Below are 57,671 nucleotides of genomic sequence, written 5' to 3'. Positions count from 1 at the left end.
AGACGCACCGCTCCCGGCAGGTTATAGGCTGCGCTGGCAGGATCCAGTTGCCAGAGAAACCACATACGCTGCTGGGCGTAGGACAACGCCTGGCGATCCTCGGCCTCGACCTGGGCCGGAATCGGAAAACGCGAGAAGTCGATCCCTTCCTTTTGCAGCGCCTGGAGGAACAACTGGCGTTTTTCCAGGGGCAACCCGATAAACCGGCGAGCAAGTTTCAAGGAGTCTTCAGCGTTCATTTCTTGGGATCCGGAGCAATAGGCAGGAAGCACAAAGGCACGTCGTCCCTATAAAACGAATCCAGGCGGGAAAAATTAGCGCAGGCGATTGCAGTCATCGGGCGTTACATCAAACCCGGGAGAAGTCCGCGAAGCGGCCCTATCATTGACGGAGCACTGTATTTGCAACTACATTTAGTTACACGCAGGGAACGCCGTGTCCAAAAATGAAAAGCTGCTCGCCAAACTGCTTAACCTGCAGATGGCATTTACCTGGCCCGAGCTCGTGACATTGTTAGGCTGGCTGGGTTACCGACAAATCGAAGGGGCTGGGAGCCGCGTCAAGTTCGACATAGGCGACCCGAGTGCAATGATCACCTTGCACAAGCCCCACCCTGGCAATGAACTGAAGTACTACATTCGGCGCCAGATCATTGAACAGTTGGAATCAGGAGGCTTGATTCAGTGAGCAACCAGTTGAAACACAAAGGTTACATCGGCTCCATAGAAGCCAGCGTCGAGGACAATTGCCTGTTCGGCAAGCTGCTGTTTATCCGCCCCCTGGTCAGTTACGAAGGGCAGACCGTGGCCCAGTTGGAGGCCGCCTTTCGCGAGGCCGTGGAGGATTATCTGGTTACTTGCCAGACCCTGGGCCAGGCACCGGAAAAGCCCTGCAAAGGCTCCTTCAATGTACGGGTCGGCCATGATCTGCACCTGGCTGCGGCCCTGGCGGCGACGCAGAAAAAGGTCACGCTCAACGACCTGACACGCCAGGCGCTGAACGAGTTCCTGCGCCATCACCGTACAGACAGCCACCCCGCCCTGGGGTGACTCATCCCAGGCGGCGGTAGCCCAATAAAGCGGACACCAGCACCACTGCCCCGGCCATCAGCGCCACCCAGAACCCGCTGGCGGCGCCAAAGTGGTCGATCATCCAGCCGGAACTCGCGGCACCGATGGCCACGCCGATACTCAAGCCGGTGATCAGCCAGGTCATGCCTTCGGTCAGGCGGCTGGGTGGCACGACCTGCTCCACCAGCGCCATGGACACAATCAAGGTCGGGGCAAAAAACAGCCCGGACACAAACACCGCCAATGCCAGCCCGAGGATATCCCCCACCCACAGCAGTGGCAGGGTTGTCAGGGCAGTTGCCAGGCCACAGAGCAGGAACTGCCGGGGCAAGGGCATGTTCAGCTTCAGCGCACCGAAGGCCAGCCCCGCCAGGCACGAGCCGATGGCATACACCGACAGCACGATACTCGCGGCAGCCGGCTGGCCCTGGTGCTGGGCGAACGCCACGCTGACCACGTCTACCACCCCGACAATGGTGCCCATGGCCACCAGTAGGATTATCAACACCAGCACCGACGGCTGGGTGATCAACCAACTGCCCTGGTGCTCAAGTTGCGCGTGAATGGCAGGCTCGGTCTGTTTTTGCAGAACAAAGGCGGTCACGCCAACCGCCAACAGGATCGCCCCCACCAGCGGCCCCGCCTCGGGAAACAGCAGCACACACAATCCCACCGACAGCGGCGGGCCGAGGATAAAGCACACCTCGTCGAGCACCGATTCCAGGGCAAAGGCTGTTTGCAAACGTGGCTGGCCACGGTAGATCTCGGTCCAGCGCGCCCGCACCATGGCCGACATGTTGGGCATGCAACCGGCCAGGGCGGCAAAGATAAACAGGGTCCAGTCCGGCGCCTGCAAACGGGTACACAGCAACAGCAGCAACAACGCCCCACCGCCGATCATGGCTGCCACCGGCAAGACGCGGCCCTGGCCATAACGGTCTACCAGTCGCGAAACCTGCGGTGCGCAAAAGGCCGTGGCCAGGGCAAACGTTGCCGCCACCGCGCCCGCCAACCCATAACCGCCACGCAGTTGGGACAACATGGTGATCAGCCCGATACCGGTCATGGATATCGGCATGCGAGCGAGCATGCCGGCCGATACAAAAGCCCTGGAACCTGGCGCCTGGAACAGCTCGGCGTAGGGGTTTGCCATGGTGCGTGACCTCTTGCTGGGAGCCCTGGAGCTTGCCATTCAATGCAATCCGGGGAAAAGATATACGGTGCGTATGTGACAAATCATGAGTAACATACGCGGCGTATGTCAACCACTCACCCACAACTAGCGAGCGTTTTCCATGAGCCGAGCCCGCGCCGAGATGATTGAAGAAACCCGCGCCCGCCTGTTGGCCAGCGCCCGCCATGCCTTTGCCACCCAAGGCTTTGCCAATACCTCGATGGATGATTTCACCGCCCGCGCCGGCCTTACCCGTGGGGCGCTGTACCATCACTTTGGCGACAAGAAAGGACTGCTGGCCGCGGTGGTCGCGCAACTCGACAGCGAAATGGATGACCGTCTGCAACAAATCAGCACTCAGGCCGACAACCCCTGGGACGGTTTTTGCGAGCGCTGCCGCGCCTACCTGCACATGGCCCAGGATCCCGAGATCCAGCGGATCGTGCTGCAAGATGCACCGGCGGTGCTGGGTGCAGACGTGGGGGCCCAGCAGCACTGCATCGAATCATTGCGTCGGCTGCTGGATGAATTGATGCAGGCCGGGCTTATCGAGCATGCCCCCAGCCTGGCACTGGCCCGGTTGATCAATGGCAGCCTGGTAGATACGGCGCAATGGATTGCCCATGCCGAACGCCCGGACGAATGCCTGGAGCAAGCGCTGCAAGGCCTGGAGTTGCTGCTGCGGGGGCTGAAACCCCATCGCTGAGTTGCTCGCCACAACACGAACCCGCGACAGCGATCAAGTGCGGCGAAGCAGCAACGCCGCCACCGCACACAAGGTCAATGCCACACACGCCAGGTAGAACGCGTCGCTGTAAGCCATCAAAAATGCCTGGTGCCGCACGCTCTGGTCGAGCAACCCCAGCACTTGCTGCTGCTCCGGCCATTGCTCCTGCAACAAGCCGCCGTTCGGCAAATGTTGCTGTAAAGCCGGTTCGAAAATGCTCAGCGACTCACCGATGCGCGCCGAATGCACCTGCTCGCGCACCACCACCAGTTGCGCCAGCAGGGCCGTGCCCACCGCGCCGCCCAGGTTGCGCAACATCGAGAACACTGCCGAGGCCGAGCCGGACTGTGCCTTGGCCAGCCCATGCACCGCCAGCACCGACAGCGCCACCATGATCAGCGGCTGGCCAATGCCGCGCACCACGATCGAGGGGATGATCACGTTGCTGGCGCTGTCTGCCGACAAGTGCGCGCCCATCCAGCAGCCCAGGGCCATGATCGCAAAACCGGAGGCCACGAGAATTTTTGCGCTCAACCACTTCATCAGTCGTGGCAGGAACGGCGCCAGCACCAGTTGCACCAGGCCATAGGCAATCAGGCTGACGCCAATTTCACTGGCGTTGTAGCCCTGCATCTGTGACAGGTAATTGGGCACCAGGAATACCAGGCCGTACGTGCTGGCACCGAAGATAAACATCGCCACACTGGCCACGCCAAAGTTGTAGTGCGCCAATAGCCGCAGGTTGATAAAGCTTTTGCGGCCCCACAATTGTCGGCCGACAAAGCCCACCAGGCCCACCGCCGCCGCCAGGCTCATCCAGCCGATAAACGCCGAACCGAACCAATCCTTGCGCCCGCCCTCCTCCAGCACGATCTGCAACGCGCCCAGGCCCAGGACCATGCAGGCGATGCCCAACCAGTCGCCCTGGCGCAACAGCCCAAGGTTCATCGGCTGGCGGTCAATGGACCAGGCCACTGCCGCCAACAGCGCGATACCGGGAAACAGTTGCAGGTAGAAGATCCAGCGCCACGAATACACATCGGTCAGCCAGCCACCAATGGACGGCCCTGCGGCCTGGGCCACACTGTTGGCCAGGCTGAACAGGGCCATGCCCAGGGGGATCTTGCTGGCAGGCAGTTCGGTGATGATCAACTGGAACGATAACGGAATCAGCACCGCCCCCGCCGCCCCCTGAATGACCCGGATGATGATCATCACCGGCAGGTTCGGCGCCATCGAACAGGCCACCGAGGCCACCAGGAAAACCCCGGAGCCCCACAGCATCACCCGCCGCAACGAGAACACCTGCACCAGCCACGCGGTGAGCGGGATCATGATGATTTCCGCCACCAGATAGGCCGTGGAAATCCACGAGCCCTCCTCGAACGTGGCCCCCAGCGCACCTTCGATTTCCGGCAGGGCGGCGCTGGTGACATGCACATTCATGCCGGCCATGAAGCAGCCGAACAAACCACCGATCACCGCGACCCAGGCGCGAAACGAAACGTTCGAGGTGCGCCCATCAGCCTCCATGGGAACCGTCCTGCTGGCTGGCCGGGCGGGTGTCCACCGTGGCGATCACGGACATCCCCGGCAAGATCACGGGTGCATTCGTCTCGTCGGCCACCAGGCGGATCTTCACCGCAAAGCGCTGCACGATCTTGGTGAAATTGCCGGTGGCGTTGTCCGGGGGCAACAAGGCGAACACCGCACCGGAACCGGGGGCGATGCTTTCGATCTGGCCGCGCCAGTGCTGGCCGGAAAAACTGTCCACCGCGATATCGACCGCCTGCCCCGGCGCCATGTGCTGCAACTGGGTTTCCTTGTAATTGGCGATCACATAGGCCTGTGCCACCGGCACCACCGCCAACAAAGGCAGACCCGGCATCACATACTGCTGGCGGCGGACCTTGCGCTGGCCCACTACGCCGTCGAACGGCGCGCGGATCGCTGTGTCATTCAAGGCATTCTGGGCCAGGGCCAGGTTGGCCTGGGCCTCGCCCACCCGGGCCTGGGATTCGGCGATCCGCGCCTTCGCCTGCTGGCGGCGCGCCTGCAGCACCTGGCACTGGGCTTGCTGCCGGGCCACTTGGGCACGGGCTTCGGTCACCGCTGCCAATGCCTTGGCCCGCCCGGCGCTGGCGGTTTCCAGGCGCTCGCGGGTGGCGATCTGTTGATCCACCAGATCGCGGTAGCGCTGGAAGTCCAGGCGCGCACGATGGGCCTCAGCCTCGCTGCTATGCAGGGCAGCCTGGGCCTGGGCGATACGTTGCTGCTGCTCGTCGAGCCGTGCGTCGAGGGTGGTCAGGCTGGACTGGCGGGCATTCGCCGCCGCCCGGGCTTGCTGCAACCGCGCCTGGGTGCTGCGCAGCTGCTCGACAAAATCACGCTCATCCAGGCGCACCAGCACATCCCCGGCCTTGACCGGCTGGTTGTCCTCCACCAGCACCTGGGCCACGTAGCCGGCAATCCGCGGGCTGACGGCGACCCAATCGGCGCGCACGTAGGCGTCGTCGGTCTCTTCCAGAAATCGCCCCAACTGCCACCAATACGCGGCAAACAGCCCCGCCCCCAACAGCGTCACCAGTGATGCGCCCGTCAGCAGGGCGCGGCGATGGCGCTGCATCAAGCTGGGAGTGGATGGCAGGATCGCGGGTTCAACAGCCTGGTTCATGGCTTGGCTCCAAGGGCAGCAAGGGGTAAGGGTTGAGGTTGATCATTGCGTTGCCAGCCACCACCGAGCGCCTGGAACAGGTCGATCTGGCGGTTGATCAAGCGCAGGTCGGCCTGGGCCACGCGGGCCTGGAGGTTGACCAGGTTGCGCTCGCTGTCCAGCAGTTGCAGGGCATCAAGGGCTCCGGCCCGATAGCTGCGGGTGGCCAGCTCATGGGCCTGCTGGCTGTTGTCCAGCGCGGCCTGCAGGGCTTGGCGGCGCTGTTGTTCGCCCTGGTACAGCGCCAGGGCTTGTTCGACTTGTTTCAAGGCACGCAGTACCGTGCCGTCGAAACGCGCCTGGGCCTCGCGCGCCTGGGCCCGGCGCTGGCTCACTTGGGCCTGGGCAACGCCGCGCTGGGGAAAGCGCCAGGACAGCAACGGCCCCACGGAGTACACCAGCGCTTCACTGGTCCCCAGCTTGCCCAGGCTGCTCGCGGAGGACTCCAGCGCGGCACCGAAGGTCACCCGTGGATACAACTCGGCGCGAGCGACACCAATGGCCAGCGTGGCCGCTTGCAGCTGGCGCTCGGCACGGCGAATATCGGCCCGCCGCTGCACCAGCGCCCAGCCATCGCCCACGGGCAGCGGCGCCTGCAATTGTGGGCGCCGGGCACAGGTTTGCCGTGCCACCTCCAGGGGCGGCACGCCACTGAGCACCGCCAGCTCATACAGGGCCGCCTGATAGCGCGCGGTCAACATCGGCAGCGGCGCACGGGTTTCTTCCAGCAGGCCATTGAGGCGCGCCAGGTCCAGCGCCGTCGCCGCACCGGCCTTCTGCAGTCTGCGAGTGACGTCGACACTGCGCTCCAACACCTGCACCGAATGACGCTGCACCTGGCGGCTGAACGCATAGACACAGGCCTGGCCATAGGCCCGGGTGGTCTGCGCGGCCACGGTCACCCGCCATTCGTCTTCCAGCGCCCGCGCCGCATCCGCATCGGCACGGGCGGCGGCCAGGCGATAACGCACCTCGCCCCAGAGGTCGAGGGTGTAGCTCAGGGAGAATCCAGGGGCGTGGCTCCACTGGGCCTCGGCCTGCTCATCGCGGGCCTGGGCCAGGGTCTGGTCGTCTCGGCTGCGGCCGTAGCCGACGCCGTAGGCCAGAAGAGTCGAGGGTTGGCGTTCGCCATCTACCTGCTCCAGGCGCGCCAATAGCGCGTCGACATGGGCGGCGGCGGCAGCAAGGTCTTGGTTATGGTTCAGGGCCTGCGCTACAAGCCGGTCCAATTGCGGGTCACGGTAAAGCTGCCACCAGCGCTCGGGCAGCGGTTGGGCCGCTGACCCGCTGGACAAGTGCGGCGCCGCCCGGGCCGTCAGCTGCGCTGCGGGCTCGTCGGGCAGGCCACGGCATCCGGCTAGCGCACCCAGCAAAAGCAGGGTCAGGACTGCCGGGGGGCGACTGCTGGTGGAGGGATGAACGACAAGGCTGGGCATCACAAAGCTCGCTGAAGAATGAGCTTTGCAGATTAGGCATGCGCCCTGGCGGATTCGCCCGCGCCAGGGCCATGTATCGTCGCCAAACGGACAATTGGGTTACATGAAGCAACATCAGGCCTGGGGACGAAAATGACTCGGCGGGTAACCCAGCGAGCGGCGAAACATCGCGCTGAACGCACTCGGGCTCTGATAACCATGTTCCAGCGCCACCTCCAGGATCGAGGCGCCCTGGGCCAGCAGCTTCAGGCTCAGGGCCAGACGCGCACGCTTGCGCCATTCGCCAAAGCTCATGCCCAGTTCCCGCTGGAAAATCCGGCTCAGGGTGCGCGCACTCATGTTCAGGGTGTCGGCCCAGGATTCCAGGCTGCTGTCATCGGCCGGGTTGCGGATAAACCGGGTACACAACCTGGCCAGGCGGGCTTCGCCAGGCACCGGCACATGCATGGCCACCACCGGCGCGGCCAGCAGCTCCATGCGGATCACTTCCACCATGGCCTGCAAGCGTGGGCTGTTGACTTCACCGGCGATCAGCGTCGCCGCCACGATCAGCTCGCGCAGCAGTGCCGAGACCTCGATCACCTGGCAGGTGCGGCCCAGGCTCGGCTCGACCTCGGGCATCAGGAACAGGGTGCGCATATGCACTTCGCCGGCCATGCGAATCTCGTGGGGCGTCCCGGCGGGTACCCACAACGCATGCCCGGACGGCACCAGCCAACTGCCCTGGGCCGTACTGACCACCATCACCCCGGTGACGCCGTGGATCAATTGCGCCTGGGTATGACAATGGGGATAGACCACTTCGTCGTTGCGGTAGTTGTCGGCATAAGCCTCAAGCCAAGGCCGGTGCACAGTTGTCATGGGCTGCGTCTCACGTCGTTAAGCCACTGATTCTAACTAAAAGCCCGCTGGCGAAAACGATAGATATAGACAGCCATCGTCGCATTCCAGACAGGCCACTGAACTTGTGCCCCGCGCCGTCAGTCAGCTGAATGGACTTCTGGAATAAAGGCTGGATGGACAATGCGCATCTCGTTGGAACAACAAGTCGCCGTAGTCACCGGCGCCAGCTCCGGCATTGGCGCGGGGGCCGCCAGGGCGCTGGCTGCGGCCGGCGCGGCAGTCGTGGTGAACTACAACAGCCAGGCAGAACCCGCCCAGGCCCTGGCCGCGCAGATCAACCAGGCCGGTGGCCGGGCCCTGGCGATCGGCGCCGATGTGTCCAGGGAAGCCGATGTCGAACGCCTGTTCGCGCAGACCCTCGACGCCTTCGGCCACCTCGACATCCTGGTGGCCAACTCGGGCCTGCAAAAAGACGCCGCCATCAGCGACATGACCCTTGAGGAGTGGAACGCGGTGATTGGCGTCAACCTCACCGGCCAGTTCCTCTGCGCCCGCGCCGCCCTGCGTATTTTTAACCGCCAGGGCGTGCGAGCCGGCGTATCCCGGGCCGCCGGCAAGATCATCCATATGAGTTCGGTGCACCAGTTGATCCCCTGGGCCGGTCACGTCAATTACGCGGCCTCCAAGGGCGGCGTCGAGATGCTGATGCGCAGCCTCGCCCAGGAAGTCAGCCACCAACGGATCCGCATCAACGGCATCGCGCCGGGGGCGATCCGCACCGCCATCAACCGCGCTGCCACCGAGGGCGATGCCGAACAGCAGTTGCTGAAATTGATCCCCTATGGGCGCGTCGGCGACGTCGAAGATGTGGCCAACGCCGTGGTCTGGCTGGCCAGTGATGCCTCCGACTATGTGGTGGGCAGCACCTTGTTTATCGACGGCGGCATGAGTCTCTACCCGGAGTTCAAAGACAATGGTTGATCTGAAAAACGAAGCGCAAAGCGCCATCGACGCCCACGGCATTATCGGTGACATGCGCAGTGCGGCGCTGATCAACGACCAGGGCAGCATCGACTTTTTCTGCTGGCCGGAATTCGACAGCCCGTCGATCTTCTGCTCGCTCCTGGACTCCCCCGCCGCCGGGATTTTCCAGTTGACCCCGGACCTGCCCCAGGCGCGCCGGGAACAGATCTACCTGCCGGATACCAATGTCCTGCAAACCCGCTGGCTGAGTGATGAGGCCGTGGTGGAAATCACCGACCTGCTGAGCATCAGCGATGACGTTGATGACCTGCCCCTGCTGATCCGCCGGGTGCGCGTGGTGAGCGGCAAGGCCACCCTGCACCTGCGCTGCGCGGTGCGCCATGACTATGCCCGGGCACCCACTCGGGCCACCGCCGATAACGCTGATGTGTGCTTCGAGGCGCCGGGCCTGCCTGGGTTGCGCCTGGCCAGCAGCGTGCCGTTGCAGATCGCAGATGACGCCGCCGTCGCCTGCTTTACCCTGGACCAGGACCAGGGGGCCGAATTTGTCCTCGGCGGCCGGGACGATATACGCGTGGCCAGCGACGTTACCGACCTGCACCTGCAGCACACCCTGAAATTCTGGCGCGGCTGGCTGGCCCAGTCCAACTACCGCGGCCGCTGGCGGGAAATGGTCAATCGCTCGGCCCTGGCCCTGAAGCTGCTGACCTCGCGCAAACACGGCGCGATCCTCGCAGCGGCCACCTTCGGCCTGCCGGAAGCCCCCGGCGGCGAACGCAATTGGGATTACCGCTACACCTGGATCCGCGACGCCTCGTTCACCGTCTACGCCTTTATGCGCCTGGGTTTTGTCCAGGAAGCCAATGACTACATGCGCTGGTTGCGCGGGCGCGTCAGCGACTGTTGCGGGCAACCGATGAAAATCAACATCCTGTATGGCATCGACGGCCGCCAGCAATTGCCGGAAACCGAGCTGAGCCACCTCAGCGGCCACGGCGGCGCGCAACCGGTGCGCATTGGCAACGAGGCCTTTGACCAGGTGCAGCTGGATATTTTTGGCGAACTGATGGACGCGGTGTACCTGGTCAACAAGTACGGCGAAGCCATCTCCCATGAGGGCTGGAAACACACCCTGGAAGTGGTGGACCAAGTGTGCGAAACCTGGAACCAGAAAGACGTCGGCATCTGGGAAATGCGTGGCGAGCAACATCACTTCCTGCATTCGCGGCTGATGTGCTGGGTGGCACTCGACCGCGCGATCCGCCTGGCCTCCAAGCGCTCGCTGCCGGCACCGTTCGCCCGCTGGGACCAGACCCGCCAGGCGATTTATGAAGATATCTGGAGCAACTTCTGGAACGCAGAACGCGGGCATTTCGTGCAGCACATCGGCAGCACTGCCCTGGATGGTTCGATGCTGTTGATGCCGCTGGTGCGTTTTGTGGCGGCCACCGACCCGCGCTGGTTATCGACCCTGGACGCCATCCAGAAAAGCCTGGTGCGCGATGGCATGGTCTACCGCTACCGCAATGACGACAGTCAAATTGACGGTTTGCAAGGCACAGAGGGGGCGTTTACCGCCTGTTCATTCTGGTACGTCGAATGCCTGGCCCGCGCGGGGCAAGTAGAAAAGGCCCATCTGGAATTCGAGCAACTGCTGCGCTATGCCAACCCGCTGGGGCTGTATGCCGAGGAATTCGACAGCCAGGCGCGACATCTGGGGAATACACCGCAGGCATTGAGCCATTTGGCCTTGATCAGCGCGGCGACGTTTCTGGATCGCAAGTTGAGCGGGGAGAAAACCGTGTGGCAACCTTGAGAATCAAGCAGCGAAGTGAAACCCTTGTAGGCGCTATCAGGCAACCTCAACATTGGCTGTACTGACGTGATCGCAGCCTCGCTAACGCTCGACAGCTCCCACCTTTGATCTTTGCGACCTTGAGCGAGCTATCTGTCTGCCTCCTCCTGTATTCAAGGAACGAATATGAACCCGCCCCTGGCGCCCGAAAATGTTCAGTCGATACCTATGCCAACCGCACCACACCACGTGGATACTTTCCCCACCCTGCACACCGAGCGCTTGCGGCTCCGGGAGTTGACCCCCCACGACGCCCCGGCGCTGTTTGCGATCTATCGAGATGCCGAGGCCATGCCTTGGTTTGGCATCGACCCCATGACCGACATATCCCAGGCCCACGCCCTGATCGCCACCTTCGCCCACTGGCGAACCCAGGCCAATCCGGGCACGCGCTGGGGCCTGGAATACGCTGGCGAGTTGATGGGCACCTGCGGGCTGTTCAAATGGAATCGCCAGTGGAACAGCTGCGCCCTCGCCTGCGAACTGGCGCCGTCAGCCAGGGGCAGCGGATTGATGAGCGAGGCTTTGCGCAGCGTGCTCGACTGGGGCTTTGCGCAGATGCAACTGCACCGTGTCGAAGCGCTGGTCCATCCGCGTAACCTGCCGTCCCAGGCACTGCTGGGCCGGCTGGGCTTTACCCGCGAAGGCGTGCTGCGCGAGGCCGGGTTTTGGGCCGGTGGCTACCAGGATCTGCACGTGTTTTCGCTGCTGGCCCATGAACACGTAAAGGTTTCGCGCTAAAGTCCAGGCTCCCTGCTGTGACCCGAACGGAGTCCCAATGAGCCCCTCGATCGCGCTGCTGTATATCCGCACTCCCATGCTCGATATCGCCTACGAAGCCCATGGCCCGGCCGACGGTGAAGTGGTGATTCTGCTGCACGGTTTCCCCTATGACCCTCGCGGCTACGATGCCATCGCGCCGGTGTTGGCCGAGGCCGGTTATCGCGTGCTGGTGCCTTACCTGCGCGGCTACGGCCCGACCCGGTTTGTGCACGCCCAGGTGATGCGCTCCGGCCAACAGGCGGCGCTGGCCAAGGATCTGCTGGACTTCATGGATGCCCTGGCCATCGACCAGGCCGCCCTCGCCGGTTATGACTGGGGTGGGCGCGCCGCGTGCATTGTCGCGGCGCTTTGGCCCGAGCGCGTGCGCTGCCTGGTCACTGGCGACGGTTACAACATCCAGGACATCGCAAAGTCCATCCAGCCCCGCGCGCCAGTCACCGAGCATCGGTTGTGGTACCAGTTTTACTTCCACACCCAACGGGGCGTCGATGGCCTGACCGCCAACCGCCGCGAGTTGTGCGAACTGTTGTGGTCGCTCTGGTCGCCCTCCTGGGCTGCGGGGCCGAGCCTTTACCCGCAGACGGCACCCTCGTTTGATAACCCGGACTTTGTGGAGGTGGTAATCCACTCCTATCGCCATCGCTTCATGTATGCCGAGGGTGATCCGGCGCTGGAAGTGATTGAACAGGCGCTGGTGCAACCACCGCCGATTTCGGTGCCCACCATTTCGCTGTGCGGTGCCGACGACGGTGTCGGCCCGGCTCCCGAGGTGGATGACGACGTGGGTAATTTCAGCGGATTCTATCGGCGCCGGGTGCTCGCCGGGGTGGGCCACAATATTCCCCAGGAAGCACCGCAGGCCACGCTCGATGCACTGTTTGAACTGCTTGAACAGACTCAGGCCGGCGCCGAAAACCGCTCGCGATAAAGCTGCGGGGTGATCGACAAGGCGCGGATAAAACTGCGGCGCATGGTTTCTTCGCTGCCAAAGCCACATTGCGCGGCGATGCGTTTGATTGCCACGGCGCTGTCGGCCAGTTGCCGGCGTGCGGTTTCCACGCGGATCAGTTCCACCGCCCGGGCCGGGGTCTGGCCGGTTTCGGCGCGGTAATGGCGTACGAAGCTGCGTTCGCTCATGCCGCACGCGGCCGCCAGGGTCGCGATGTTCAAGTCCAGGTGCAGGTGCTCGGCAATCCACCCATGCAATTCGCTGAAGCGGCTACCGCCCTTTTGCAGGGACAGGGTGACGCTGAACTGCGACTGGCCACCGGGGCGCTTGAGAAACACCACCAGGTGCCGCGCCACTTCCAGGGCCACCGCGCGGCCCAGGTCCTGTTCCACCAGGGCCAGGCACAAGTCGATGCCGGCCGTGACGCCCGCCGAGGTCCAGAGCGAGCCCTGCTGGATAAAGATCGGGTTGGCCTCGACCTGCAACCTGGGGTATTTGCGCGCCAGTTCCTCGCAGCGCGTCCAGTGGGTGGCGACCCGACAGCCATCGAGCAGGCCACTGGCGGCCAGCAGAAAGGCGCCGGTGCACACCGAAGTCATGCGCCGCGAGTGCCTGGCTTTTTGCCGGACCCACTCCACCAGTTGCGGATCCTCGGCCGCCCCATACACGCCCCAGCCGCCAGCAATCACCAGGGTGTCGCAGGGCGTGTCGGCGCCAGGCAACGGCTCGGCCACCAGGGCCAGGCCGGCGGAGGTCATCACCGGCTCGGCCTGGGCGGCAATCACGTTGACCGCATAGGGCAACGGCAAGCCTTGCTGGCGCGCCAGGTCGTTGGCCGAGGCAAACACTTGCAACGGTCCGGTGACGTCGAGCACCTGCACATTGGCGAAGGCGAGCACATGGATGATTTTCGGCATGATTGGCGTGATTAGTGGGCTCAATGGCGTATGCGCCAAAGCCTAGGCCACTAGAGTGAAGCCGTCCATCCCTCTTCCTGGAGTTTGACCATGACCTTGCAGATCGGCTTTGTGTTGTTCCCCGGTATTCAGCAACTGGACCTCACCGGCCCTTACGACGTGCTGGCGTCGTTGCCGGAGGTGCGACTGCATCTGATTTGGAAAGACCTGGCGCCGATCACTTCCAGCAGCGGGTTGGTGCTGTCGCCGACCACCACCTACGACGACTGCCCTACCCTGGATGTGATCTGCGTGCCGGGCGGCTCGGGGGTTGGGCCATTGATGGAAGATGAGCCGACCCTGGACTTTCTGCGGGCGCAATCCCAGACCGCACGTTATGTGACGTCGGTGTGTACCGGCTCGCTGGTGCTGGGCGCTGCGGGTTTGCTGCGCGGGCGGCGGGCCACCACGCATTGGGCCTACCACGACATGCTGGCCACCCTCGGCGCCACGCCGGTGCAGGAGCGCGTGGTGCGCGACGGCAACCTGTTTACCGGGGGAGGCATCACTGCGGGGATCGACTTTGCCCTGACCCTGGCCGCCGAGCTGTACAGCGAGGCGGCGGCGCAGTTGGTGCAGTTGCAGCTTGAATATGCGCCGGCCCCTCCCTTCAATGCCGGCCGCCCGGACACTGCACCACGGCAGGTACTGGACGAGGCGAATAAGCGCACCGCTGAATCACGCAAGACCCGGGGCGAAATTGCCGCACGGGCGGCGGCGCGACTGGGCTGAAGGCCGAACTATTTTCCCCTGTGGGAGCGGGTTTGCTCGCGAAGACGTCGGCCCAGCAAACATTGATGTTGACTGACCCACTGCTTTCGCGAGCAAGCCCGCTCCCACAGGGGATGTGCGTCGGAGCAAAAGCTTGGGCCACACCACAAATCAAAGGTGGGAGCTGGCTTGCCTGCGATCGCGGTGTGCCAGCCGCCAAAAATAGTGGCTGAACCGCCGCTATCGCGAGCAAGCCCGCTCCCACAGGGGATGTGCATCAGGGCAAAAGCTTGGGCCACACCACAAATCAAAGGTGGGAGCTGGCTTGCCTGCGATGACGGTATACCAGCCGCCAACAATAGTGGCTGAACCGCCGCTATCGCGGGCAAGCCGGCTCCCACAGGGGATGTGCGTCGGGGCAAAAGCTTGGGCCACACCACAAATCAAAGGTGGGAGCTGGCTTGCCTGCGATGACGGTATACCAGCCGCCAACAATAGTGGCTGAACCTCCGCTATCGCGGGCAAGCCCGCTCCCACAGGGGATGTGCGTCAGGGCAGAAGCTTGGGCCACACCACAAATCAAAGGTGGGAGCTGGCTTGCCTGCGATGACGGTATACCAGCCGCCAACAATAGTGGCTGAACCGCCGCCATCGCGGGCAAGCCCGCTCCCACAGGGGGTGTGCGTCGGGGCAGAAGCTTGGGCCACACCACAAATCAAAGGTGGGAGCTGGCTTGCCTGCGATGACGGTATACCAGCCGCCAAAAATAGTGGCTGAACCGCCGCCATCGCGGGCAAGCCGGCTCCCACAAAGAGAGGCACCTGCCGTCTACAAGGTGCGTGGCATCAGCGCCAGGCGCACGGCCAATACTGTCAGCACCGTGGCCAACCCCCATTTCTGCAAGCCGGCGGTTCTTTTACTGCCGGCGAAAAACCGGCTGATCGCCCCGCCAAAAACCCCGAGCACGGCATGAAACACCCCGGCAATCAGCGTCAGGACCAGGCCCAACTGCACCAATTGCAGGGCCATGGGCCCGGCCTCGGGCTTGACGAACTGCGGCAGGAACACCATGAAAAACAGCAGCGCCTTGGGGTTGAGCAGGCTATTGAGCATGGCGCGCATAAACACCCCGCCCAGGCGTACCCGCACAACCTGGGCGGTGTCCAGGGATGGCTTTTTTTGCAGGGTCTTGAACGCCAGCCACAGCAGATAGACCACGCCGGCATAGCGAATCAGGTCAAAGGCCGGCGGCCAACTGGCCACCAGGGCGGTGACGCCGGTGGCGGTCAAGGCGGTCAGCAGCAGGTCCGCCACCCCGATCCCCAACCCGGCCGCCACTCCACCCCGCCAGCCATAGCTCACGCCATGACTGATGACAAAGGCCATGTTCGGCCCGGGCGACAGCAGCAACAGCAGCACGGAACCAGAGAAAACCGCGAGGGTTGCGAGATCGATCATGCTCAACTCATCCGCCAGGGAAAACCCAAGATTAGTCTCACCGCGCCCCCCGCGACCAGCCTCCAGGCACAACACCTGAAGATAGGTGATTGCCCAATGCCACGGGCCACGTCTAGAATGCGAACAGTTATCAATTAAGATGCCTGCGCCAGGACGACTATGTCGAGCGAATACCCAGCGGATCATGCGGCAATCGGCCAGCTCTACCAGGCCCACCATTCCTGGTTGCATGGCTGGTTGAAGCGGCGCACCGGTTGTCGCGAGCATGCCGCCGACCTGGCCCAGGAAACCTTCGTCCGCCTGCTCAATAGCCGCAAGCAGCACAGTTTGCTGCAACCCCGGGCCTACCTGAGCAGCATTGCCCGCAGCCTGATGATCGACCAGTATCGGCGGCGCGAACTGGAACGCGCCTACCTCGACAGCCTGGCCCATTTCCCCGAACACCAAGCCCCTTCGCCAGAAACCCGCCTGCTGATCCTCGACAGCCTGGAGCGCATTGACCGCCTGCTCGACCAACTCAAGCCACGGGTGCGCGAAGCCTTTTTGCTGGCGCAACTGGACGGCCTGACCTGCCCGCAGATCGCCCAACGCCTGGGCGTGTCCAAGGCCACCGTGGAGCGCGACCTGGCCAAGGCCCTGCACGCCTGTTATCGGTTGCGCTATGCCGACTGCTGACCCGCGCCTGGTGGACCAGGCCATCCAATGGATGATCAAGCTGCGCTTCAACACCACCGATGACGCCAGCACCGCCGCGTTTGAACGCTGGCTGGCCAGCAGCGCCGAACACCAACTGGCCTGGCAGCGGGTCGCGACGATGAATGATGATTTTCGCCATCTGCCCGCCCAACTCGGTCGCCAGACCCTGGACAGCGCGCGCCGACGAATCAGCCGCCGCGAGGGTTTGAAGCTACTGGGCCTGGTGGCCGGGGCCGCCGGATTGACCTGGCTGGGCCGCGACTACACGCCGCTGCCGGGGCTGCTGGCCGAGTACCGCACGGCCACCGGAGAGCAGCGCTGGATCAGCCTGGATGACGGCAGCCGTATCCAACTCAACAGCGCGAGCGCCATCGACACTGCGTTCAACCGCGAACGGCGCCTGGTGCAGCTGCGCCAGGGCGAGATGCTGATTGATACCGGCAGCGATGGTCGTTCGCCCCGGCCCTTCTGGGTACAGACCCACAACGGTTATCTGCGGGCCCTCGGTACGCGCTTTATGGTCCGCGAAGAACCCCAGGGCACGCTGCTCGCGGTGCAACAGGGCCAGGTCGCGGTGTTTGCCGGGCACGCATCGGGCGCTGCCCGGCAAGTCGTCGCGTCCGGCGAACAGGTGTTGTTCAACCGCCTCGCAATTTATCCGCCACCCGCCACCGGCCTCGACCCCTGGGCCTGGAGCGACGGCGTGATCAGCGCGCGCAATATGCGCCTGGATGACTTCCTCAGCGAACTGGATCGCTACCGCCACGGCGTGTTGCGTTGCAGCGAGGCCGTCGCCGGCCTGCATGTGTCCGGCACTTATCAGGTGGGCGACACCGATCAGGTGCTGGCGTTGGTGGCCCAGGCATTACCGGTCAGTGTCACCTACCGCAGCCGCTATTGGGTCACGGTCACCCCGCGCACCGCCCGCTCCTGAAAAATAAATGAGGTGAATTCTCATTGCCGTTCGACCTGTAAGGAAAGGCCGATCAACAGGCCCGTTCTGTCCACTTCCTTCAGGAGCAACCCGCGGTCATGCAAGCGTTCCCCTCAAAAAAATCCCCCCTGCGCCAAGCCGTCAATGCCGCCCTGCTGGGTGCCTGCCTGGCAAGTGCCCTGCCCGGCGGCGCCCTGGCCCAGGAGCCGGCGCGCGACAGCCAGACCCGCGCCTGGAACATTGCCCCTGGCCCACTGTCCAGCGCCCTGGATCAATTCGCCCGTCAGGCCGGCATCAGCCTGTCTTTTGACGCCAACAGCGTGGCCGGCAAGCACAGCGCGGGCCTCAACGGCGCACTCGACAGCGAGCAGGCCCTCGGCCAACTGCTCCAGGACCAAGGCCTGCAAGCCCAGCGCCAAAGCGATAACAGCTGGTTGCTGCTCCCGTCGGTGGGTGAATCCGGCGCGCTGAACCTTGGCGCCACCACCGTCACCGGCGAACGCCTGGGGGCCACCACCGAAGGCAGCGGTTCCTACACCACCGGCGCGGTGACCATCGGCAAGGGCCAGCACAGCCTGCGGGAAACCCCGCAATCGGTGAGTGTGATGACCCGCAAGTTGATGGATGACCAGAACATCCACACCATCGACCAATTGCTGGAGCGCACGCCGGGGATCACCACCTACGAATCGCCCATGGGCGGCAAGTATTTCTATTCCCGCGGCTTCAAGATGCTCGGGCAGTACCAGTACGACGGCGTGCCGCTGGATATGGGCAAGGACTATGTCCAGGCCGACAGCTTCACCGCAAACATGGCGCTGTATGACCGGGTGGAAGTGCTCAAGGGCGCCGCCGGCATGCTCAAGGGTGCCGGCACCGCCAGTGGCGCGGTGAATTTCGTGCGCAAGCGGCCCCAGGACAAGCCCACCACCAGCCTCACGCTGTCGGCCGGCACCTGGGACAACTACCGCGCCGAAGTGGATACCGGCGGCCCGCTGAACGACAGCGGCACCGTGCGCGGCCGGGCAGTGGTCAGCCAGCAGAATCGCGGTTCCTACATGGATATTGCCAAGCGCCAGGACCAGGCCATCTACACCGCCCTGGACATGGATATCAGCCCCGACACCACCCTCGGTTTCGGCGCCAGCTACGAAGACGTCGACTCTACGCCGTGCTGGGGCGGCATCCCGCGCTACAGCGACGGCAAGAGCATCGGCCTGAGCCGCTCCACCTGCCTGGGCCAGTCCTGGAACGACTGGCAAAGCCGGCGCACCACGCTATTCGCCGACCTGACCCACCACTTCAATGACGACTGGAAACTCAAGGTCAGCGCCGTTCACAGCCGCAACCTGCAAGACATCAAATACGCCGCCAGCGAAGGCACCGTGGCCTATGGCGATCCGGCCCCCACGGCCAACAGCTACGCCGCCCTGTTTGACTACGATCACAAGGACTATGGCCTGGACGCCTACATCGACGGCAAGTTCGAAGCCTTTGGCCTGGAGCATGAGCTGATCCTCGGCGCCAACGGCAGCCGTGGCAGCCAGGACGATGTGTACGCGATCCGCAACCTGCCCCAGCGCCAGACCATCTACCAGCCCAACCATCACTTCCCGGAGCCGGCCGACGACACGTTCTGGCCGAACATGTACCGCGGCGGCACGGTCAAGGAGACCGCCACCCAGTACGGCACCTACGCCACCCTGCGCCTGCGGCTGGCCGAGCCGTTGCTGCTGGTGGTCGGCAGCCGCGTCAGTTGGTTTGAAAACCGCCGCCAGTCCAACAACCTGGCCTGGGGCGAGTGGAGCGTGCAGGATGCGCGCACCAAGGAAACCGGTGAAGTCACGCCCTTTGCCGCGCTGATCTATGACCTCAACGACAACCTCTCGATCTATACCAGCTACGCCGATATCTTCCAGCCACAAAGCTCCTACGCCACCGTCAGCGGCGCGGCCCTGAAGCCGAAGATCGGTGAGAACTACGAGCTGGGGATCAAGGGCGAATGGTTCGACGGGCGCCTCAACAGCTCCCTGGCACTGTTCCGCGCGATCGAGAAAAACGCTGCCGAGACCGACTACATCGCCCACTGCGGCACCTCGGCCGACGGCTTCTGCTACAGCGACACCGGCAAGGTCCGCGCCCAGGGCGTCGAGGCCGAGATCAGCGGCGAACTGCTTGAACGCTTGCAAGTCTTCGGCGGCTATACCTACACCCAGACCAAGACCCTGAACAATATCGACAGCCAGGCCGAGGGCCGGGCCTCCACCAGCTACGTGCCACGCCATATGTTCCGGCTGTGGGGCGATTACCAATTGGATGGTGCCCTGTCGAAATGGACAGTGGGCAGCGGCGTCAGCGCCCAAAGCAGCAACTATCGGGTCCAGACCATCAAGCTGGAACAACCCGGCTACGCCTTGTGGAGCGCGCGCCTGGCGTATCGGGTCGATAACACCTGGACCGTGGCGTTGAACGGCAACAACCTGTTCGACAAAAACTACTACCAGACCGTGGGGACCGCGTCCTGGGGTAACTTCTACGGCGAGCCGCGTAACGTCACCGTGAGCCTCAAAGGCGACTTCTGATCCCCATCCCCCTGTAGGGGCCGGCCAGCCGGCTCCTATCCCCGTCAAAAAAGCTTTGCCCGCCCGGCAGGATAATTGGCGTTTTTGTTCCTACACTGCAAAAAGCCATCACTCATTCTCAATAAATCTGAAAAACCAACAACAAATGTCAACAAACCGTCACGACAAGAGTATCTTATGACACTCGACGGCAAAGCCCTTGCAAAATGTCAAAACCTTGACATCGCACCCATAAGGAGCCATCATTTAGCCACTATTTAGCAAAGCACCTGCACCTAGACAGGTCATTGCGCGTTACCCAGCGAAAGCAGTCGTTCGCATTGCGCCACTTATAAGCAACTGCCTTATGGATGAGCAAACGAACAGGGAAGTCCTGGTGGTGCATTGAGGGATGTTTTATGCGTGAGAAGTCGTCAGTCGATAGCCTGTTTCTGACTCGTACCGGTTTTGTTGAATTCTTTGTGGTTTTCGTCAAGTTAATCCACGGCCTGACGGCGGTCCTGCCGGCGATGATCCTGTTGTTCTACCCGGATCCAGTCGACCCGCAAATGCGTGGCCACTACCTGGGGCTGCTGCTGTTTTTTGCGATCCTGACCATTATTCTGTTCCAGGCCCTGGGGGTGTACTCCGAGGACCTGTTCAGCAACCGCCTGCGTTTTCGCGTGATGCTGGTCGCGTGGATCTCGGCGTTTTGCATCCTGCTGTTCATGTACCAGATCCTGCTCCTGTTCCCGCAGTTGAGCCCGCGCAACCTGATGTTCTGGTTCAGCCTGAGCCTGGTGCTGTTTGGTGTGGAGCGCATCCTGATGCTGCGCCTGTACCGCAACCTGATGAAGAACGGCAAGTTCCTGCAGCGCACGGTGATCCTCGGCTTTACCGACACCGCCATCCATGTGGCCGAACACCTGTCGCGCAACAGTGATATCCGCTCCGGCCTGATCGGTTTTATCGACGACCGCACCGAACGCATTCCCAAGGAACTGAGCAGCCTGCCGTTGCTGGGCAACACCCGCGACCTGGAAAAGCTGATCAGGTCCGAACAGGTCAACCAAGTGATGATCACCCTGCCCTGGGCCGCCGAGCAGCGTATCAACGGGCTGGTCAAGCGCCTGCGGCAGATGTCGGTCAACGTCATGCTGGTACCGGACATGGCCGCCCTGCGGTATGGCCACAACCGCATTACCGATGTCGGCGGCATCTTGATGTTCAATACCTCGCAACTGCCGCTGCGCGGTTGGTCACCGTTTATCAAGCGCTGTGAAGACCTGCTGCTGGCCGGTGCCGGCCTGCTGCTGTTGTCACCGATCATGTTGGTGACCGCCATTGCCATCAAGCTCGACTCCAAAGGCCCGGTGCTGTTTCGCCAGAAGCGCTACGGCTACAACGACAACCTGATCCGGGTGTTCAAGTTCCGCTCGATGTACGTCGACCAGACCGACTTCAACGCCGAGTGCCAGACCACCCGCAGCGACCCGCGCATCACCCGCGTCGGGCGGATTATCCGCAAGACCAGCATCGACGAGCTGCCGCAACTGTTCAATGTGCTGCTGGGCAACATGTCGATGGTCGGCCCGCGCCCCCATGCCACCGCCACCAAGGCCGCCGGGATTCCGTTCGAGGAAGCGGTCAGCGAGTACAGCTCGCGGCACCGGGTCAAGCCGGGCATCACCGGGTGGGCGCAGATCAATGGCTACCGTGGTGAAACCGACACCCTGTTCAAGATTCAGAAACGGGTCGAATACGACCTGGAATACATCGCCAAATGGTCGGTGTGGTTTGACCTGTACATCGTTTTCATGACGGTCCCGGCCGTCCTTTCCACCAAGGAAGTCTATTGATGAACCCTCTCAACGGATTGATTCCCTGCATCATTTCCGGTGGCTCGGGCACGCGGCTGTGGCCGGTTTCGCGGCAGAACATGCCCAAGCCGTTCATGCGCATGCGCGACGACCAGAGCCTGTTGCAGAAAACTTTCCTGCGCGCCAGCCACCTGCCGGGGGTCGACAGCGTGCTGACGGTGACCAACCGCGACCTGCTGTTTCGCACCCTCGACGATTACCGCGCGGTCAACACCGGCCAACTGGGCCTGGACTTGCTGCTCGAACCGTTTGGCCGCAACACCGCAGCGGCCATCGCGGTCGCCGCGCTGCATGTGCAGGAGTTTTTCGGCGGCGATGCGCAGTTGCTGGTGATGCCGGCCGACCACCTGATCCTCGATGAAAGCGCCTTCGCCCAGGCCGTGGCCCAGGCCCGCGAATTGGCCGACGCCGGCTATCTGGTGACCTTCGGCATCCAGCCCGATCGCCCCGAGACCGGCTTTGGCTATATCGAACAAGGCACAGCCCTGGCCCAAGGCTTCCGTGTCCAGCGTTTCGTCGAAAAACCCGACCTGGCCACCGCCCAAGGCTACCTGGACGGCGGCAAGCACCTGTGGAATGCCGGAATGTTCTGCTTCAAGGCCGCCACCGTGCTCGACGAGTTGGCGAACCACGCCCCGGCCGTACTGGACGCGGCCAAGGCGGCGCTGGAGCACAGCACCAGCCTGCAGAACAGCAGCAGCCGCCAGCGCGAACTGAACCCGCAAGGCTTTGGTACCGCGCCGGACATCTCCATCGACGTGGCCCTGATGGAGAAATCCGCCCAGGTCGCCGTGGTGCCCTGTGATATCGGCTGGAGCGATATCGGCTCCTGGGAAGCCCTGCGCCAGCTGACCCCCAGTGACAACAACGGCAACCAGATCAATGGCGAAGCGATCCTGCACGACGTGCACAACTGCTATATCGACTCGCCCAAGCGCGTACTCGGTGCGGTCGGGGTGCGTGACCTGATCATCGTCGACACCCCCGACGCGATCCTGATCGCCGACGCCAACCGCAGCCAGGATGTGCGCCATATCGTCGCCGAGCTCAAGCACCAGAACCATCCCGCGTTCAGCCTGCACCGCACCGTCACCCGGCCCTGGGGCACCTACACGGTGTTGGAGGAAAGCACCCGCTTCAAGATCAAGCGCATCGTGGTCAAGCCCAAGGGGTCGTTGTCTTTGCAAATGCACCACCACCGCAGCGAACACTGGGTGGTGGTCAGCGGCGCGGCAATGATCACCAATGGCGAGCGCGAGATCCTGCTCAACATGAACGAGTCCACCTATATTCCCGCCGGGCACAAACACCGCCTGACCAACCCCGGCATCATCGACCTGGTGATGATCGAGGTGCAGAGCGGCGAATACCTGGGTGAAGACGACATCGTGCGCTTCGACGATATCTACGGCCGCACGCCCGCCAGCGAGCCCAAGCCCTGATGCGGACTTCCCTGATCATCCCGACCCGCAACGCCGCCAGCCACCTCGACCGGCTGCTGCCGGCGCTGCGCATGCAGACCCTGCAACCCGACGAGATGCTGGTCGTGGACAGCGCGTCGAGCGATGCCACGGTGGCGCGCTTTCGCGAGTTCGGTGCGCGTGTCGAAGTGATCGCCGCCCGCGACTTCAACCACGGCGGCACCCGTCGCTGGGCCAGCGAGCACGTGGGCGGCGACGCCCTGATCGTGATGACCCAGGACGCGATCCCGGCCGAGCCCGAGACCTTTGCCAAGCTGCTCGCCGAGCTGCAACAGGACCCACTCAACGGTGTCGCCTATGGCCGCCAACTGCCGCATCCCGGTGCGGGGGTGTTGGGTGCGCAGTCGCGCCACTTCAATTACCCGGCCCACAGCCGCAGCAAAAGCCTGGCCGATGCGCCGCAGCTGGGGATCAAGACCTGCTTCAGCTCTGACTCGTTTTCCGTGTACCGGCGCAGCGCCCTGGAGGCCGTGGGCGGCTTCCCCGCCGATGTGATCGGCAGCGAGGACGCCTACGTCGCCGCACGCATGCTACTGGCGGGCTGGAAGGTGCAGTACGCCGCCAGCGCCCAGGTCTATCACTCCCACGATTACCGACTCATGGATGAGTTTCACCGCTACTTCGACATTGGGGTGTTCTACGGCCGCGAGCCGTGGATCCGCCAGGCGTTTGGCGACGCCGGCGGTGAAGGTAAACGCTATGTACTGGCCGAATTACGTGCCTTGCGCGAGGCCAACGCCTTGCACCGCGCCCCCGAAGTGGTGGTGCGCAGTGCCTTTAAATTGCTGGGCTATCGCCTCGGCCACCTTGAACGCTACCTGCCCAAATCGCTCAAGCAGCGCCTGGGCATGTTTTCCACCTACTGGACTTGAGCCGTCATGAAGACTACCAACCGACGTTCCCGTCTTACCCTGTTCAGCCTGTTGAGTGCCTCGATCTGGCTGGCTGGTTGTTCGACCCCTGCGCGGGTGCCGCTTCCTGACAACAACACGCTCAAGGCCGGCCACCAGGCGGCGCTGACCTTGGCCGACCTGCCGCCCCCGCAGGTGCTGATCCAGAGTGGCGACCTGTTGCGCATCGTGCGCGATGCCCAGGAGCCGGCGGCGGCCGACGACATGACAGTGTTCGTCGTACGCCCCGACGGCGTGATCTCCATCCCCAACATCGGTCGCGTCAAGGCGGCATTGCGCACGCCGGAAGACCTGGGCAAGGAAATCACCGACAAGTACAAGCGCATCTACCGCGAGCCGGCAGTGACGGTGAACATCGCCAGCGCCCCGAGCAACAAGGTGTTTATCGGTGGTGCGGTGCCGAACCCGGCGTTTTTCGACCTGGCGGGGAATGTCAGTGTGGAGCAGGCGTTGCTTAGTTCCGGGGGGGTGTTGTCCTCGGCGGATGCCTCCAACGTGGCCCTGATGCGTACGGGTCCGGATGGCAAGTACAAGACCTACTTCATCAGCTTGAACAACATGCTGACCGATCCCAATCACCCACGGGTGGCCCTGCAGCGTGGCGACCTGATCTATGTGCCGCAGTCGGGCATCGGCGCCACTGTGGAAGCCGTGGATATGTACTTCACCCGCCTGTTCCCGATCAACAAGGGCATTGGTGTGGGCCTGAACTACGACCTCAACGACAGTGGCGTGAAGAACAGCGGCAACACCATCTACAACAACCCAGTCATCAACGCAGGCCAATGATTATGGACCAGGCTTCGTATCACTCGAACCGACTGTTCCCGTCTGGCGTACACCACATATTCAATGGAGTGATCCTGTGATCGAAATCCGCTCTCTACGCGACCTCTTGCGGTTGTTTTTCATCTTCCGCCGCGAGTTCAAACTGGCCGTGATCACCACGATTGTGGTGGCCGTGTTGGGTGCCTTCCTGTTGCCGGCTCGCTACGAGTCCGACGCGCGCTTGCTGGTCAAGCCAGGACGGGACAACACCACGTTGCCGATCGAAGCCGCCAACCGCCAGACGCTGATTGCGCCCAGCACCCAGCACGACCCGATCGTCGATGAGGAGAAGATGCTCACCGGCCGGCCCATCGTGCACATCGTTGCCGAGCGCTACCTGGCAATGACGTCCGAGCCGCCACAGGGCTTCTGGAAAGTCACCAAGTTCTACGTCAAGAAAGCCGCCGGTGAAGTACTGGATGCGGTGCGCAGCGTCCTGCAATTCGTCGGCCTGGCCGAGAAGCAAAGCCCGCTGGAGCGCCTGGCGACCAAGCTGGAGAAGAACTTCGAAGCCGGCCACGAACCGGGCTCCTCGGTGATCGAAATTTCCTTCACCTGGGACGATCCGGCCATCGCGCAGAAAGTCGTCGAGACCTGGGTCGATGCCTACCTGGAAGAACGCGCGCGGATTCTCGGGCGCAAGAGCCTGCATACCTTCTATGAAACCGAACGCAGCAAGGTCGCGACCAACATCCAGGGGCTCAAGGATGAACTGCAGGGCCGCTTGAAGCAGATCGACTCGATCAGCGTGGACGCGCGCCTGAAAAACCTGACCAACCAGATCGACCGTGTCACCGACGCCAAAGTCACCGCGCAAAACCAGATCGCGGGGATCCGCAGCTTCCTGGCCAACGCCAGCCAGCAGATCAAGAACCAGCCGGCCGAAGTGGTCACTGGCCGGGAAACCAGCCTCAACCCGACCCAGTTGGACCTCAAGCGCCAGCTCAATGCCCTGCAAGTAGAACGGGCGCGCCTGCTGCGCACCTATCTGCCGAACACACCGCAGGTCAATCAGATCGAGCAGAACATCCGCGACATGGAAGCCCTCAGCGCCCAGGAAGCGACACGCCTGGAACGCTCGCAAAACACCGCGCCCAACAGCCTGGTGATCAACGTCAAGCAGCAGATCATCGACGCCCAGTTGCAGGAGCGCAAACTGGCCGGGGAAATCGAGAACTACGACAAGACCCTCGCCGAACTGCGCGCCCAGCGTGACCAGGCGATGACCGATGAACCTGAGCTGAACAAGCTGACCCAGCAACTGCGCACCGCCGAGAAAAGCTACGCGTTGTACTCGGAAAACCTCGAACAGGCGCGCATCGACCACGCACTGGACAGCAGCCAGATCAGCAACATCGCCCTGATCGAACACGCCACCCTCAACCCGGCGCGCGTGTTTCCCAAGAGCCTGCTGATTCTGCTGTTCACCATTCCTGCCGGCCTGGCCGTCGGTTTGCTGACCATCTACGTGCTGTACCTGCTGGACCAGCGCATCCACGACGGCGCGCGCTTGCAGGAAGTGTTCGGTGTACCGCTGTGGAGCAGCATCCCCGATGTGCAGCACGCGACACCGGCCGCCCTCACCGCCAGCATCTATCGCTTGTACAGCCTGCTACCCGCCGAGCGCATCGCCAGCGAGGGCTTTGCCCTGGGCCTGACCTCGGCACGGCACGGCGAAGGCGTGAGCTTTATCATCGAGCAACTCAAGCGCCTGCTCGAAGAGCGTGGCCACCGGGTCTCGGTCAACGGCACTGAAGCGGCAAAGCCGGGTGAAGTGTTGCTGCTGGACGCCTCGGCCCTGTCATCCAACCCGCAGGCGTTCCTCACCCTGCGCCGCGCCGAGCAGATTGTGCTGGTGATCGAAGCCCGCACCAGCACCGTGCCGACCATCGAGAACGCCCTGTCGCTGCTGACCACTGCGTTCGGCAAAGTGGATGGGATGATCCTCAACCGCCGCCGTTTTGAAGTACCGGCCAATGTCCTGGCACGACTCAACAGCTGGCGCGGTGCGGCCTGATGCGCATTGCGTTGCTGGCGCCACTGCCACCGGAGCAGACCGGGATCGCCGACTACGCTGCGCACTTGCGCAGCGCGTTGCGCGAACGGGGCCTGGAGGTGCTGACGCCTCTGGAAGGTTGCCTGGACCTGGCTGAACAATTGCGGCGCCTGCAGGCCTTTGACTGGCGCGGTGTGGACCTGGTGCATGCCGAGCTGGGCGGCGGACGCTTTGCCGAGTTCCAGGCCCTGGACTACTTGCGCCGGGCCCAGCCGCAATTGCCGCTGACCGCCACTGTGCATGATCCGGAGCGCCTGATCTGGCGCCGGGCCAGGCTGTTTTTCCCGCTGACCCTGCTCGAACGCCTGCCCCACCCGCTGCCCCAGGCGGCGGCGCTGCTGGCCGACCCATTGACTCTTTTCGAAGAACGACGCCTGGCCAAAAGCATGCGCCGCCTGATCACCCTCACCCGCCTGGGTGGCGATTGCTTGCGCCAGCGCATGGGGCTAAAACCTGAGCAAGTGGCGGTGATTGCCCACGGCAACCTGCCCATCGCCCCTGTGGCCTTGCCGCCGTTGCAACCGTTGCGCCTGCTGTATTTCGGCTTTATCTACCGCGGCAAGGGCATCGAAGATCTGCTGCAGGCCCTGGCCCGCTCCCTGAGCGCCCACCCGCAATGCCGTGGCCAGGTGCGCCTGACCCTGGCCGGTGGCACCGCGCCGGAGATGACCTTCGACCCCGCCGGCAATTACCTTGAGGGCCTGCGCCAACTGATCACCACCCTGCACCTGGGCGATGTGGTGGACTGGCAACTGGACCTGCCCTCAGCCGACATTCCCCATACCATCCAGGCCCACCATGTGATGGTGCTGCCGTACCGTGAATCGAAAAAACTCGGTTTCCTCGGCCAGATGCGCGGCACCAGTGGCGCGCTGTCCTGGGCCAACGCCTGCGGGCGCGGAGTGATTACCTCCAATGCCCGCGCCTTCGCCGAAGAAGTCGCCGGTGGCAATGGCATCACCTATCAACAGGGGGATATCGCCTCGTTGAGCGATGCCCTGAACCGCCTGATCCTCGACCCGCAACAAGCCCGCCAATGGGCCGACCACGCCGCCGACATCGGCCGGCAGCGCCAGTGGGCCAGCACCGCCCAACGCTTTGCCGAGTTGTTCCAGGCCGCAGTCAAGGAGCCTTTGTGATGAATGTTTCGTCAACTCGCCGGATGTGGCGCTACCTGCCACTGGTCATTGCAATGGCCGTGGGCGGCGCACTGCTGCTCAGTGAAAACGTCGACGCGGAGCCCGTGAACCTGGCGCCCCAGCGCACTGTGGAGTGGCGCGAGTTTCTCGGGGTGAACGCGCATTTTCTGTGGTTCAAGCCCGAGCAGTACCAGAAGCAGATCCGCCAATACCAGAAACTGGGGCTGGACTGGGTGCGCGTCGACCTGCACTGGGACCGCCTGGAGCCCAAGGAAGAAGATTATCAACTGAGCACCTTCGATGAATTGGACCGCACCCTGACTGCCGAGAAAATCCGCTCGGTGTTCTACCTGGTGGGTTCGGCGCCGTTTATCACCACCGCCCCCAAAGGCGCAGAATTCCAGGACCAGTACCGCCCGCGAGACGCCAGTGTGTATGCCCTGCGTCTGGCCCTGTTGGCCAAGCGCTACCCGAACATCAACGCCTGGCAGGTGTGGAACGAGCAGAACCTGCCGAACAACTGGCGCCCGCAAGTGAATGCCGAGGAATACGCGCGCTTGCTGCTGGCCAGTCACCAGGCACTGAATATCGCCGCACCAGACAAGATCCAGGTGATGGGCGGCATGGCCTACTACAGCCAGATGCCCCCGCGCGGCAAAACCCTGATGTTCGAAGCCCTCGGCGCGCTGGGCGTGCAAACCCTGGGCATGGTCGCGGCGTATCACCCGTACTCGATGACCCCGGAAACCGACGAGCCGGGCAAGAATGAAGTGCTGCTGCGCGGCGACCAACTCAACGCCGTGCTGCACGGTGCCGGAGTCAAGGATGTGTGGGCCACCGAGTGGGGCTGGTCCAGCTATGCCGGGCCCAAGGAGATGCAGGACCTGATCGGCGTCGACGGCCAGGCCGATTTCACCTTGCGCCGCCTGGCGCTGATGGCGTCCCAGGATTACCAGAAGATTTTCCTGTTTGCCCTGTCCGACCTGGATGAACGCGCCTCCGTACGTGACCAGCACTATGGCCTGCTGGACCTCAACGGTGAACCGAAGCCGGTCTACAGCGCCCTCGCCCGCTTCCTGGAGATCACCGGGCCAACGCTCAAGCCGGGGGTCACCCCCGTGCTCGAGGACGTACCCAAGACTTTTTACAGCGTGGCCTGGACCCGCGAAGACGGCAAACACCTGTTGATGTACTGGAGCGCGGAAGGCACCCGCATCACCTTGCCCAAAGTGCAGCACGCCGAACTGCTGGACCCACTGACGGGCGCCAGGCAGACCCTTAACGATTACAACGGCATTCGCCCCGCGGTGAAACCGTCGTTGCAGATATTGGTGTGGTAGCACGCCCAGGCATGGAGAGCTGCACGTGAGAATCCTGTGGATTGTGCCCTATCTGCCGTGGCCGACGACCAGCGGCGGCAAGACCCGGCAGTACCATTTGCTGCGTACCTTGAGTGAGCGCGGGCATCGCATCACCTTGCTGGTGCAATCGAAGACGCCGGCCGATGCCGCCGTGCACGCGGCCCTGGAGCCCTTGCTCGAGCGCCTGATCGTGGTGCCGCGCCGGGCCCTGAAACACCCCATGACCCTGCTCGCCGGGGTGTTTGCGCCCTGGCCGCTGCTGACCACGGTCAACGGCCTGTCGCCGGTGCTGCAGGCGCGCTTTAGCGAACTGTTGAAGGAAACCTGGGATGTGATCCAGGTCGAGCACAGCTACAGCCTGCAACCGTACTTCACCCTCTTGCAGCAGCAAGCGCGGGATTTCGTGCTCACCGAGCACAACTTGGAATCGAGCTTGGGCGGCGCCACCTATGACCGCTTTCCAAAATGGGCCGCGCCGTTCGTGCGCTACGACCAGTGGCGCTGCCAGCAGTGGGAGCGCAAGGCGTTTGACGCGGCGTGCCATGTGGTTGCCGTGACCCAGGCCGATGCCCAGGCTATCGGGCAACTGACCACAACCCCGGTGAGCGTGGTGGTCAATGGGGTCGACAGCCGGGCCTTCAGCGACGTCAGCGCCGCCCCGCAGAGCCAGCGCCTGTTGTTTGTCGGCAACTACGAATACGCGCCGAACCTGGACGCGGTGCAGTGGCTGCTCGACGACATCTTCCCGCGGGTCTGGTTGCAATGCCCCAACGCCCGCCTGGCGGTGGCCGGCTTCGGCTTGCCCGCACACTGGCGCGAGCGCTGGGCGGACGATCGTATTGAATGGCAGGGTTTTGTTCCCGACCTCACCGCTTTGCAGCGACGCTGTGCAGGGTTTGTCGCCGCGCTGCGCCATGGCGGCGGCTCCAAACTCAAAGTGCTGGAGGCAATGGCAGCCGGCCTGCCGCTGGTGAGCACCGCCCAGGGTGTGTCCGGGCTGGCGGTTGAGCCGCAGGTGCATTACCTGGCCGGCGAAAGCGCCGAGGCCCTGGCCGATGGGATTGTGCGCCTGCTGGACGAACCGACGCTGGCCCGGCAACTGGCGCAGGCTGCGCGCGACTATGCGCGCAACCATCACGACTGGGCGGTGGCCGGTAATGAACTGGAGCAGATCTACCGCACCTTGCCCACCCAACAGGAGCCTCAAGCATGCGCGTAGCCCTGGATTACCGCCCGGCCACGGTCGCGCCTTCGTCGGGCATCGCCCGCCAGGTGCTGGCCCTGGAACACGCCTTGCGCGCCCGGGACAACACTGAAGTGGTGCTGTTTACCGAAGCGCCGCTTGATCATCCCCAGCGCGACACGGCGGTTTGCCCGGCCTGGGCCAGCCCCCTGGAGGGCCTGCAACGGCCTCAGGTGCGCTGGCGCTTCGAGCGCGGCTTCCTGCCCCGGGAAATCCACCAACAGCAGATCGACCTGTACATCGCCACGGCCAACATGGGCCTGCCCTTGTGCCGCAAACCCGCCGGCACCCGCTATGTGCTGGTGCTGCATGATCTGTTTCAACTAACCCACCGCAACTTCCATCGCTCCCGCCTCAAGGCCCTGGCCTACCGCCTGATCGACGGCGCGTCGATTGCCTGGTCGGTGTGGCAAGCCGACCGGGTGTGGTGCCCGTCGCAGTTCTCGTGCGATGAGGCTGCGCGCCTGTTTCCCTGGGCGCGGGCCAAGTTCCGCGTGTTGAATAACCTGGTGCCGGAGTTCACCGAGGCCCCCGAGCCGTTGCCCGAAGGCATTCCGCCGCGCTACTGGCTGGTGGTGGGTACCCGTGAGCCGCGCAAAAACATGGCGTTTTTCCTGGCGCAATGGCAGGCCAGCCGCGCCCAGGACCCGAACGTGCCCGACCTGGTACTGGTCGGCCACGCCAGCGATGTGCCGGCGTCCCTGGGCGAGTTGCCCGGCCTGCATTGGCGCAGTGGCTTGTCCGACGGCCAGTTGCAGGCGCTGTACCGGCATGCCGCGTACCTGTGGCAGCCGTCCTATGCCGAGGGGTTTGGTTTGCCGGTGGTGGAAGCGCTGAGTGTCGGCACGCCGGTCGCGGTTGCCCGTGGCTCGGCCCTGGATGAAGTGGCGCCGCCCACCGCACAGCGTTTTGCCCCCGACGACGCCGGTCAACTGCAAACGTTGATGGTGTCACTGGCTGCACCGGGGGGCACGGTCGACCCCGAACTGCAACGCACATGGGCCCGGCAATTTGCCGAACCGGCCTATCGCCTGCGCCTGGATAAACTGCTCAAGGAATTGAACCGCTAATGCTGCCAGGAAAACTCGTTAGTCTGCTCCTGGGCCTGGTCTTCGGCGGCCTGCTGTTGGCACTGCCGCCGATGAAGGTCTTTATGATCGTGGTCGGCCTGGGCGTGGCGCTGACCCTGATCCGCAAACCGCTGTGGGGCTTGCTGATCTTTGTCGTCTTGGCCACCAGCATTCCCTACACCACCTTGCAACTGGGGATCCGCACCACCATCAGCGAGGCGGTGCTGGGCCTGACCTGGGCCGGGGTGTTCTGGCAATCGTTTATCGGCAAGACCCGTGGTTTCATGGTCTGGCGCCCCACGGAACGGGCGTTGATGTGGCTGATGCTGTTCAGCACCATCCCGTTTATCTGGGGCATGATCATCATCCACGCCGAGGGCAACGGCCCGGTGAACTGGGTGCGCTGGCTGATGAACCTGTCGCTGCTGTTTATCGTACCGTTGCTGCTGCGCACCGATGCCGACCGCGACAAGGTGGTGGTCGCCCTGCTGCTGGGCAACCTGGTGATGCTGTTGCTGTCGATTTTCATGTTCCTCAAGACGCGCAACGCGATGTCGATGATCGACATTCTCACCGACCTCAAGTACGCCCACCCGGAGGCGGTGAAGGACATCTTCTCAGCCAACTACAAACGCATGGCCTCGCCCTGGGTTCACCCGAACCTGACCGGTGGCGTGCTGGTGCTGTTTATCCCGCTGGCGCTGTTCTACGGCTGGACCCGCAGCGGCTGGCGCCGCGCCCTGGGCCTGGCGGTGGCGGTACTGGGTTGCGCCGGCCTGCTGCTGAGTATCTCCCGGGGCGCGATTGTGGCCCTGGCGCTGATCCTGATCTGGCTGACCTACAAGCGCGTGCCTCACAGCGGGCGGATCATCGGTATCGGCGCGGCTTTTGTGATCGCCCTGGTGCTGTTCTATCCGCCGCTGCAGGACCGTTTGATGACGATGTTCTCGACCACCAACGCCAGTACCGAGATCCGTTTCGACGAGTACGCCGGGTTCCCCGATGTAATGGCCAAGTACCCGTTGGGGATCGGTTTCAAAATCGACCCACCGGTGCCGGGCAGCAACTTGTTGGGGATTTCCAACCTGTGGCTGAACTTCATCTACAAGATTGGTATTCCGGGGATGCTGCTGTTCATCGCCGTCACCGTGCTGTGGTGGCGAGAAGTGCGGCCATTAGGGATGGTACGCAAGGTCACCGCCGACAACGCCCTGTGGCTGGGTTGCGTGTGCGGCGTGCTGGCGGCGCTGCTGACCGGGATTTTCGACCACTACTTCAGCTTCACCTTTGTATTGATCGCGCTGTTCTGGCTGTTGATGGGCATCAGCCTGCAACAGGTGCGCCTGAGCCCGACCATTACTGCTCCTGTTTCCGTGCCAAAGGATGACCGACCATGAAACATCGCACTATTCACTCCCCCGACCTGCGTGACCGCCTGCCCGCCCTGGCCAGCGAACTTGGTGCAAGCCTGGAAGACTTGCAGGACGGCCTGGCCTGGTGCCTGGCCAACGAGGTGGTTTTTGAAGAGGGCGAAGGCGAGAACAAGCGCTTCTGGATGACCTCTTTCGATGTGGAACCGACCATCGAGCATCCGGTGGCACGTCGGCTGTTCCATCGCATGAAACAGGATGTCCCGGCGCAGTTCCTGCCGATTTATGGCAAGAACTGGGCAACCCTCAAGGACCGCTGGCGCAGTGCCTGGGACATGGCCTACAACATCCTGATCAACAAGATCCCCAGCCACCACATACGCATCGGCTGGCTGCGCCTGGGCGGCGCGAAGATCGGCAAGGGGTCGAGCCTGTGGCGCAACACTGAGGTGCTGGGCATCCACAACCTGAGGGTCGGCGACGACACGGTGATCGGCTGGCATTGCCAGGTGGATGCACGCTCTGGGCTGGTAATCGGCAACCATGTGGCGATTGCCTCCCATGTGCTGATCATCGCCGGCAGCCATGACTTGCAGGCGCCGGAGTTCTGGTCGATTTCCGGGGCGATTTATATCGACGACTATGTGTGGATCGGCAGCCGTGCGCTGATCGGTTTCGGCACCCACCTGTGCGAAGGCTCGGTGGTGACTGCCAATACCGTGGTGGCGAAAACCGTCGCGCCGTACAAAATTGTCGGCGGCACCGGTGCCAAAGTCATGGGCGAACGCGTTCGGGGGCTCAACTACAAGGTGGGTGGCAAGGGCCTGTTCACCCTGTTCCACTGATGTTTGGCAGCACCCTGTGGCTGACCCTGGCGACCCTCGCCGGGCTGGTGGCCGGCTTTGCCCGGGAATGGCTGCTGGTCGCAGCCTGGGGCGCGGGCAGCCGTAGCGACGGGTTTCTGGTGGCGGTGTTTTTACCCGAGGCGCTGCGCATGACCCTGGCCGCCGGTTTGCTCGCCGCTGCGGCCCTGCCCCTCTATCAACAACGGGATGCGCAACGCCAGCAAGCCTGGTTGGCCAGCCTGTCGCCGCGCCTGCTCGGCGTCGGCCTGGGCCTGTTCGCCCTGCTGGCCCTGGGCGCGCCGCTGTGGGTACGCCTGATCGGCCCGGGGCTGGACGCCGCCGCCCACGACCAGGCCGCCGCCAATCTGCGCTGGCTGGCCGCCTGTGCGCCGGGGCTGGTGATGCATGGCCTGTTCAGTATTCCGTTGCAGGCGCGCCAGCGCTTTGTGCTGCCGGGGCTGGGCTCGCTGCTGTTCAACCTGCCGCCGGTGCTGTACCTGTTTATCCGCGGCACGGCCAGCGACAGCGCGGAACTGGCAATGTGTTTTTTTGCCGGCAGTGTGTTGATGTGCCTGCCCTTGCTGGCACCGGTCTGGTCGTTCGGCTGGCGCCCCTGGCAAGTCAAGGGTGATGCCCTGGCCGGCCGCGAACTGCTGGGGCGTATCGGCCCGCTGTTGGCGAGCAATCTCGCCAGCCAGGGCCTGGCCTTGCTCGAACGGCTGATCGCCAGCTACCTGGGCGAAGGTGCGGTGACCTGGGTCAACCTGGCGCGCAAGCTGATCAACCTGCCGCTGATTGCGCTGATGAGCCTCAACCAGGTATTGCTGGGGATGATGAGCGGTGAACAAGGCCAACAACGCCTGGCCTTGCTACGCCGTGGCCTGGACGCCGCCACCCTGCTGAGCCTGCCCGCCGCCCTCGGCCTGATTGGCGCGAGCCCGGTGCTGATTCACCTGCTGATGCCCGCGCAAAGCGCCGACGGCCCGCTGCCCGCCCTGCTCGCCTGGTTCGCCACACCCCTGGTGTTCGGCGCCTGGAACGCCATGCTCGCACGCTATGCCTACGCCAGCGGCGACACACGCCTGCCACTCAAATGTGAACTGCTGGGCAGCCTGGTCAACGCCGGCCTGTTGGTATTGCTGCCGTACTTCTTCGGCCTGCCAGGCATTGCCTTGGCGGCCCTGGGTGGGGTGATCGTCACCAACCTGCTGCTGATGCAACGCCAACACCTGCTCGGGCAACTGGGCTGGCCGTTGCAGTGGGGCTTGAGTGTGGTGTTGCTGGGTGTGGCGGCGCTGGTGCTGCACCCGCTGCATAACGATGGCTGGCAGCTGGGCTTAAGTACCTTGGCGGGCGCCGGGGTACTGGTGGGATTGGGGCTGTGGTTCAAGCCGTGGAAGGCTTGAGCTGCGAAAGCAAAGGCATAGCGAAAGCCCGCGCGCGGGGTTGCCGACTGCGATGGCGGTGTGTCAGCTAGCAGAAACAGTGCCTGGACCACCGCTATCGCGGGCAAGCCCGCTCCCACAGGGGGTTCCGCCGGGCATAGAGTTTTGGCCACACCACAATGCGAATGTGGGAGATTCTATGGTTTTGGGGAAGCCCCCAAAACCGCTTTTGACTGGTATTCGCTCAGGTTTTTCATGAGCGAAAAGGCGATGCGCGCCAGCTTGCGGCCAATGATGACCAGGGCTTGAGTCGTTTTCAGGCCCCTGGCCAGATAACCCTCGTATAAAGGTTTCCAGGCTTCTGACCTGATACCTGCTGACGCCGCGTTATGCAGCAATCTGCGTATCTCTGAATCTCCCTTCTTGCTCAATGAGCGGCGTCCGCTCATTTGCCCAGAATCGGATACTCTCAAGTCCATTCCCAAGAACGCGATGTAAGCGTCAGCACTTTCAAATTCTCCTCGCTGAAACGCCATTACCAGGGCAACTGCTGTCAGAAACCCAATGCCCTCGACGGCTTGGCAGCGCTTGACCTGATGCAAAAGCCCCGCCTCAGTAACAGCATCTAATATCCTTTTCTCAATGAGCCCCTCATGCCTATCAAGACACGCTGAAATGCTCTTGGACGAGGCCTTGAGTGATGGCTCGCCCGCCCAGCTCTGATTCAGTGCAACACGCATTTTCACCAGCGCTGCGCGTCGACGCAGCAAGCTTTGAAGCTTGGTATAAATCTTCGGCGGCGGATTCCAGGCGCGTAAATCAGCCTGTTCATTCTTCAAGTAGCGAGCCAGCAACTGCGCATCACTGAAGTCTGTTTTAGCGCGACCACCTGTGCCTTTGCGGTAATGGCTAAGGCGATATCCATCAATCACGTAAACGATATGGCCCATCGAATGAGCCAAGTTGACGGTATCCACGTGATAGATATTGGTGGCTTCAATTGCGATGGCGCTGCCCGCAGGCAAAGACTTCAGCCATGCCTTCAGCTCGCTTTTCTTGTTCGATACGATCTTTGTTTCAGCAGTTTCACTTTGATAAACAACTACTTCGGCTTTAGCGACATCCACTCCAATGATTGATTGCGAGACAGTCATTGCCATGAGAAAAGCTCCGGGTTAGGGTTTACGGGCTTGTCGGGGCTTCACCGTTGCGCTGGCTTGCTTCTATCGTCGGTCATGGCCGATGCATTCCTTATCGGCGCTTTGGTGAAGGGGTGGGACGAAGTCTCCCACGGTCTGTACTGGCTAGAGTCAGATGCTGGCTTTTAGTCCCACCACCCCTACAAGTCTAACCATACAAGCTGGCTTGCCTGCGATGGCGGTGTGTCAGCTAGCAGAAATGGTGCCTGAACTACCGCTATCGCGGGCATGCCCGCTCCCACAGGGGGGGTCTGCCGGGCATAGAACTTTGGCCACACCACAATGCGAATGTGGGAGCTGGCTTGCCTGCGAGGGCGGTGTATCAGTTGGCAGAAATGGTGCCTGAACTACCGCTATCGCGGGCAAGCCCGCTCCCACAGGGGCTCTGCCGGGCATAGAGTTTTGGCCACACCATAATGCAAATGTGTGTGGCTTGCTCCCACCGGGGATAGTGGGCAGGTCTAGAAGTCGTACTTGACGCTGGTCATCAGGTTGCGCGGCGCACCATACATCCCATGGTTACCGGCATAGCTGAAATACTCACGGTCAAACAGGTTGTTGAGGTTGACCGACGTACTCAACTGCGGCGTCACGTCGTAGCGCAGCAGCAGGTTGGTGATGGCGTAGCTGCCCTGGCTGAATGTGTGCAGGTCCTCACCAACCTTGCTCTGCCAGTTCACCCCGCCGCCAACCGTCACTTTGTTCAAGGCCCCCGGCAGACGGTAAGTGGTGAAGGTTTTCAGGCTCTGGCGCGGCAAGGTGGTGACGATGCGTTTGTCGTCGGCATCGGTACTGACCGCATAGGCGTAGCCCGCGGAGGCTTGCCAGCCTTCAGCCAACTCACCGTTGAGTTCCAGCTCGACGCCCTCGGTAGTGGTGCCCTTCTCGTTGCGATACGTATTGCCGCCCGGGGTGTCGATCCAGATCGCGAGGTTGTCCTGTTCCAGCTTGAACAGCGCCAGGCTGGTGTTGAGTTTTTCGTCGAAGAAACTGCCCTTCAATCCCAACTCGTAGCCCTTGCCTTCCATGGGTTCCAGGGCCTTGTTGTTGATATCGCGCACCCAACTGGCCTGGGGATTGAAGATCTTGGTGTAGCTGGCATAGGCCGACCAGTTGTCGGTCAGGTCATAGACCACGCCGGCATAGGGAATGTACACGCCGGTTTCCGACTCATCGGTGCGGGTGACGACGCCGCCGTAGGGGCTGTCTGCGGTTTCGCGCTTCCAGTCGATGACACGGCTGCCGAGGATCACGCTCAGGTCGTCGGTCATGCGCAGGCGGGTGCTCAGGTAAGCGGCGTATTGGCTTTCATCCACCGAGGATTTGCCGGTCACCGGGAAGTCCGGCTTGGCCGAGTGCCCGTCCCAGTTGAACAGGTTGTCGATGGCGCCCGCCGGGGAGCCGGAATACGCGTAGTTCCAGCCGCCATGGCTGGGCACGTTTTCCTTGTATTTGGACAGAGTCACGCCGGCGATCAACTCGTGCTCGCGGCCCAGCAGGTCGAACGGCCCGGTGGCGTACAGGTCGAGGTTGTCCTGGCGCGGCGTACCGGAGAAGCGCACCGGCAACTGCGTGGTGCCGCTGCCATCGCTGTTGAGGCTGCCGTTGACGTAGTTGAACACCTCATCGAACTTGTTTTGCGAATGGGTGAACTCGGCCTTGGCGCTCCAGCCGCTGTCGAACTTCTGCTCGATGGAGGTAAAGAAGCTGGTCTGCTCATGGTCGTTATAGGACCAGGCCGGCGCGGTATTCAGGGAGCGGCTGAGGTTGCTGCGCGAACCGTCGGTAAAGCGCGTAGGCAAACCGGAGCGCGCCGGGGCATCGACGTAGGTACGCAGGTAGCTGAAGCCCAGGGTCAGCAAGGTGTCTTCGGTCAGGTCGAATTCAGTGATGCCCTACAGCAATTGGGTCTGCTGCTTGTAGCGGTCGACCCAGGCATGTTCGGTCTTGTAGTCGGCCACCAGGCGCCCGCGCACATTGCCGGTTTCGGTCAGCGGGCCGGACACGTCGAGGCCACTGCCGTAGCGGTCCCAGTTGCCCGCTTCAGCGGTGACACTGGCCCGCGCCTCGGCCGTCGGGCGCTTGCGGATCAGGTTGATGGTGGCCGAGGGGTTGCCCATGCCGCTGATCAAACCGGTGGCGCCGCGCACCACTTCCACCCGATCGTACATCGCCATGCTCTGGGTGTAGTTGTCCATGCGCGCAACGGTAGGCACACCGTCGATTTCGAAGTTCTGGATCTGGAAACCACGGGAGAAATAGCTATCGCTTTCCGACCCCAGGCCATCACGCAACACGATGATGCCGGGGGTGGCATCCAGGGTATCCGACAGGTTGGTCAGGCGCTGGTCGGGGCTGTAATTCACATCGACAGCGGTGTCGGTATTGAGCTGGATTTCGCTGTTGTCCGCCAGTTCGATGCGCCATTGCTCACCGACCGAGGTGCTGAAATCGCTGGTCCAGGGTTGCAGCAGGCCGGCGTCCCTGGCGGTCCACGCCACACTGCCGGCCGCCAGCAACAGGGCTAGGTTTTTAATCACCCGACGCCGGGATATCGTCGGCAACAGGGTGGCGCTGACCAGCGCCTGATGTGCCGGGTCGCGCACCTCGTGCATACGCTGGAAAAATCGCTGGGAATGCTGCCAGACCTGCTCGTTGAGCGGATCCAATTGGCGCCACGCCAGCCACTGGGCGCGGGTCTGTTCGGTGACATCCGGCGCCTGCAACTCCAATTGCCCCGCCAGGGCTTGCAGGTAGGCCTTTTCCAGCTTTTGCCGACGAAAGTGATTGGACAACACGCTTTGTGCGACTTTCGCCAGAAAGCTGCGGGGCGCCTGGACTTCAAGGGGTTGGTTCTTGGCCAGCAAACGCAGGAACGTGTCCTGGGCCAGGTCGGCGGCGCTCTGCGAACAGTTCAGGCGACGCCACAGCCAGTGCTGCAGCCAGCGATGTTGCTGCTGATACAGCGTGGCCAGGTCAGTAGGGCTTGTCGCAGGGGTCGGGGGCATGGAGGGCGCGCGCAGAGGGCAAGCCGCAAATGATAACGGTTATCACATGCTTCATGACGCAATGCCCGCAAGTGCCACACGACTTGTAGGGTTCGCTGGCCCCTCCCCTGTAGGCGCCAGCGAGGAGCATCAATCTTCCAGCGGTTGCGGCGCGTGCTTGCCAGGCTTGCTCGCTGCCGGGGCGGCGGGTTCAGGCTCGGCGGGGGCGGCGGCTTCTTTTTCTGCCATGGGCATCTTGTCGACAGCCGCAAAGAACTCTGCAAGGTCAAGGGTATCGGGCGGCACGGTCTTTTCGACTTTCTTCTCGCCGTCCTTGCCCACCAGGATCACTTTGGTGCCGACACTGGCCCCCAGCTTCAAGGCGCGGATCAACGCGTTGGTGTCCTGGGCGCCGAGGTCCTTGCCGTCACGCTGGCCGACGGTGCCGATGCTCGTGTAGTTCACGGTGTAGAGCACCATGTTGCGCTCGGTGAACTTCTGTTTGTTCTCAGGCTGTTCAAGATCTTTCTTGAGCTGGACCTGAGTCGGGTCGATGGAGCTGGGTGCAATCACGATCAGCGGGCGGAATTTGCCTTGATCCTGTTCCAGCGGGCCTCGGTTATCCGCAGCCAACAACGGCCCCGTAAACGCCATCAAGGTAGCCAGGGTCAGCGACCGGACGAGCATGCGTACCTCCTTCCAATTCCATGCAGAGTTTTTGAGTTTCATGTCTGCGACAGTCAATTTCAAGGATGATTCCTACGCGACTATCAGAAAGAGTAGGCCAGGACGCCCGTGACGCAAGGGCTCGAGGTGCTTCGAGGCTCATTGTTTCTTCTGATTGCCAAGGCTCACTGCTCGGGCCAATCCGGCCAGTGCCAGGCGAACACCGGGGCCACCTGCGGGTCGGCGTCCACCTGCGCCAGGGCCTGGGCGCATGCGGGGTGGGAGTGTCGCAGGACGTCGCGTACACCCTCCCAGCGGGACACCGCCGCCGCCATGATGCCCAGGGCATTGGGCAGCCCCTGTGGGGTAAAGAGTTGCCCGGCAAATTGCTCGGCAAATACCTGCCAGGTCCGGTGCAGTTTCTGCTGGGTGCCCGCGATCAGTTGCGCCTGCACCGTCTCGTCAGCGTCGGCGAGAAAGCGTTGCGGGTAGTCGATGATGGTGATCGCCGAGTAGCAGTTGGCGGCGATATACACCAGGCCGCGAATGATCTGCGCACGGTGACCGGACAGCAAATCGCTGGCCGGATACGCCAGGCCCAGGTGAATCAGGATCGCCGCGCTTTCCGTCAACACGCTGCCGTCGGGCAGTTGCAGGGTGGGGATCTGCCGCAGCGGGTTGATCTGCCCAAGGGCCTCAATCCCCGCCCCATCACCCCAGGGGCTGGCATCGACCTGCTGCCACGGCACGCCGCAGCGTTGCAGGGCGATTTCGACGATGCATGAACCAGAACTTTGCGTGCCGTAGAGCGTGTACATGGGCATTCCTCCTGGAGATTCAGCGTCCAGAGTGAAACGTTTTCCCAGGGTTAAAACAAGCCCATCTGACCACCGACCAAGGTGCTGAAATCATCATCGACAAACGGCAGGATCGCATCGGCCACCGGCTGTAATTGCCGGGTGACGTAGTGGTCGTAGTCAATCGGCGCCTGGCGCACTTCCAGGGGCTCGGGGCCGTTGACGGTGATCACGTAGCGAATCCAGCCACCGTTCTGATACTGGCGTGGACGGCCCTGGCGGTCGTTGTATTCATCCGCCAGGCGCGCGGCCCGCACATGGGGCGGCACGTTGCGCTCGTAGTCGCCCAGTTGCCGGCGCAGGCGTTTGCGGTAGATCAGCAGCTCATCGAACTCACCACTGAGGGTGCGGCGCACATAGTCACGCACATAATCCTGGTGGGGCTGGCGGTGGAAGATGCGCTGGTACAACTCCTGCTGGAATTGGCGGGCCAGGGGCGACCAGTCGCTACGCACAGTCTCCAGGCCTTTGTAGATCATCTCTTCACTGCCATCGGCACGGGTCACCAAACCGGCATACCGTTTCTTGCTGCCCTCCTCCGCCCCACGAATGGTCGGCATCAGGAAGCGGCTGAAGTGGGTTTCGTATTGCAGTTCAAGGGCGCTTTGCAGGCCGAATTCGTTGTGCAGGCGTTCGCGCCACCATTGGTTGACGTGTTGCACCAGGTCCTGGCCGATGCGCGTGGCATCCTCCTGGGAATGGGCACTGCCGAGCCAGACAAACGTAGAGTCGGTATCGCCATAGATCACTTCATAACCCTGGGCTTCGACCAGTTCGCGGGTCTGGCGCATGATCTGGTGGCCGCGCAGGGTGATCGACGACGCCAGCCGCGTATCGAAAAACCGACAGCCGCTGGAACCGAGCACGCCGTAGAAGGCATTCATGATGATCTTCAGGGCCTGGGACAACGGCGCGTTATGCTCGCGTTTGGCCACCTCGCGGCCTTCGGAAACCCGCGCCACAATCGACGGCAGGCAATGCCGGGTGCGGGAAAAGCGCGCACCGCGAAAGCCTTCCACCGACTCGTTGTCGTCGGGGTGGCGCAGGCCTTCGATGAGGCCCACGGGGTCGATCAGGAAGCTGCGGATGATCGACGGATACAGACTTTTGTAGTCCAGCACCAGCACCGACTCGTACAGCCCCGGCCGCGAGTCCATGACAAAACCGCCGGGGCTGGCCTGGGGCGGCTTGTCCCCCAGGTTGGGCGCGACAAAGCCCTGGCGATGCATCAGCGGCATGTACAAGTGGGTGAACGCCGCCACCGAACCACCGTTGCGATCCGCCGGCAGGCCGGTGACGCTGGCCCGCTCCAGAAGGAACTTGAGCAGCTCGGTCTTTGCGAAAATCCGCGTCACCAGCTCGCAGTCCTTGAGGTTATAGCGCGCCAGGGCGGGCTTGTCCTCGGCGAACATGCGGTTGATCTCGTCCATGCGCTGGTAGGGCGTGGAGATCGACTTGCCTTCCCCCAGCAGGGTCTGGGCGACATTTTCCAGGCTGAATGACTCAAAGGTCCAGGTCGCCGAACGCAGGGCCTCGATACCATCAATGATCAGCCGGCCGGCAGCGGCGGCGAAGTAATGGTTGCGGCTGCCGTGCTCGCGCCAGGCCATGGCCTCGCCGCCACGGCCGAGCAGCAATGGCACGTTAAGCCGTTGGGCATGCTCGTGGAGGACCCGCAGGTCGAACTGCACCAGGTTCCAGCCGATGATCGCGTCGGGGTCGTGTTGCGCCAGCCACTGGTTGAGGCGCTCCAGCAGTTGGGCGCGGCTGTCGCAGTATTCGAGCTTGAAATCCACCGCGCAGGTTTTGTTCGGCGGGCCGAGCATGTACACCTGGCGCTCGCCACAACCTTCCAGGGCGATGGAGTACAGCTCGCCGCGCGCGGTGGTTTCGATATCCAGCGACACCAGTTTCAATGCCGGGCGGTAGTCGGGCGCGGGCTTCATCTGCGCCTCCAGCAACATCCCGCCCTCGCCGGGGGTGCCGTCAAATGCCACCGGCGCGGTGATGAAGCGCTCCATCATATAGCGCTCGGGCGGGCGCACATCGCCTTCGTAGACATCCACGCCGGCCTGGCGCAGGCGTTTTTCCAGGTCCATCGCCTGGCGATGCTGACGGGTATAAAGGCCCAGGACCGGGCGGTGGTGGAAGTCACACAGTTGCAGCGGGCGCAGTTCCACGTCGCGCTCGCCCTTGAGCACCCGTTGCGCGTGCTCGCGGTGGGCCAGCGGAATAAACATCACCGAAGGCTGTACCGGTAGACGGATATACCGCGGCCCCTGGTCGGTCGCCAGCCAGAAGCTGACCTCCGTGCCCGCCGGGGTGTCGCGCCAATGCCGGGTCAGGACAAAACCCTGCTGTAAATCCACCTTGCCGCACCTCAGGAATCGCTTTCAGGGCGCGATTCTACTCGGCATCCGCCATCAGGCCTTAATAGAAATTTCTGGCCTTCAGATACGTCGTACCTCACACACTAGTTTGTAAAGCGCCATTGAGCTGACCCAGGGCGATCCACGGGTGGCCAAGCTGTCGGCGAGCATCGAGTTCTAACCGGCACTTTACTCAAGGCAGCAAAGGTCAAAGGTGGGAGCTGTCGAGCCCCGGCGAGGCTGCGATGGCGGTGGGTCAGTCACCATCAATGCTGGCAGTGCCGCCGCCATCGCAGCCTCGCCGGGCTCGACAGCTCCCACAAGGGATCGGCGGTGCCTCCAAAGTTGAGTCAACAGCATATGTCCAATGTGTGAGGGGCAGATGATTGGACAGTCCCGCCCCAACTGCGTAGTTTTCACAGACCGCGCACAAGGACTCTGGCATGGCCCCCGATCTCACTTCCATCGAGCTGTTCCTCAAGACGGTCAAGCTCGGCAGCCTGTCCCGGGCGGCCGAGCAGTCGCACCTCTCGCTGTCTGCGGCCAGCCGGCGCCTGTCGTTGCTGGAGCAACACTTCAAGGTCGCCCTGTTGCACCGCTCCTCCACCGGCGTCTCGCCCACGGCGGCCGGCGAGGTGTTGGCCGAGCATGGGTTGGCGATTTTGCGCGCAGTGGATGTGATGCACGCTGACCTCGCCGACTACGCCAAGGGCGCCACCGGCCGCGTGTGCCTGTATGCCAACAGTTCGGCGATGAGCCAGCAACTGCCCAGCCAATTGACCCAGTGGAACGCCCAACATCCCGGTATCCGCCTGGATATCCGCGAGGAGCGCAGCCGTGAAATCCTGCAGGCGGTGCGCGATGGCGTGGCCGATGTGGGCATCGTCACCACCCAACCGGGCGGCGAGGACTTGCGCTTTGCCCCTTACTGCCAGGACCGCCTGTGCCTGCTGGTGCCCGATGATCATCCGTTCAAGATGCGCCATGCGCGCTTTGCCGATTTGCTGGGCTATGACTTCGTCGGCCTGGAGGACAACGCCGCCATCACCGCACTGATCACCGAAGCCGCCGCCGCGATTGGCATGCCGTTGCGCCTGCGGATCCAGGTGCGCAGTTTTGAAGCCGTGTGCCGGCTGATTGCCGCCGGGCAAGGGGTTGGCGTGCTGCCCCAGGGCGCGGTGCAGATCTTTCGCAAGGAAATGGCCTTGCGCTTTATCGAAATTGACGACCCGTGGGCCGACCGCCAGATGTACCTGTGCATGCGCCAGGAACAGCCTTCTCCTACAAGCCTGGCATTATTCGACTACCTCGCTGCCCGCCACTGCGCCTAACCGCGAGCCTTCGAATTTTGCGAAGGCCACTTCCATAATCAGCAATTCCACCACCGTGGCACCTGTGCCAAGAATGTCCCCGCCTCACTGACAACAACAAAAACAGGAGACACGGCGTGTCCAATTCCACGACCAGCACCCCCCATCGGATTGCCGTGATTCCCGGCGACGGTATCGGCCGCGAGGTAGTGCCCGAAGGCCTGCGCGTACTGCAGGCGGTCAGTCGGCGCTTCGGCATTGCCTTTGAGTTCGATCACTTTGCCTGGTGCAGCGAACACTACTTGGCCCACGGCACCATGATGCCGGACGATTGGGCCGAGCAGATTGGTAGCCATGACGCGATCTTCTTCGGCGCCGTGGGCGCCCCGGACATCATCGCCGACCATACGGCGGTGTGGGAGTCGCTGCTGAAGATCCGCCGTCAGTTCGACCAATACGTCAACATTCGCCCGGTGCGCCTGATGCCCGGCGTGCCCTGCCCGCTCGCCGGCCGTGTGCCGGGGGATATCGACTTTATCGTGGTGCGCGAAAACACCGAGGGCGAATACTCCAGCGTCGGCGGGCGGATGTGGGAAGGCACGCCGCGTGAGATCGCAGTGCAGGAGTCGATCTTCTCCCGCGAAGGCGTGGACCGGGTGGTGGACTATGCCTTCAAACTGGCCCAGCAGCGACCGCGCAAGCACCTGGTGGCCGCCACCAAATCCAACGGTATCTCCATCACCATGCCGTTCTGGGACGAGCGGGTGAACCTGATCGCCCAGCGCTACCCGAACGTCAAGACCGCCAAATTCCACATCGACATCCTCTGCGCACACTTTGTGCAGCACCCGGACTGGTTTGACGTGGTGGTGGCCTCCAACCTGTTTGGCGACATCCTCTCCGACCTCGGCCCGGCCTGCACCGGCACCATCGGCATTGCGCCGTCGGCCAACCTCAACCCCGAGCGGCGCTACCCGTCGCTGTTCGAGCCGGTACACGGTTCGGCACCGGACATTGCCGGGCTGGGCGTGGCCAACCCCATCGGGCAGATCTGGTCGGCCGCATTGATGATCGAGCATCTGGGCAATGGCGACCCGCTTTACCAAGAGGCCGCAGCAGCCATTGTCTCAGCCATCGAGACGGTGCTTGCGCAAGGCCCGCGCACCCGGGAAATGGGCGGCAGCGCCAGTACGATTGAAGTGGGCGTGGCCATCGCCGAATGCATCGCCGGGAACAGGAGCTGAACATGATCAACGCACATTACATCGCCAACCAATGGCAAGCCTCGACATCCCTGGAAGACATCCCGGTGATCGACCCCAGCAGTGGCGAAAGCTACTCCAGCATCGCCCGTGGCACCGCTGCCGATATCGACGCCGCCGTCAGCGCCGCGCGCCTGGCCGTGGGCGAGACCTTCGACGGGCCATGGGGCTCGTTGTCGGCACTGGAGCGTAGCCGCCTGCTGGCCAGGCTGGGCGCAGCGGTGTTAGCGCATCACGAAGAGCTGGCGCAGATCGAAGCGCGGGACACTGGCAAGGCGCTGAAAGTGGCACGGGCCGATGCCACCGCCCTCGCCCGTTACTTCGAGTATTACGCCGGCGCGGCCGACAAGTTGCACGGCGAGACCCTGCCCTATCAAAACGGCTACACGGTGCTGACGGTGCGCGAGCCCCATGGGGTCACCGGGCATATCATCCCGTGGAACTACCCGATGCAGATCTTCGGGCGCAGCGTCGGTGCGTCCCTGGCGGCAGGCAATGCCTGTGTGGTCAAGCCGGCGGAGGATGCCAGCCTGTCGTTACTGCGCCTGGCGCAGATTGCCGCCGAGGTGGGCTTCCCGGCCGGCGCGATCAATGTGGTGACTGGCTACGGCTACGAGGCCGGAGCGGCGTTGTGCAGCCATCCGGGGATTGATCACATTTCGTTTACCGGTTCCACCATGACCGGCACGGCGGTGTCCAAGGCCGCTGCTGAGCGGCACTGCCCGGTGACCCTGGAGCTGGGCGGGAAATCGCCGCAACTGGTATTCGCCGATGCCGACCTGGACGAAGCCTTGCCGGTGCTGGTCAACGCCATTGTGCAGAACTGCGGGCAGACCTGTTCAGCGGGCAGCCGGTTGTTGGTGGAACGCAGTATCTATGAGGCCCTGGTGGAGCAACTCAGCCAGCGCTTTCGCGAACTGCGCACCGGGCCTTCGGCGCTGGACCTGGATATGGGCCCGCTGATCAACCAGAAGCAGCAACGCCAGGTGCGTGAGTTCGTGCGCGAGGCCGAACAGGCCGGGATCACCGTAGCCGCCCGCGGCCAGGTGGTGGCCGAAGCCGGCAGTGGCGGCTACTTCCAGGAAGCAGTGCTGTTTCGCGATGTGCCGCCCGACAGCCGCCTGGCCCGGGAGGAAGTCTTCGGCCCGGTGTTGGCCGTGATGCCCTTTGACGATGAAGCCGAGGCCATCCGCCTGGCCAACGGCACCGAATTCGGCCTGGTCGCCGGCGTGTGGACCCGCGATGGCGCCCGGCAGATGCGCCTGGCGCGCAAGCTGCGCTGCGGCCAGGTATTCATCAATAACTACGGGGCCGGCGGCGGGGTTGAACTGCCCTTCGGCGGCGTCAAGGCCAGCGGTTATGGCCGGGAAAAAGGCTTCGAGGCCCTGCTGGGCTTTACCACCTTGAAGACCATTGCGATCAAACACGGCTAAGCCATTACAACAACAAGAAAGGAGCACACTCCATGCGTCTAGCAAACAAAGTTGCCATCGTCACCGGCGCTGGCTCCGGGTTTGGCGAAGGCATCGCCAAGACCTTTGCCCAACAGGGTGCGCGGGTTATCGTCGCCGACATGAACGCAACCGGCGGCCAGCGGGTGGTCAATGAGATCGCCGCCAGCGGCGGCCATGCCCATTTCGTCGAGGTCAATGTGGCCAACGACGAAAGCGTGGGCGCGCTGCTGCGCGCCACCCTGGAGCAATTCGGCGCGCTGGATATCGTCATCAACAACGCCGGCACCACCCACCGCAACCGGCCGATGCTGGAAGTGGACGAGGCCGAGTTCGACCGGGTGTTCGCGGTCAACGTCAAAAGCATCTTCCTCAGCGCCAGGCATTTTGTGCCGCATTTTCGCGGCCAGGGCGGCGGCGTGTTCGTCAATATTGCCTCGACCGCAGCGATCCGCCCGCGCCCGGGACTGGTCTGGTATAACGGCAGCAAGGGTGCGGTGGTGGTCATGAGCAAAACCATGGCGGCGGAGCTGGGGCCGGACAATATCCGCGTCAATTGCGTGAACCCGGTGGTCGGCGCAACCGCGTTGCTCAGTGAGTTCATGGGCGTGCCGGACACCCCGGAAAACCGCCAGAAGTTCATGGCGACCATCCCCCTGGGACGTTTTTCCACCCCGCAGGACGTGGCCAATGCCTGCCTGTATCTGGCCTCGGACGAAGCGGCCTTTATCACCGGCACCTGCCTTGAAGTCGACGGTGGGCGCTGCGTGTAACTCAACGACCAAAGGGATCGGAGTCGATATGTGTGACTTACATAACAAGAACGAACCGAACACCAGGCAATTACTCGAAGGCCTGCCAAAGAACTGGGGCAAATGGGGACCGGACGATGAAGTCGGCGCCCTCAACTACCTGACCGAAGCCGAAGTACTGCGCGGTGTCGCTTCGGTGCGCCAGGGCAAGACCTTCACCCTGCAAGTGCAGATCGGCCATCCGGGCGGTGACCCGATGTGGCCGGCGCGCAACCCGTCGATGCGCTTCAATACCCTGGATCACAGCCACTATCACTTCGGCAAGCAACCCGAAATGACCGGCGGCGCGGCGTATTGCGACGATGTGATCTTCATGCAGTTGCAAGGCTCGACCCAGTACGACGCCCTCGGGCATGCCTGGTACGACAATCAACTGTGGAACGGCTACGACGCCATGAGCACCGTCGGCGGCATGGCCAAGGCCAGTGTGCTGGCGATTGCCGAGCGCGGCGTGGTCGGGCGTGCGGTGTTGATCGACATGGCCCGCCATCGCGGCAAGAAATACCTGGGCCGTGGCGAAACCTTCAACCACCTGGACTTGCTGGCCGCCGCCAAGGCCCAGGGGGTGACCATCGAAAAACGCGACATCCTGATCATCCGTACCGGCTCCATGGGCGCGTTCTACGAGTATGGCAAGACCGAGTTCTTCAAGGACCTGGTGGAACCTGGCCTGACCTACAGCCGGGAACTGGTGGAGTGGTTCCACGCCATGGAAATCCCCAACCTGGTGACCGACACCATCGCCAATGAGGTGATCACCGATCCGGTGTCGGGGGTGCAGATTCCATTGCATTGCGCGCTGATGCGCAACCTCGGCATCGCCTTTACCGAGATCGTGCTGCTGGAGGATCTGGCCGCCGATTGTGCCGACGACGGCCAGTGGAAGTTCCTCTACACCGCCGCGCCGTTGAAGATTGTCGGTGGCAGCGGCGCGCCGGTGAATCCGGTGGTGATCAAGTAGCTCACCAATCGTAGGACACGGCCAGGGACGCGGTGCGCTCCTGGCCGTAATAGCAACCAAAGGAGTAGTTGCAGGACGAAACGTACTCGCGGTCAAACAGGTTCTGCACGTTGAGGCTGGCTTCGGCCCCCTTGAATGTGGGGCTGACGCGGCTCAGGTCGTAGCTGACGGTGGCGTCAAAGACCACGAACGACGGGGTCTTGAAGGTGTTGGCCGAGTCGCCGTACTTCTTCCCGGTATACCGCGCACCACCGCCTACGGTCAGGCCGGCCAGGGCATCGCTGGCAAAGTGGTAGTCGGCCCAGGCACTGGCGCTCCACGGCGCCTGCGCCTCGCTGCGGTTGCCCTCGTCGCCGTAGTTGCTCTTGGTATAGATCGCGTCCAGGTACGACAGCGCACTGATCAACTCCACCTGGCCAAACCGGGCCTTGCCTTCAAATTCCACGCCCCGCGAGCGCACTTCGCCTTCCTGCAACTGGTATTCGCGATAGATCAGATCGCCGGTCAGGACGTTTTTCTGTTTGATCTGGAACACCGACAAGGTCAGCAGCGACTGGTCGTTGGGCTGGTATTTGAGGCCTGCCTCATACTGCTCGCCCTCCACCGGTTTATAGGCGCCGCCGCCACGCGCCGGGGCCAGCCGGCCGACGCTGGGCAGAAACGACTCGGCATAACTGACGTAGGGCGCCAGGCCGAAGTCGGTGAGGTAAGTCAGGCCGACGCGACGCGTGAGCTGCTTGTCTTTCTGCGACACCGTGCTGTGGTCCAGCAGGTCGCGATTGATTACTTCGGCCCAGTCTTCACGCAGGCCCATGGTGAGGATGAAACGGTCGAACTTGATCTGGTCCTGGGCATAGAGGCCGGTCTGCTTGACCGTGTTGTTCCACTTGGTGGTCAGTTGCGGCTGGCCAAAGGTGTGGTAGTTGGACGGCTGGTAGAGGTCGATGATTTCTGCGCCGTAAAGGTTGTAGCCCTGATATTTACGGGTGAACTCGCGGTGATCGAAGCCCACCAGCAAGGTGTGTTCCAGGGCACCGGTGGCGAACTTGGCCTGCAGGTTGTTATCGAGGGTGTAGGCGCTGTTGTGTTGGCGCCAGTCGAGCTTGGTGCGGCTGGCGCGGGTGTCGTCGGTGCTGCCATCGGGCAGCTCGACGAAGCGGTTCAGGTAGAAACCTTTGTAGCGGTCGTTGACGTCGGTAAATCGCGCGGTCTGGCGGTATTCCAGGTTGTCGTTGAAGGCATGGGAGAAGTCATAGCCCAGCACATACTGATCGCGAATATAGTTGTTCCAGTCGGAGTCGCCGAGGAAGGTATCGCGGTCGATATGCTGGCCTTTGGAGTTGCGGTACAGGGTGCCGATGGCCGGCAACGCCTGGTAGTCGGCCAGGGATTTGTCACGTTGGATCTGCGCATAGATCGTCAGGGCAGTGTCATCCGTGGGCGCCCAGGTCAGGCTGGGGGCCAGCAAGGTGCGGCTGTCGGTGGCATGGTCGACCATCTCGTTACCGTCGCGGACCAGGCCGATCAGACGGTAGCTCAAGGTTTTTGCCTCATCGAGGGGGCCGCTGAAATCGAGGGCGCCATTGACCCGGTCGTAACTGCCCACGCCAAACTTGACCTGATGCCTGGCTTCAGTGGTGGGCCGCTTGGACACCAGATTGATCATGCCGCCCGGCTGGTTCTGCCCAAACAGCACTGAGGCCGGGCCCTTGAGCACTTCAATGCGTTCCAGGGTGTAGGGATCGATCTGTGGCGCACCACCGAGGCTGCCGGCGTAAGGCAGATAAGCGCCATCGAGATACAACAAGGTGGGCGCGAAGCCACGGCTGGTCAGCTCGTCGGCGATGGTGTTGCGATCGGTGTAGCCGTTGGTGTCGACGCCTGGGGTGTAGCGCAGGGACTGGGTCAGGTTGCGTGCGCCCTGGACCTTGACCTGGTCGGCGGTGACCACGTTGACGGTCTGCGGGATCTCCAGGATCGGTGTATCGGTCTTGGTGGCCGTGGCGCTGCGAGTGGCCACATAGCCATCCACCTGGCCCCAGGCATCTTCCGCGACCAGGCCGGTGACGGTGGTGGCGCCAAGGTTCAAGGCGCCGCCTTCGGGCAGCAGGTACAGGCTCCAGGTGCCATTGTCGGTGACGGTCAGGCCCAGGCCGCTGCCGTTCAGCAAGTGTTGCGCAGCCTGTTCGGGGCTGTATTGGCCCTGCAACGCCGGCGCGCGGCGGCCTTGCAGCAAGGCCGGGCTGACCGACAGCGTGCGTCCGCTTTCCCGCGACAGCCGGCTCAGGCTATCGCCGAGGGCTGCAGCGGGCAGATTGAAATATTGCTGGGTGCTGGCGGCCGTATCGGCCAGGGCGGCCACGGGGTGGCCGACCACAGCCAGGGTTACGGCCAGGGTCAACAGGCAGGGACGGATCATCGAGGGTGCCATAGGGTGAGGATGCTCATTGTCAGGTTGGCGTTCCCTAACCTTGACTCGCGAGATCGGCGACCCCCTCACGCTGAGTGAAAATAATTCCCATTGGCTGCTCAGCGCACGTCAATCAGGGTCAACCAGGGGCCGTAGTGACTGATGCGCAGAGGGAAGGTCTGGGCCAGCGACTCCAGGGTTTGCTCCGGATCATCCAGTGGGTACACGCCATAGACGCGTACTTTTGCGGCTTGCTCACTGACCCGCAGCACGCCCCGGCGATACGGCCGCAGGGCGTCGATCAGCAGGCCCAGGGGTTCATCACGGATATCCACGCGACCGTCGCGCCAGTCCGTGCGGCTGCGTACCGAGAGCGGTACCGGGCGCACATCGACATCGCTGAACCACGCGGCCTCCCCCGCCTCTACACGGCGCTGGCTGCCGCCGAGCGTGGTGACCTGGACGCTGTGCAATTGCACCGAGGTCAGGCTGCCGGTGGCCTCCTGGCGCACCATGAATTGCGTGCCCAGGGCCTGGACTTCGCCCTGGGCGGTGGCGATCACAAACGGCCGGCGCGGGTCGGCGGCGACGTCCACGAACACTTGGCCCTCACGCAGGCGCACCAGGCGACGGCTGTCACTGAAGTGGATGTCCACCGAACTGCGGGCATTGAGACTCAGGCGGCTGCCATCGGCCAAAGCGAAAGTCTTGCGCTCACCGGTGGCGGTGTGGCGGTCGGCCCACACGCCATTGAGCGGCTGGGCGCGATCAAAGATCGCCGCACCGCTGACACCGAACAACACCAGGGCCAGGTCACCGCGCAGCACCTTGCGTCGCGATTCGGAATCCGGCGTCGCCAGGGCCTGGGTAACGGCGCGCAATTGGCCGGGACTGCGGGCTTCGACGCGCTGCAAATCAGCAATCGGCTGCTGCAGCAAACTGCCCACACGCTGCCAGGCAATGGTGTGCTGGGGGTTGGCCCGCAGCCAGGTTTCGAAGGCTTGGCGCAGCACAGGGTCGTCATCCCCGGCCTCAAGGCGTAGCAGCCAATCCACGGCGGCGCGAGTGGTGGCGTCCACCTTGGGGTAACTCATGTCAGGTCCGCCGACTCGGCCAGGCAGTGCAGGAAAGCCCGGCGCAGATCGCGCTCTACCGTGGCCAGCGACACGCTCAACTGCTGGGCGATGACGGGCTGCGACAAGCCTTCGAGGCGATTGAGCATAAAGATTTGCCGGACACGCGGCGGTAGGCCGTTGAGCAGGCGATCGATGCTTTCCAGCGCTTCGCGCACCAGGGCCAGGTCTTCTTCCGAAGGGGTATAGGCGTGCGGCAACTGCGCCAGGCTGTCGAGGTAGGTCTGCTCCAACCGCTTGCGCCGCCAGAAGCTGAACAACAAGCGGCGCGCCACGGTACTGAGAAACGCGCGGGGCTCCTCGAGTTGATGGAGCTGGCGCGCGTCCAGAATGCGGATAAACGTGTCCTGGGTCAGGTCCGCCGCATCTTGCGGGCACTTGAGCTGACGATACAACCAGGCGCGCAACCAGCGATGGTTGTCGTCATAAAGCGTTGCCAGAAGGACCTTGGGATCGGTAGGAGTAGACACGCGGGCAGCCAAGCACGTTAATGATAATTCATCTCATTATCTGCGCAGACTGCGGCTAAATGCAATTGCTTATCTACCCAGCGAAACCTCGCCCAAGACGGCTTGACGATACTGGCGTTAGACACGAGGGTCGCCCGATGTCTTGGCCGGCGTGGCGTACTGCGGTTTCAGGTGGCCTTGTTGATCGAGCAACCAGGCATCCATGATCTGGCGCACCACCGGGCCTGCCACGCGGCCGCCCGCCTCGCCGTTTTCAATCATCACTGAAATCACGATCCTGGGGTGCTCGGCCGGGGCGAAACCGACGAACAATGCGTTGTCGCGGTTGCGCTCGCGGGTCTTCAGGCGGTTGTAGCGCTCGCCCTGCTTGATTGCCACCACCTGCGCGGTACCACTCTTGCCCGCGATCCGGTACTGCGCACCGGCGGCCGACGCCCGGGCAATCCCGCGCGGGTCGTGCATCACCATTTGCATGCCGTGGTTGACCTGATCCCAGTCGCGCGGGTTCTTGAGGACGATATTGGGCATAGGGTTTTCGTCCGCTGGCGGCACGCCGTCGATGGTTTTAGCCAAGTGCGGGCGATTCCACACGCCCTTGTTGGCGATCAGCGCCGTGGCCTGGGCCAGTTGCAACGGAGTGACCTGCATGTAGCCTTGGCCGATGCCGAGGATCACGGTTTCGCCCGGGAACCAGGGCTGGCGACGGGTTGCACGCTTCCAGGCCTGGGACGGCATCAGACCGGCGGATTCTTCGAACATATCCAGGGAGACTTTCTGCCCGAGACCGAATTCGGCCATGTAGTCGTGCAAGCGGTCGATCCCCAGCTTGTGGGCCAGGTCGTAGAAGTAGGTGTCGTTGGAACGCATGATGGCGGCGTCCATATCTACCCAGCCATCGCCACTGTGGTTCCAGTTGCGGTATTTGTGATCAAAGTTCGGCAGTTGATAGTAGCCAGGGTCAAAGACCCGGGTCTGGGCGGTGACCACGCCGCTGTCGAGACCGGCGATGGCCACTTCCGGCTTGATCGTCGAGCCCGGCGCATACAAACCGCGCAGCACCCGGTTGAACAAGGGGCGGTCGAGGGAATCATGCAACGCGGCATACTCCTTGAAACTGATGCCGGTGACGAACGAGTTGGGATCGAAGCTGGGTTTGCTGACCATCGCCAGGACTTCGCCGGTTTGCGGGTCGAGGGCCACGACTGAACCGCGACGATCGCCCAGGGCTTCTTCGGCGGCTTCCTGGAGCTTGATATCCAGGCTCAGGACGATGTTTTTGCCGGGAACCGGATCGGTATGCTTGAGCACCCGCAGAACTCGGCCCTGGGCATTGGTCTCGACCTCTTCATAACCCACATGGCCGTGCAACTGCGACTCATAGAAGCGCTCGATGCCGGTTTTACCAATCGACTGCGTGCCACGGTACTCGACCGAATCCAGCTCCTTGGACTCTTTCTCGTTGATGCGCCCCACGTAACCAATGGAATGCGCAAAATGTGCACCCAGTGGGTAGTGCCGCACGAATTGCGGCTCGACCTCCACGCCGGGCAGGCGGAATTCGTTGACGGCCAGTATGGCAATCTGCTCTTCAGTCAGCTCATAGAACAACGTCACGGGCACGAACGGGTGGCGCGCTTGCTTCAGGGCCTTGTCGAAGACGGCGCGGTCTTCGGCTGGCAGGTGCAGCAGAGCGATAATCGAGTCCAGCTCCCCTTTCAGGTCAGTAGCCCGTTCGCGGGTGATGGTCAGGTTGTAACTGGGACGGTTATCGGCCAGGACCACACCGTTACGGTCATAGATCAAGCCGCGAGTCGGAGTGATGGGCAGAACATGGACACGGTTGTTTTCGGAGATGGTGGAGTGATAGTCGAACTCCACCACTTGCAGGAAATACATGCGGGCGACCAGGGCGCAGGTGATGCCAAGCACCAGTATTGCGCAGGCCAGCAGGCGCTTGTTGACCAGACGGTGCTCTTTTTCGTGGTCTTTGATCGGTATGGCTTCGGGCATTTCTACAGCATCTCGTTGAATAAGGGCGATGCCGCATCCTGCGGTAGAAAAGTCGGTCCCTGGGAAAAGCTGCTGCACCATACCAAATATGACGAAACACTTTGTATTGAATTGACCGAAGGGTAATTGAGGTGGGTAGCGGCAGAGTTGCGGGCTAGTTTGTACGTGCGCCTTTTCGACCGCCCAAAACAAAACCCCTGTTTGCGTTAGCAAACAGGGGTTCTGGAATTTAATCTTGACGATGACCTACTCTCACATGGGGAAACCCCACACTACCATCGGCGATGCATCGTTTCACTACTGAGTTCGGGATGGGATCAGGTGGTTCCAATGCTCTATGGTCGTCAAGAAATTCGGGTACTGAGTCGTGACCAGATGGCCTCGCTTCAGCAAATTGGGTATGTGACAGCTTTCGGTGTTTTGTGAGATTCGAACTTTCGGTTCATTTCGTCTTCACACACCGCAATCTGATGCTTTTGCTTGTTTCCAAGTCAAGAGTAGTCAAATTGCTTGGGTGTTATATGGTCAAGCCTCACGGGCAATTAGTATTGGTTAGCTCAACGCCTCACAGCGCTTACACACCCAACCTATCAACGTCGTAGTCTTCGACGGCCCTTCAGGGAACTCAAGGTTCCAGTGAGATCTCATCTTGAGGCTAGTTTCCCGCTTAGATGCTTTCAGCGGTTATCTATTCCGAACATAGCTACCCGGCAATGCCACTGGCGTGACAACCGGAACACCAGAGGTTCGTCCACTCCGGTCCTCTCGTACTAGGAGCAGCCCCTCTCAAATCTCAAACGTCCACGGCAGATAGGGACCGAACTGTCTCACGACGTTCTAAACCCAGCTCGCGTACCACTTTAAATGGCGAACAGCCATACCCTTGGGACCGGCTTCAGCCCCAGGATGTGATGAGCCGACATCGAGGTGCCAAACACCGCCGTCGATATGAACTCTTGGGCGGTATCAGCCTGTTATCCCCGGAGTACCTTTTATCCGTTGAGCGATGGCCCTTCCATACAGAACCACCGGATCACTAAGACCTACTTTCGTACCTGCTCGACGTGTCTGTCTCGCAGTCAAGCGCGCTTTTGCCTTTATACTCTACGACCGATTTCCGACCGGTCTGAGCGCACCTTCGTACTCCTCCGTTACTCTTTAGGAGGAGACCGCCCCAGTCAAACTACCCACCATACACTGTCCTCGATCCGGATAACGGACCTGAGTTAGAACCTCAAAGTTGCCAGGGTGGTATTTCAAGGTTGGCTCCACGCGAACTGGCGTCCACGCTTCAAAGCCTCCCACCTATCCTACACAAGCAAATTCAAAGTCCAGTGCAAAGCTATAGTAAAGGTTCACGGGGTCTTTCCGTCTAGCCGCGGATACACTGCATCTTCACAGCGATTTCAATTTCACTGAGTCTCGGGTGGAGACAGCGCCGCCATCGTTACGCCATTCGTGCAGGTCGGAACTTACCCGACAAGGAATTTCGCTACCTTAGGACCGTTATAGTTACGGCCGCCGTTTACCGGGGCTTCGATCAAGAGCTTCGCGTTAGCTAACCCCATCAATTAACCTTCCGGCACCGGGCAGGCGTCACACCCTATACGTCCACTTTCGTGTTTGCAGAGTGCTGTGTTTTTAATAAACAGTCGCAGCGGCCTGGTATCTTCGACCGGCATGAGCTTACGGAGCAAGTCCTTCACCCTCACCGGCGCACCTTCTCCCGAAGTTACGGTGCCATTTTGCCTAGTTCCTTCACCCGAGTTCTCTCAAGCGCCTTGGTATTCTCTACCCAACCACCTGTGTCGGTTTGGGGTACGGTTCCTGGTTACCTGAAGCTTAGAAGCTTTTCTTGGAAGCATGGCATCAACCACTTCGTCATCTAAAAGATGACTCGTCATCAGCTCTCGGCCTTAGAATCCCGGATTTACCTAAGATTCCAGCCTACCACCTTAAACTTGGACAACCAACGCCAAGCTGGCCTAGCCTTCTCCGTCCCTCCATCGCAATAACCAGAAGTACAGGAATATTAACCTGTTTTCCATCGACTACGCTTTTCAGCCTCGCCTTAGGGACCGACTAACCCTGCGTCGATTAACGTTGCGCAGGAAACCTTGGTCTTTCGGCGTGGGTGTTTTTCACACCCATTGTCGTTACTCATGTCAGCATTCGCACTTCTGATACCTCCAGCAAGCTTCTCAACTCACCTTCACAGGCTTACAGAACGCTCCTCTACCGCATCACCCGAAGGTGATACCCGTAGCTTCGGTGTATGGTTTGAGCCCCGTTACATCTTCCGCGCAGGCCGACTCGACTAGTGAGCTATTACGCTTTCTTTAAAGGGTGGCTGCT

Annotated in this window: 44 protein-coding genes, 2 rRNA genes and 2 pseudogenes (2 of these 48 running past the window's edge); 28 read left to right on the top strand and 20 right to left on the bottom strand. The window is 62.5% G+C overall.

Going from position 1 to position 57,671, the window contains the following annotated elements; translation table 11 throughout:
* Nucleotides 1-239, bottom strand: partial view of a non-ribosomal peptide synthase/polyketide synthase gene (locus HU773_RS10885; protein WP_186626265.1) — the 5' portion only. 12,055 nt of this gene lie to the left of the window's left edge; the window shows 239 of its 12,294 coding nt (coding positions 1-239); it begins with the start codon at nt 237-239; its stop codon lies off the left edge, out of view.
* A gap of 196 nt (nt 240-435) precedes the next feature.
* Between HU773_RS10885 and HU773_RS10880 the strand changes: the two genes are divergently transcribed.
* Complete coding sequence (locus HU773_RS10880) at nt 436-687, top strand: type II toxin-antitoxin system HicA family toxin (protein WP_057439099.1); 252 nt, start codon at nt 436-438, stop codon at nt 685-687.
* Complete coding sequence (locus tag HU773_RS10875) at nt 684-1,049, top strand: type II toxin-antitoxin system HicB family antitoxin (protein WP_186626264.1); 366 nt, start codon at nt 684-686, stop codon at nt 1,047-1,049. The genes HU773_RS10880 and HU773_RS10875 overlap by 4 nt, the downstream gene beginning before the upstream one ends.
* Before the next feature lies 1 nt (nt 1,050).
* Here HU773_RS10875 and HU773_RS10870 read toward each other — a convergent pair whose 3' ends face one another.
* Nucleotides 1,051-2,223 carry an MFS transporter gene (locus HU773_RS10870; protein WP_120732481.1) on the bottom strand — a complete coding sequence of 391 codons (1,173 nt, stop codon included), beginning with the start codon at nt 2,221-2,223 and terminating at the stop codon, nt 1,051-1,053.
* A gap of 142 nt (nt 2,224-2,365) precedes the next feature.
* Here HU773_RS10870 and HU773_RS10865 point away from each other — a divergent pair, with 142 nt between their 5' ends.
* A complete protein-coding gene (locus tag HU773_RS10865; RefSeq protein ID WP_186626263.1) occupies nt 2,366-2,950 on the top strand; it encodes a TetR/AcrR family transcriptional regulator in 585 nt (194 codons plus the stop codon).
* 33 nt (nt 2,951-2,983) lie between these two features.
* Here the strand turns inward: HU773_RS10865 and HU773_RS10860 are convergent, their stop codons facing one another.
* The 4 genes from HU773_RS10860 to HU773_RS10845 all read right to left on the bottom strand — a co-directional run bounded on the left by HU773_RS10860 (nt 2,984) and on the right by HU773_RS10845 (nt 7,981).
* On the bottom strand, nt 2,984-4,504 hold the full coding sequence (locus HU773_RS10860) for an MDR family MFS transporter (RefSeq protein WP_057959158.1): 1,521 nt from the start codon (nt 4,502-4,504) through the stop codon (nt 2,984-2,986).
* Complete coding sequence (locus tag HU773_RS10855) at nt 4,494-5,645, bottom strand: HlyD family secretion protein (RefSeq protein WP_057439103.1); 1,152 nt, start codon at nt 5,643-5,645, stop codon at nt 4,494-4,496. Before HU773_RS10855 ends, HU773_RS10860 begins: the two co-directional genes overlap by 11 nt.
* A complete protein-coding gene (locus HU773_RS10850; protein ID WP_057959157.1) occupies nt 5,642-7,120 on the bottom strand; it encodes an efflux transporter outer membrane subunit in 1,479 nt (492 codons plus the stop codon). Before HU773_RS10850 ends, HU773_RS10855 begins: the two co-directional genes overlap by 4 nt.
* 114 nt (nt 7,121-7,234) lie before the next feature.
* Entirely contained in the window at nt 7,235-7,981 is a 747-nt protein-coding gene (locus tag HU773_RS10845; protein WP_169990416.1) for an AraC family transcriptional regulator, read from the bottom strand.
* A gap of 162 nt (nt 7,982-8,143) precedes the next feature.
* On the opposite strand from HU773_RS10845, the gene HU773_RS10840 reads away from it, so the two are divergent.
* The 4 genes from HU773_RS10840 (at nt 8,144) to HU773_RS10825 (ending at nt 12,513) form a co-directional block, all read left to right on the top strand.
* The gene (locus tag HU773_RS10840; protein WP_057439105.1) at nt 8,144-8,944 is read left to right on the top strand and encodes a glucose 1-dehydrogenase; all 801 of its coding nucleotides are present in this window, start codon (nt 8,144-8,146) and stop codon (nt 8,942-8,944) included.
* On the top strand, nt 8,937-10,763 hold the full coding sequence (locus HU773_RS10835; RefSeq protein WP_115127918.1) for a glycoside hydrolase family 15 protein: 1,827 nt from the start codon (nt 8,937-8,939) through the stop codon (nt 10,761-10,763). Before HU773_RS10840 ends, HU773_RS10835 begins: the two co-directional genes overlap by 8 nt.
* Nucleotides 10,764-10,970: 207 nt before the next feature.
* Nucleotides 10,971-11,543, top strand: a complete 573-nt coding sequence (locus HU773_RS10830) for a GNAT family N-acetyltransferase (protein ID WP_057959218.1) — start codon at nt 10,971-10,973, stop codon at nt 11,541-11,543.
* A gap of 37 nt (nt 11,544-11,580) precedes the next feature.
* A complete protein-coding gene (locus HU773_RS10825) occupies nt 11,581-12,513 on the top strand; it encodes an alpha/beta fold hydrolase (RefSeq protein WP_057959154.1) in 933 nt (310 codons plus the stop codon).
* Here the strand turns inward: HU773_RS10825 and HU773_RS10820 are convergent.
* Nucleotides 12,483-13,451 (bottom strand): GlxA family transcriptional regulator, encoded by a 969-nt coding sequence (locus HU773_RS10820; protein ID WP_115127916.1) that lies wholly within the window; start codon nt 13,449-13,451, stop codon nt 12,483-12,485. The genes HU773_RS10825 and HU773_RS10820 overlap by 31 nt on opposite strands.
* Nucleotides 13,452-13,541: 90 nt before the next feature.
* Here HU773_RS10820 and inhA point away from each other — a divergent pair, with 90 nt between their 5' ends.
* On the top strand, nt 13,542-14,222 hold the full coding sequence (gene inhA, locus HU773_RS10815) for an isonitrile hydratase (protein WP_170045256.1): 681 nt from the start codon (nt 13,542-13,544) through the stop codon (nt 14,220-14,222).
* 807 nt (nt 14,223-15,029) lie between these two features.
* Here inhA and HU773_RS10810 read toward each other — a convergent pair.
* Entirely contained in the window at nt 15,030-15,659 is a 630-nt protein-coding gene (locus HU773_RS10810; RefSeq protein ID WP_170060688.1) for a LysE family translocator, read from the bottom strand.
* Nucleotides 15,660-15,818: 159 nt separating this feature from the next.
* Here HU773_RS10810 and HU773_RS10805 point away from each other — a divergent pair, with 159 nt between their 5' ends.
* The 15 genes from HU773_RS10805 to HU773_RS10735 all read left to right on the top strand — a co-directional run bounded on the left by HU773_RS10805 (nt 15,819) and on the right by HU773_RS10735 (nt 35,440).
* Nucleotides 15,819-16,334: a sigma-70 family RNA polymerase sigma factor gene (locus HU773_RS10805; RefSeq protein ID WP_057959063.1), complete on the top strand. Its 516-nt coding sequence runs from the start codon at nt 15,819-15,821 to the stop codon at nt 16,332-16,334.
* Nucleotides 16,321-17,289 (top strand): FecR domain-containing protein, encoded by a 969-nt coding sequence (locus HU773_RS10800; protein WP_186626311.1) that lies wholly within the window; start codon nt 16,321-16,323, stop codon nt 17,287-17,289. Before HU773_RS10805 ends, HU773_RS10800 begins: the two co-directional genes overlap by 14 nt.
* Before the next feature lie 98 nt (nt 17,290-17,387).
* The gene (locus tag HU773_RS10795) at nt 17,388-19,871 is read left to right on the top strand and encodes a TonB-dependent siderophore receptor (RefSeq protein ID WP_186626310.1); all 2,484 of its coding nucleotides are present in this window, start codon (nt 17,388-17,390) and stop codon (nt 19,869-19,871) included.
* 398 nt (nt 19,872-20,269) lie between these two features.
* Complete coding sequence (locus HU773_RS10790; protein ID WP_057439111.1) at nt 20,270-21,709, top strand: undecaprenyl-phosphate glucose phosphotransferase; 1,440 nt, start codon at nt 20,270-20,272, stop codon at nt 21,707-21,709.
* Nucleotides 21,709-23,172 (top strand): mannose-1-phosphate guanylyltransferase/mannose-6-phosphate isomerase, encoded by a 1,464-nt coding sequence (locus tag HU773_RS10785; RefSeq protein ID WP_057959060.1) that lies wholly within the window; start codon nt 21,709-21,711, stop codon nt 23,170-23,172. The genes HU773_RS10790 and HU773_RS10785 overlap by 1 nt, the downstream gene beginning before the upstream one ends.
* Nucleotides 23,172-24,083, top strand: a complete 912-nt coding sequence (locus HU773_RS10780) for a glycosyltransferase family 2 protein (RefSeq protein ID WP_057439113.1) — start codon at nt 23,172-23,174, stop codon at nt 24,081-24,083. Before HU773_RS10785 ends, HU773_RS10780 begins: the two co-directional genes overlap by 1 nt.
* 6 nt (nt 24,084-24,089) lie before the next feature.
* A complete protein-coding gene (locus HU773_RS10775; protein WP_057439114.1) occupies nt 24,090-24,911 on the top strand; it encodes a polysaccharide biosynthesis/export family protein in 822 nt (273 codons plus the stop codon).
* Nucleotides 24,912-24,987: 76 nt separating this feature from the next.
* Nucleotides 24,988-26,967, top strand: a complete 1,980-nt coding sequence (locus HU773_RS10770; protein ID WP_057439115.1) for a GumC family protein — start codon at nt 24,988-24,990, stop codon at nt 26,965-26,967.
* Nucleotides 26,967-28,145 (top strand): glycosyltransferase, encoded by a 1,179-nt coding sequence (locus tag HU773_RS10765; protein WP_169990421.1) that lies wholly within the window; start codon nt 26,967-26,969, stop codon nt 28,143-28,145. Before HU773_RS10770 ends, HU773_RS10765 begins: the two co-directional genes overlap by 1 nt.
* On the top strand, nt 28,145-29,485 hold the full coding sequence (locus tag HU773_RS10760; protein ID WP_170045261.1) for a glycoside hydrolase 5 family protein: 1,341 nt from the start codon (nt 28,145-28,147) through the stop codon (nt 29,483-29,485). The genes HU773_RS10765 and HU773_RS10760 overlap by 1 nt, the downstream gene beginning before the upstream one ends.
* 25 nt (nt 29,486-29,510) lie before the next feature.
* Nucleotides 29,511-30,725: a glycosyltransferase family 4 protein gene (locus HU773_RS10755; protein WP_186626309.1), complete on the top strand. Its 1,215-nt coding sequence runs from the start codon at nt 29,511-29,513 to the stop codon at nt 30,723-30,725.
* Nucleotides 30,716-31,819 (top strand): glycosyltransferase family 4 protein, encoded by a 1,104-nt coding sequence (locus HU773_RS10750; protein ID WP_057959057.1) that lies wholly within the window; start codon nt 30,716-30,718, stop codon nt 31,817-31,819. The genes HU773_RS10755 and HU773_RS10750 overlap by 10 nt, the downstream gene beginning before the upstream one ends.
* On the top strand, nt 31,819-33,216 hold the full coding sequence (locus tag HU773_RS10745; RefSeq protein ID WP_186626308.1) for an O-antigen ligase family protein: 1,398 nt from the start codon (nt 31,819-31,821) through the stop codon (nt 33,214-33,216). Before HU773_RS10750 ends, HU773_RS10745 begins: the two co-directional genes overlap by 1 nt.
* The gene (locus HU773_RS10740; RefSeq protein ID WP_057959055.1) at nt 33,213-34,034 is read left to right on the top strand and encodes an acyltransferase; all 822 of its coding nucleotides are present in this window, start codon (nt 33,213-33,215) and stop codon (nt 34,032-34,034) included. The genes HU773_RS10745 and HU773_RS10740 overlap by 4 nt, the downstream gene beginning before the upstream one ends.
* On the top strand, nt 34,034-35,440 hold the full coding sequence (locus tag HU773_RS10735) for a lipid II flippase MurJ (protein WP_115127903.1): 1,407 nt from the start codon (nt 34,034-34,036) through the stop codon (nt 35,438-35,440). The genes HU773_RS10740 and HU773_RS10735 overlap by 1 nt, the downstream gene beginning before the upstream one ends.
* A gap of 176 nt (nt 35,441-35,616) precedes the next feature.
* Here HU773_RS10735 and HU773_RS10730 read toward each other — a convergent pair whose 3' ends face one another.
* From HU773_RS10730 to HU773_RS10705, 6 genes and pseudogenes are all read right to left on the bottom strand, one after another.
* Nucleotides 35,617-36,579 (bottom strand): IS110 family RNA-guided transposase, encoded by a 963-nt coding sequence (locus HU773_RS10730; protein ID WP_076965387.1) that lies wholly within the window; start codon nt 36,577-36,579, stop codon nt 35,617-35,619.
* 500 nt (nt 36,580-37,079) lie between these two features.
* Nucleotides 37,080-38,972: pseudogene (locus tag HU773_RS10725) on the bottom strand (TonB-dependent siderophore receptor); the annotation flags it as partial.
* A 324-nt stretch (nt 38,973-39,296) separates the two neighbouring features.
* Nucleotides 39,297-39,626: pseudogene (locus HU773_RS27635) on the bottom strand (sigma factor); the annotation flags it as partial.
* Nucleotides 39,627-39,755: 129 nt separating this feature from the next.
* A complete protein-coding gene (locus HU773_RS10715) occupies nt 39,756-40,292 on the bottom strand; it encodes a DUF4174 domain-containing protein (protein ID WP_186626312.1) in 537 nt (178 codons plus the stop codon).
* Nucleotides 40,293-40,456: 164 nt separating this feature from the next.
* Entirely contained in the window at nt 40,457-41,089 is a 633-nt protein-coding gene (locus HU773_RS10710) for a glutathione S-transferase N-terminal domain-containing protein (protein WP_186626313.1), read from the bottom strand.
* A 50-nt stretch (nt 41,090-41,139) separates the two neighbouring features.
* Entirely contained in the window at nt 41,140-43,497 is a 2,358-nt protein-coding gene (locus HU773_RS10705) for a DNA polymerase II (protein WP_120732455.1), read from the bottom strand.
* 443 nt (nt 43,498-43,940) lie between these two features.
* On the opposite strand from HU773_RS10705, the gene HU773_RS10700 reads away from it, so the two are divergent.
* The 5 genes from HU773_RS10700 to HU773_RS10680 all read left to right on the top strand — a co-directional run bounded on the left by HU773_RS10700 (nt 43,941) and on the right by HU773_RS10680 (nt 49,293).
* Nucleotides 43,941-44,828 (top strand): LysR family transcriptional regulator, encoded by an 888-nt coding sequence (locus HU773_RS10700; RefSeq protein ID WP_057959050.1) that lies wholly within the window; start codon nt 43,941-43,943, stop codon nt 44,826-44,828.
* Between the two features lie 116 nt (nt 44,829-44,944).
* Nucleotides 44,945-46,051 (top strand): tartrate dehydrogenase, encoded by a 1,107-nt coding sequence (locus tag HU773_RS10695; RefSeq protein ID WP_186626314.1) that lies wholly within the window; start codon nt 44,945-44,947, stop codon nt 46,049-46,051.
* A 2-nt stretch (nt 46,052-46,053) separates the two neighbouring features.
* Nucleotides 46,054-47,502 (top strand): aldehyde dehydrogenase family protein, encoded by a 1,449-nt coding sequence (locus HU773_RS10690; RefSeq protein ID WP_120732451.1) that lies wholly within the window; start codon nt 46,054-46,056, stop codon nt 47,500-47,502.
* 32 nt (nt 47,503-47,534) lie between these two features.
* The gene (locus HU773_RS10685; protein ID WP_057439131.1) at nt 47,535-48,293 is read left to right on the top strand and encodes an SDR family oxidoreductase; all 759 of its coding nucleotides are present in this window, start codon (nt 47,535-47,537) and stop codon (nt 48,291-48,293) included.
* Between the two features lie 28 nt (nt 48,294-48,321).
* Nucleotides 48,322-49,293, top strand: coding sequence for a cyclase family protein (locus HU773_RS10680; RefSeq protein WP_057439132.1), 972 nt, complete (start codon nt 48,322-48,324; stop codon nt 49,291-49,293).
* Between the two features lies 1 nt (nt 49,294).
* Here HU773_RS10680 and HU773_RS10675 read toward each other — a convergent pair whose 3' ends face one another.
* The 6 genes from HU773_RS10675 to HU773_RS10650 form a co-directional block, all read right to left on the bottom strand.
* Nucleotides 49,295-51,712 (bottom strand): TonB-dependent siderophore receptor, encoded by a 2,418-nt coding sequence (locus HU773_RS10675; protein WP_411356341.1) that lies wholly within the window; start codon nt 51,710-51,712, stop codon nt 49,295-49,297.
* 110 nt (nt 51,713-51,822) lie between these two features.
* Nucleotides 51,823-52,797, bottom strand: coding sequence for a FecR family protein (locus HU773_RS10670; protein WP_186626316.1), 975 nt, complete (start codon nt 52,795-52,797; stop codon nt 51,823-51,825).
* The gene (locus HU773_RS10665; RefSeq protein WP_120732445.1) at nt 52,794-53,306 is read right to left on the bottom strand and encodes a sigma-70 family RNA polymerase sigma factor; all 513 of its coding nucleotides are present in this window, start codon (nt 53,304-53,306) and stop codon (nt 52,794-52,796) included. Before HU773_RS10665 ends, HU773_RS10670 begins: the two co-directional genes overlap by 4 nt.
* Before the next feature lie 117 nt (nt 53,307-53,423).
* Nucleotides 53,424-55,316 (bottom strand): penicillin-binding protein 2, encoded by a 1,893-nt coding sequence (gene mrdA, locus HU773_RS10660; RefSeq protein WP_120732443.1) that lies wholly within the window; start codon nt 55,314-55,316, stop codon nt 53,424-53,426.
* A gap of 233 nt (nt 55,317-55,549) precedes the next feature.
* Nucleotides 55,550-55,665 (bottom strand): 5S ribosomal RNA (rrf, locus tag HU773_RS10655).
* 172 nt (nt 55,666-55,837) lie between these two features.
* A 23S ribosomal RNA gene (locus tag HU773_RS10650) occupies nt 55,838-57,671 on the bottom strand; it runs 1,060 nt beyond the window's last position.

Origin of the sequence: Pseudomonas shahriarae (assembly GCF_014268455.2) — a bacterium.
Taxonomy (GTDB): Bacteria; Pseudomonadota; Gammaproteobacteria; order Pseudomonadales; family Pseudomonadaceae; genus Aquipseudomonas; species Aquipseudomonas shahriarae.
Note: the sequence above shows the minus strand (reverse complement) of the source record. Positions and strands in the feature narration are given on the sequence as shown.

Bases quoted from the DNA above. Each gene is read 5' to 3' on its own strand.
- HU773_RS10790 (WP_057439111.1), top strand. From the start codon at position 20,270: ATGCGTGAGAAGTCGTCAGTCGATAGCCTGTTTCTGACTCGTACCGGT.
- HU773_RS10765 (WP_169990421.1), top strand. From the start codon at position 26,967: ATGCGCATTGCGTTGCTGGCGCCACTGCCACCGGAGCAGACCGGGATC.
- HU773_RS10745 (WP_186626308.1), top strand. From the start codon at position 31,819: ATGCTGCCAGGAAAACTCGTTAGTCTGCTCCTGGGCCTGGTCTTCGGC.
- HU773_RS10710 (WP_186626313.1), bottom strand. From the start codon at position 41,089: ATGTACACGCTCTACGGCACGCAAAGTTCTGGTTCATGCATCGTCGAA.
- HU773_RS10715 (WP_186626312.1), bottom strand. From the start codon at position 40,292: ATGCTCGTCCGGTCGCTGACCCTGGCTACCTTGATGGCGTTTACGGGG.
- HU773_RS10825 (WP_057959154.1), top strand. From the start codon at position 11,581: ATGAGCCCCTCGATCGCGCTGCTGTATATCCGCACTCCCATGCTCGAT.
- HU773_RS10785 (WP_057959060.1), top strand. From the start codon at position 21,709: ATGAACCCTCTCAACGGATTGATTCCCTGCATCATTTCCGGTGGCTCG.
- HU773_RS10850 (WP_057959157.1), bottom strand. From the start codon at position 7,120: ATGCCCAGCCTTGTCGTTCATCCCTCCACCAGCAGTCGCCCCCCGGCA.
- HU773_RS10795 (WP_186626310.1), top strand. From the start codon at position 17,388: ATGCAAGCGTTCCCCTCAAAAAAATCCCCCCTGCGCCAAGCCGTCAAT.
- HU773_RS10800 (WP_186626311.1), top strand. From the start codon at position 16,321: ATGCCGACTGCTGACCCGCGCCTGGTGGACCAGGCCATCCAATGGATG.
- HU773_RS10730 (WP_076965387.1), bottom strand. From the start codon at position 36,579: ATGGCAATGACTGTCTCGCAATCAATCATTGGAGTGGATGTCGCTAAA.
- HU773_RS10775 (WP_057439114.1), top strand. From the start codon at position 24,090: ATGAAGACTACCAACCGACGTTCCCGTCTTACCCTGTTCAGCCTGTTG.
- HU773_RS10810 (WP_170060688.1), bottom strand. From the start codon at position 15,659: ATGATCGATCTCGCAACCCTCGCGGTTTTCTCTGGTTCCGTGCTGCTG.
- HU773_RS10840 (WP_057439105.1), top strand. From the start codon at position 8,144: ATGCGCATCTCGTTGGAACAACAAGTCGCCGTAGTCACCGGCGCCAGC.
- HU773_RS10870 (WP_120732481.1), bottom strand. From the start codon at position 2,223: ATGGCAAACCCCTACGCCGAGCTGTTCCAGGCGCCAGGTTCCAGGGCT.
- HU773_RS10740 (WP_057959055.1), top strand. From the start codon at position 33,213: ATGAAACATCGCACTATTCACTCCCCCGACCTGCGTGACCGCCTGCCC.
- HU773_RS10820 (WP_115127916.1), bottom strand. From the start codon at position 13,451: ATGCCGAAAATCATCCATGTGCTCGCCTTCGCCAATGTGCAGGTGCTC.
- HU773_RS10690 (WP_120732451.1), top strand. From the start codon at position 46,054: ATGATCAACGCACATTACATCGCCAACCAATGGCAAGCCTCGACATCC.
- HU773_RS10865 (WP_186626263.1), top strand. From the start codon at position 2,366: ATGAGCCGAGCCCGCGCCGAGATGATTGAAGAAACCCGCGCCCGCCTG.
- HU773_RS10780 (WP_057439113.1), top strand. From the start codon at position 23,172: ATGCGGACTTCCCTGATCATCCCGACCCGCAACGCCGCCAGCCACCTC.
- HU773_RS10735 (WP_115127903.1), top strand. From the start codon at position 34,034: ATGTTTGGCAGCACCCTGTGGCTGACCCTGGCGACCCTCGCCGGGCTG.
- HU773_RS10830 (WP_057959218.1), top strand. From the start codon at position 10,971: ATGCCAACCGCACCACACCACGTGGATACTTTCCCCACCCTGCACACC.
- HU773_RS10805 (WP_057959063.1), top strand. From the start codon at position 15,819: ATGTCGAGCGAATACCCAGCGGATCATGCGGCAATCGGCCAGCTCTAC.
- HU773_RS10750 (WP_057959057.1), top strand. From the start codon at position 30,716: ATGCGCGTAGCCCTGGATTACCGCCCGGCCACGGTCGCGCCTTCGTCG.
- HU773_RS10700 (WP_057959050.1), top strand. From the start codon at position 43,941: ATGGCCCCCGATCTCACTTCCATCGAGCTGTTCCTCAAGACGGTCAAG.
- HU773_RS10680 (WP_057439132.1), top strand. From the start codon at position 48,322: ATGTGTGACTTACATAACAAGAACGAACCGAACACCAGGCAATTACTC.
- HU773_RS10835 (WP_115127918.1), top strand. From the start codon at position 8,937: ATGGTTGATCTGAAAAACGAAGCGCAAAGCGCCATCGACGCCCACGGC.
- inhA (WP_170045256.1), top strand. From the start codon at position 13,542: ATGACCTTGCAGATCGGCTTTGTGTTGTTCCCCGGTATTCAGCAACTG.
- HU773_RS10685 (WP_057439131.1), top strand. From the start codon at position 47,535: ATGCGTCTAGCAAACAAAGTTGCCATCGTCACCGGCGCTGGCTCCGGG.
- HU773_RS10760 (WP_170045261.1), top strand. From the start codon at position 28,145: ATGAATGTTTCGTCAACTCGCCGGATGTGGCGCTACCTGCCACTGGTC.
- HU773_RS10845 (WP_169990416.1), bottom strand. From the start codon at position 7,981: ATGACAACTGTGCACCGGCCTTGGCTTGAGGCTTATGCCGACAACTAC.
- HU773_RS10670 (WP_186626316.1), bottom strand. From the start codon at position 52,797: ATGAGTTACCCCAAGGTGGACGCCACCACTCGCGCCGCCGTGGATTGG.
- HU773_RS10855 (WP_057439103.1), bottom strand. From the start codon at position 5,645: ATGAACCAGGCTGTTGAACCCGCGATCCTGCCATCCACTCCCAGCTTG.
- HU773_RS10860 (WP_057959158.1), bottom strand. From the start codon at position 4,504: ATGGAGGCTGATGGGCGCACCTCGAACGTTTCGTTTCGCGCCTGGGTC.
- mrdA (WP_120732443.1), bottom strand. From the start codon at position 55,316: ATGCCCGAAGCCATACCGATCAAAGACCACGAAAAAGAGCACCGTCTG.
- HU773_RS10675 (WP_411356341.1), bottom strand. From the start codon at position 51,712: ATGATCCGTCCCTGCCTGTTGACCCTGGCCGTAACCCTGGCTGTGGTC.